The organism is Mesorhizobium sp. WSM4976, assembly GCF_029625685.1.
In the GTDB taxonomy this organism is placed as follows: Bacteria; Pseudomonadota; Alphaproteobacteria; order Rhizobiales; family Rhizobiaceae; genus Mesorhizobium.
On sequence record NZ_JARTVT010000001.1, the window covers coordinates 285550 to 340625 of the forward strand.

Sequence of the window (55076 nt, forward strand, 5' to 3'; positions counted from 1 at the left end):
GATACGGACTTGACGTCGCCGCATTCGTCGTCGCCGACACCTTTGACCGACTTGAGACCGGTGGCGCTCATAACGGGGATGGACTCGAGGTCGATTGTTGCGGAAGAAGCGGCAGGTGCGGCCGCGCATGATCCATGGTCGGATTCCGCGGCGGCGGGTATGACAAAAGCAGTCAGGCCTCCAAGGGCGAGAAGCAAGACAGGACAGTTGCGCATGGTTTCGTATCCTTCTCAGCGCACCCGTCATCGGGCGCGATGGCACTTGATAGAGATGTGGCCCTTGCCGCCGGCTGACGATGATTGACAGCGGTTTGACAGCTTCCGCATGCGACAGCTCTCTTCCATGAAAACCGTATCGATGGGCCTGGCAGCTCTGGGCATGGCCGCGCTTGTGATGGCCTTGCCGTCGGCCGTGAGGGCGCAGGACGACGACGATGATCATGATCGTGCGCGCGACCTCTATGAGCGCGGCGAAATCGAGGGACTTGCCGATATCATGACGATCGTGCGCGCCAAGGCTCCCGGCGAGATTGTCTCGGTCGATCTCATTCGCGTCGAGGGCAAGTGGATCTATCGGTTTCAGGTGGTCTCCGCCGATGGCAGGCGCCGGATCGTTGACGTCGATGCCGGCGCGGGCGGTGTCTTGGGCGATGAAGGCGGCCACAAATGAAGATCCTCGTGGCTGAAGACGAACCGCGCATTGCCGCCGACATCGCGGCGGTCCTGAAGGCCTCGGGCATGGCCGTCGACATCGTGGACAATGGTGAAGCCGCCTGGTTCGCGGGCGATGTTGAGAACTACGACGCGGCGATTCTCGACCTGGGCCTGCCGAAGCTCGACGGCCTTACGGTGCTGAAGCGCTGGCGGGCCAATGGCCGCCGTTTTCCCGTCCTCATCCTGACGGCGAGGGGGCTGTGGACCGAGCGCGTCGAAGGCATCAATGCCGGTGCCGACGACTATCTTCCGAAGCCTTTTGAAATGGAGGAACTGCTGGCGCGACTGCGGGCAATACTGCGCCGTTCGAGCGGGCAGGCGGCACCGGTGTTGAAATCAGGCCCCTTGGTGCTCGACACGCGTCAGATGCGCATCTCGCATCGTGGCGTTCCAGTAGCGCTCTCGCCGCTGGAATATCGGCTTCTGGCCTTCCTGATGCATCATGCCGGCCGTGTGGTCGCGTCGACCGAGCTTGCCGAGCATCTGTACAGTTCCGACAACGAACGCGATCCCAACACGATCGAGGTCATCGTCGCGCGTCTGCGGCGGAAGCTTGGCAGCAACGCCATCGAGACACGGCGCGGGTTCGGTTACCTTGTGCCCGACGGGCCGGATTGATGCGCAATTCGATCCGTTTCAGGCTCTGGTCGGCTGCCGCGATATCGATTGTCATCGCCCTTGCCATAGCCGGTGTCGGTCTTCGCTACCTGTTTGAACTGAACGTCGAGAGGCGTGTTGTCAGTGAACTGACGGACGATCTCAATGAACTCATCGCCACGACGAGCTTCACGGCCGATGGTCGTTTGTTGGTGGCGTCCACGTTGGCCGACCAACGCTTCGCCAGTCCGCTGTCCGGCCATTACTGGCAAGTGGAAGACGTGGCCACCCACAGCCTCGTCCGGTCGCGTTCCCTGTGGGATGCGACGCTAGCCCTGCCCAAGCAGGCCGGCAATGGCGAACTTCGGAAGGAAGAACTCAAGGGGCCGGGCGGTGAACTGACCGTCGCCGTCATTCGCACGATCACCGATGCCGATGGGCGGGTCTTTCGCGCCGTAGTGGCGGAAGACCATCGCAATGTCGAAGTTTCCGTTGGCGAGTATGTCCGTGACCTTGCGCCGGCCCTCATTGTGCTGGCGTCCGCCCTGATGGGAGCTTTCTTCATCCAGATCACCGTCGGCCTGGCGCCGCTGGAAAGCTTGAGGATCGCCGTCAAGAACGTGATCGCGCAGCGGACGGCACGGCTTGACGGCGCCGCGCCGAGCGAAGTGCAGCCACTCGCCGACGAAATCAACCGCCTGCTCGACGCCCAGGAAAAGGCCCTCTCTCGGGCGCGCTCGCGCGCCACCGACCTTGCGCACGGCCTCAAGACGCCGCTGCAGGTCCTGTCCGCCGATATCCGGACCCTACGCAAGAAGGGCGAAAGCGAACTTGCCGACGAAATCGAGAAGAGCGCGAGCGCGATTCGCCGTCACGTCGAGCGGGAGTTGGCACGCGCTCGCCTGGCGCCCGGCGTTTCGGGCGATGCCGCTTGCGTTGTCCGTGAGGTGGCGAGCGGCGTGGTCGCGGTCGTCAAGCGCACGCCGAGGGGCAAGCAGCTCACATTCGTCATCGATGCCGCCGAGGATTTCACCGCGCCGATCGACGAGGGCGATCTATCCGAGATTCTCGGCAATCTGGTGGAGAACGCGACGCGGTTCGCGAGCTCAGTGGTTCAAGTGAGCGCATCGGCAAGCGCTGGCGAGGTGATCATCAAGGTCGTCGATGATGGGCCGGGCATTCCCGAGGCCGCCCTGCACGCCGCTCTGTTGCGTGGCGTTCAGCTCGACAGCAAGGGCGGCGGCAACGGTCTCGGCCTGGCGATCGTTTCGGATATCGTCGAAGCCTATGGCGGCCATCTCGAAATGGCCAATGTCAACTCCGGTCTGGCGGTGACCATCCACCTGCCGCGGCATGTTTGAGCGGCGTTCAGAGCGTTTCACCGTTTCACGGAAACGGCGAACTGCTCCATATCTTTGCTTTGACGCAATTCCTTACGCAAAACAGCTCACACTTTTCCCGGAGTTGCTCTAGGCAAATCCAGGGAAGTAATCGACCTTGATTTTGGAACGCCGAACGCCCATCGCCAAAAGCGTCTTGCGCACAGCCTTGACCATGCTCTGCGGCCCGGAGACGTAGAAGGTGCGTTCGAGATAGTCGGGCATGGTGAGGCGCACAAGGCGCGCGTCGATATAGCCCGGATACTGGCCGCGCACCGCGCCTTTGGCCACGGCATGGAATACCCGTACGCCCAGTTTGCGTCTCGCGGTGTCGAGCACGTCGCGATAGGCGATGTCGTCTTGCCTCTCTGTGCCGTAGAGCACTACGACAGGCCGCGCTTCATTGCGGTCGATGAGATATTGCAGCATCGAACGGAACGGCGTGATGCCGATGCCGCCGGCCAGGAAAGCGATCTTCGTGTTCGGATCGGATGGAAGGGTGAAGTCGCCCGCCAGTTGCGACGCGTGGATCGTGGCGCCGGGTTTCATGCCGCCAAGCGCCTGCTTGAATGCGCTCGACTGCGGATAAAACTTGACGCCCAGCCGCACCGATTGCTCGGTGGGCGATGAGGCGAGCGTGAAGTAGCGGCGGTTGCCGCGATTGTCAGAGCGGTCGAGGCCAAGTGTCCATTCAAGGTACTGGCCCGCCTGGAAGGCGAGCTTTCGCTGCGACCTGAAGATGAAGTCGTAGCTGTCTACGGCGGTTTGCTCGATGCGTTCCAACGTCAACACAAACCGCCCCTTCGGGCTCACGGCGTAGGCGAAGAGGTTACCCGCCAGGAGAGCGAGTTCGGGTGTGAAATAGAACGAGCCGACATGGATGTTGGGCGCGAACAGAAAGCCCACGAGGGCGGCAAAGGCGATACGGGGCCAGCGGGTCGTCGGAGCGGTCAGGGGCTCGGTCAACATCACGAAGGCGAAGAACAGCAGCGGCGACGAACTGAACGTCTCGGCGAGAGCGGCGCCATATTCGGATGGGTCAGTGGTCGCCATTATGGTCGCCAGCGCCGCTCCCAGGAACGTGGCTACGAGATCGAGCCGGCGCAGCTTACGCACCACAAGAGCGCCGCCGACAAGCACCAGGGGGAAGAGCCAGATGTTGCTCCCCACCCACCATGTGGCGGGATGATCGAGCAGCAGTGCCGTCAAGGCAACGCCAAGCGCGGCCGGATTGAACAGGTGCTTCCTGCCGACGGCCAGTATGTATTTCGACGAGATCGCCCAGACCGAGGCGAACGCCACGGCGCCAATGGCCTTTGCATCTGTGGGGGCAATCGGATCGAGGATGAGCGCCAGGATCAGCGCGGTGATGTAGACGGACTCGCTGTTGGCCGGAACCCCGAAGATGCGCGCAAAAGCCTTGTTGGTAATCCAGCACGTTGCCAGCACCAGGGCGGTCGTGAAGGCGAGCGCTGTCGGATCATGCGGCACAAGCTTCAGGAAACCGAAGAGGAAGGCGGCGATCAGCAAGGCCGCCAGGTAGTAGAGCACCAGCCGGTACATTGTGAGGTGGTCGAGAAGCCGGTCGAGGGTCTTGATCATCACTGGCAGAAGTCTCCGAAGCCGCTTGTCGGCGTGGCACGGCGGTTGCTGTCTATGAGATATCCTTCGAGCCCCGGCGTCTGCTCGATAAAGAGGATGCCGTCCCGGCCCATCGCAAAGGCGGCGGTGGCGAACCGGTCGGCCTCCAGCACATCGGAGCCGATGACGGTCAGGCTGACGATGTCGCTGATCGGGTCATGAGCCGCGCGGGGATTATAGATGTGTTGTCCGCGCGCGTATGTGCCGGAAGTGGCCACGCCATGTCCCCGCGGATAGACTACCTTGACGATCTCGTCCGTGTGGAAGGGATTGCGGATGCCGACGCTCCAATCTCGGCCGGAAGCATTTCTGCCGCCTGATTGGATGTCGCCCCCGGCCTCGATGAAGAAGTCGCCGATGTCCGCCCGACGGACGATTTCGGCCGCGTTGCGGATAGCCCAGCCCTTGACGATGCCGGAGGGGTCGAGCGCGCCGTCGGGCCTGTGGATATCGAAATACCCGTCGGTTTCCCTTCTGGTTTGCTCCGCGATCCTCATCACGTCGATCATCTGGCAGCTCCAATCGCGGACAGGAATGTCGCCCCGGTTTATCGCGGAGATTTCACTGTCCGCACGGTAGGTGCTGAAACGCCGGTCGACACCGTCGAAATAATCGAAGACCTTCCCGACAAGGTCGTCGGCCGAGCCGCCGAGCTCGACGGTGATGGGCATGCCCATCATTATCCTCGTCTCGCGCATTGAATTACGATGAAGCTTTCTTCAGGGCGCCGCCCAGCGATTGGATAAAGGCCTTGCTCGTCAGCGTGGCACCCGAGATGATGTCGACGTCGGCGCTTTGCGCGCTGATCGCCTCGTCGCGCAGCATGGGCAACGCCTGCCGGTTGATGCTTACGGAGGTGCGGCGATCATTGGGGTATTTCAGTACCTTGAGCGCCGTCAGTCGGCCGCCCTGGACAAGCGCCTGGATCTGTATGATGCCGTAGTACGCGTCGGCCGCTGGACCGATGTAGACACCGTCGGCATAGCCGCCGGCCGCCAGCTTCATGCCGGTATGAATGACGCGCGCTTTGGCTTGCGGATATTCGGGTCGCGGCTGAGGGATCGGAATGTAGACCGCCGGTGTCACCGCGAACGTAGGCGCATCCGGCGTGGGCGCACTCTCGACTGCCGGGGCGGGATCTTGCTTCGGTGGTGGCGGAGGCGCCAGCTTCGCGGCCTGGGGGGGACTGACGATGGCCGGCTCCGGCTTTGGAGCGGCTGCGATCGACGCCGTGGTGTCTGGATTCACCTCGACCGGCCCCTGTGGGGCCGACTCCCGCTGCGCATCCCGGGGAACTACGCGCCGCGACCTCGCCGGGGCTATGACCGGATCGGCCGACGCCGATGGCACCGTCGATGGGACGGATGGCTGTGCAGTGCCCTGCGTTGCGGCATTGGCGGCGCCACCCATGTCGACCAGGTCGTTGGCAGGTGGCGTGCCTGCCTGATCCCAGACATAAGCGCCCGACGAGGCGATCACGAAAAGCGATAAGGCGATTTGTTTCATAAGCATTGAATCCCGGCTTCAGGGCCGCGCAACGGCCGGACCGTCGCATGCCCTCTCTCAGCAATATCGCACGAGTTAGCTGACAGCTGGCTGTCAGCGCGCCTGACCTGCGAAAAGTGCTGCATCGGCGAAAATGGCGGGGGGTTTTTGACCTGGATCAGGGTATAGCTGCTGTCAGCAAGCGATGAAGCTGCATTCCCCGCTTGCCGACCTGGAGGCGATACCGTGGCAACATCCAACTGTTCATCACCTCGATCATGAGCCGTCTTCACACTGAAAATCATCTCGTGTCGCGCATCGGCTGGTTACGAGCCGCGGTGCTCGGCGCCAATGACGGCATCGTTTCGACGGCCAGCTTGATCATCGGGGTCGCGGCTGCCAACGCGACCACGACCAACGTGCTGGTGGCCGGCGTAGCAGGCCTTGTGGCAGGCGCGATGTCGATGGCCGCCGGCGAATATGTATCCGTCAGTTCCCAGGCCGACACCGAGAAGGCGGATCTCGCCCGCGAGCGCAAGGAATTGGCGACCCAGCCCGAATTCGAGCGACAGGAGCTTGCCCAGATCTATATCGATCGCGGCGTGGAGCCTCGGCTGGCGTTGCAGGTGGCTGACCAACTGATGGCCAAGGACGCTCTTGGCGCTCATGCGCGTGACGAACTCGGTATATCCGAGGTGACCGCCGCACGACCGATCCTGGCCGCTCTGGCTTCCGCTGCGGCATTTTCAATCGGTGCGGTCATGCCTCTGGCGATGGTGCTGATTTCGCCGCCCTCGAGGCTTGTTGCCGTTGTCTCGATTGCATCGTTGCTGTTCCTGGCGGTGCTGGGCGCGATCGGCGCGAGGGCCGGCGGCGCCAATGTGTGGAAGGCGACAGCTCGCGTCACCTTTTGGGGAGCGCTGGCGATGGCGCTGACGGCCGGCATTGGCGCGATGTTCGGTACCACGGGCTAGGCCGCGGGTTCACCCGGTTGATCGAGATCAATGTTGAACGCCGCTTGGATGGCAATGATTGCGGCCTGAGGAGTGTGCCGGCATGAGCTTTTTCGATTATCTGATGGGCGCTGACGCCAGAACCGCCTTGATGGGACGCATGATGCAGAAAGTGGGCGTCGACAGGCAGCTGCGAGTCGTGGCCGATCACGTCGCCGTCACCAATCGCGCCGTGGACCGGTGCCGCTCCTGCGGTCACCAGGATGAATGCGCGGCCTGGCTCGACGAAACCGAGCATGCGGATCATCCGCCGGCCTATTGCCGCAATGGCGACTTGATTGCGCGTTTGCAGTCTATCCGTTGATCGAGGCCGCGGCCTTGATGGTTGCCGCGGTGAGCCACCCGCGCTACCGAGAACGGGCGGCTTCGCTCCTGTGACGAAATACAGGAAGCGTTGACGGCAGTCGGCGCCGGTGGGACTTCTGCAGTCGACAGGTTCGTGCACGAGGCAGGCAGCTTGGACAATCTGCATCTTCTGGAAGCACTTTTGCTTTTTGCCGCGCCAGGGCCAACCAACGCTCTTTTGGCGGCAGGCGCCGTCAAGCGGCAGAATGCGACCACGCTGCTTGCCGCGCAGGCATGCGGATATGGGATCGCGGCAGCCTTCTGGCTTTTGCTGCGTTCCTTGGTGCCGCCTGCCACTGGTCAGATGGTTCAACTGGTTGCAGCTGCTTGGCTGGTGATCCTCGGCTTTCGCCTGTTGGCGGCCAAACGCGCCGGGGCAACCGAAAACGGCGGCGGCACCTCCATCCTGGCAACCACCGCTCTCAACCCGAAGGCGTTCATCTATTGCCTGGTCATCGTGCCGATGGACGTCGAAGCGGCCGCGCTGGGCATCGCCTGGATGGCGCTGCTCGTGATCATGGCATTGACCGGATCGATGTGGCTGCTGCTGGGCGGGCGGTTGAGCGGCGGCAAGAGGGTGGCCGACGCAATCGCCGGCGCGGCGCTCATCGTCTTTGCGTTGCTGCTGCTTCGCCCCCTGATACCGTTGTCCGCGATTTGAGTGTGTGCGACGGGAGCGCGAAGGGCTTCAAGAGACAAGCACCACCGAGAACGGCCCGGCGCAAAAGAGCTTGTCCGTGACCTTCTTTACCCCGGCAACGTTCTCGGCCGCAACCACGGCAGCTTTTCGCTGACGTTCGTCGAAGATGGCGCCGCTCAGCTCAACGTCTCCCTTATCGACGGTGATGCCGATAAGGTCACTGCCGACGCTCCAGGACTGCCCCCGCAGCTCGGCAAGAATGTTCCTGCGGATGATCTCGTCGTCGACAGTCGCAGAACCCGATTTGGGCAGAGTGCGAAGCAGGATGCGCATCAGATCGGAGCGGCTGACGATGCCGACGATCTTATCCGCGTCAACGATAGGCACATTCTTGATGTCGTGGGTCGCCATCAGTTCGACGACCTCGGCAAGCGAAGCGCCTGGCGCTGCCGAAACGACGCTGGCGGTCATGACCTCGGCCACCCGGCGGCCGCTCGAACGGACATACTCGTCGGCGAGCTTGCCTGGACCGACAAGAAACTCCAGCCAGCGAGGCCGCGCCCGTCTGGTACCAAGTTCGCCCCGGCGCAGGAAATCGCCTTCGCTGATGATGCCAGCCAACGATCCATCGTCTCCCACGACCGGCAGGCAGCGGATGTTCCTGGTCAGCATCAGATCGGCCGCGTCGGCGACGGAGGCAGAGGTGGCGATTGTGACCACCGGCGTCGTCATGATGTCCCGAACCTGCATCGAAGTCTCCGCTTTTGTGAGCCTTACTCTCGGACGTCGGGAGCAACGCTGCCTTGATTGATATCAGTTTGCTCGCGGGCCTTCCTTTTCTCGCGTATCGGGTTCGATCAGTATCCGCTCGGCGGCTCCATCGAGATCCTCGTACTGGCCGCTGCGCAAAGCCCACAGGAAGCCGGACAAACCGAGCGCGCCGAGAAACAGGGCCACTGGAATGAGATAGACGAGCGTGGTCATGGGTGGGCCGCTTCGATGACGTCGGTGCGGCGCCTGGCGGGAGCGGCTTCAGGAGCCGCTTTCGCCGTCGTCTGAAGCCGCATCGCATTTGCGATTACGACCAACGAGGAAGCGCTCATCGCGATCGCCGCAATCAGCGGCGTCACATGTCCGAGGATGGCGATCGGCACGGCGAATGCGTTGTAGATGATCGCGATTGCGATGTTCTGACGGATGAGCCGGCCAGCCTTGCGCGAGACATTCAGGGCGAGCGGCACCGCCAGCAGGCTCTCGCGCAGGAAGACGAAATCCGCGGCCTGCCGGCCGATATCGGCCGCGGTCGCCGGAGCCATCGAGACATGCGCGGCGCCAAGCGCCGGCGTGTCGTTGAGGCCGTCGCCCACCATCAGCACCTTGTGTCCGTCGCGGGCCAACGTCTCGATCCTCTCGACTTTGCCCGAAGGCAGGAGGGCCGGCACAAAATTCTCGATGCCCAAGGCTCCCGCCGTCTCGGCGCAGGCTCTCGAGGTGTCACCGGAAAGCATCTCGACCGAGATGCCGGCGTCCTTCAACCGTTCCACCGCCGCCTTGGCATCGGCTCGCGTGGCATCCTCGAAGGCGAAGCATGCTACGATCCTGCCATTCTTCGCGAGGACCGTGCCGCCAAGGCCGCCATATCGCCCTTCACCGCCGGTGCGGGCCTTCCATCCGGCCCAGTCGCGCCGGCCAAGGCGCCAGATGTCGCCGCCGGCCGACGCTTCGATGCCGAAGCCCGGCTCTTCCTGCACGCGGTCGAACTGGGTTCGACCGCAAACGCTGCCATAGGCCGTCAGCGCCTTTGAGAACGGGTGCCGGGAATGCGCTCCCAGGTCGGCCGCGATCGCCAGCATGGCCGGATCGATCGACGCCGCGTTGATGAGCCGCGGCAACCCCAGAGTGAGCGTCCCGGTCTTGTCGAACACAGCCGCATCGATCGCCGCGAGACGCTCCATCGCAGAACCGTCCTTGACCATCACGCCGGCCTCGAACAGGCGCCGGGCCGCTACCACCTGGACGATCGGAACCGCGAGGCCGAGCGCGCACGGGCAGGTGATGATGAGCACGGCGATGGCGATGGTGAGGGCGCGGTGCCAATCGCCTGACGCTATCATCCAGCCGAGGAATGTGACAAAGGCCGCAAGATGGACCACCGGCGCGTAGAGTGCTGATACGCGGTCGGCGATGCGCCTGTAGCGCGAGCGGCCACCCTCGGCTGCTTCCATCAGCCTGACCATTTCCGCCAGGAAGGAATCCTTCGACGCGGCGGTGGCCTGCATCGTCAGCGGACCCGTCAGGTTCAAAGTGCCGGCCTGAACATGCGTGCCTGGGCTGACGGCTTTGGGCGCGCTTTCGCCGGAGACGATCGAGCAATCGAGGTCGGAGTTCCCGCCGACGATATCGCCGTCGACCGGTATCCGTTCTCCAGCGGTGATGAGAAGGCGCATGCCTGGCGCGAGTTCCGCGACCGGCACATACTCGCGCGTTCCGTCGTCCCTCAGCACGACGGCCCCTCTCGCGGCAAGCCGCGATAGGCCATCGACCGCGGTTCGCGCCCGCTCGCGCATCACGTGGTCCAGCGTGCGCCCGATCAGCAGGAAGAAAAGTAGCGACACCGAGGCGTCGAAATAGGCGTGCTCGCCGTGGGTGATGGTCTCGTAAAGGCTCATTGCATAGGCGAGCGACACTCCCACGGCGATAGGCACGTCCATGTTCATGCGACCATGGCTCAGCGCGTTCGCGGCGGAGCGGTAATAGATCCCGCCGGCGAAGGCGAGCGCCGGGATGGCAATCAGCGCGGACAGCCAGTGAAACAGATCGCGGGTCGGGCCTTCCGCACCAGACCAGACCGAGACCGAGAGCAGCATGATGTTGCCGGCCGCGAAACCGGCCACGGCGACAGCGCGGATCAGTTCCGAGAGCGTCCGATCCTTCTCGTGAACTTCCGGATCGAAAAGGTGCGCCTGATAGCCAAGCCTGCCGAGCACGGCAAATAAGGGCGGAACGATGTCCCCATGCCAGCGGACCGATACCCGCTTCGTAGACAGGTTGACGCGAGCGGATTCGACGTTCTCGACCCCGCCGAGCGCTGCTTCGATCGCCTGGATACAAGCCCCGCAATGAACCGTCGGCACCGACAGGTCGGTCTGGTGCATGTCGCTGCCGAGGGAGCGGCTGGCCAGCTTGATTTCTTCGCTCGATGGCGTTGCCGTGGCGGTAACCTCCAAGGCCATCTCAGCCCCTGGTGCACAGCAGCTCACTGCAGGGCTCCATTCGAAACGATGACGCGGCGAACGTCGCGAAACGGTGCCGTTAGTCCGGCGTCCGCATCGATCTCCACAATCCAGACTCCGTCCTTTGGCGTGTGCCGGGCGGCAAATTCCTGCGTGTTGCCGGCAGAGTCGCCAGCCGGCGCGGCAAGGGTCAGGGCTTTGTCCTCGGCCTCATAGGCCGGGTGGCGAAACAGCATCCGAACGCCATGCAGTGGCACCGGCTTGCCCTGGCTGTCGACAAGCCGGTAGCGAACCTCGCCGGAGGCGATGCTCAGCTTGCCCGTCCAGCCCAGCGCGGCTTGCGCCCTTCCTTTCTTCGCTTCTTCGTTGAATTGCTGGCTAGCGACATAAGTGTTCTCGACCACAAGACCGGTCCAACTCGTCTCGGCGAGCGTAGCCATGGTGACGTTGACGCCGATCACCACGGCGAAGAAGCTGACGATGACGATCAGCATGTGCTTGCCGGTGAAGCCGTGTGGCTCTTGCGTGTCGGCGCTCATTTTTCTTTCTCCGGCGCGTTGAAACTGGCGGTGTACTCGGCGGATTCGGAACTCGCCTTGTCGACGATCCGAAATTCGAAGCTCTGTACCAGCTCCTTGATTTGATCAGCCGGTTGCCTGACGAAGATTTTGAGCATCTTCAGCCGGTCAGGTTCGACCGGAATGGAGAACGAGCGACTTGCTGGCTGGTCGAGACCGACGACGCTCATCTCACCGCCGTCGAGACCCTGCAGCGTGACCTCGATCGTCCTTGGCTCGGGAATCATGTTGAGCAGCTTGACCGTATAACCGTTGCGGATCGACCCGTCCGAAAGCGTCACGAACTGCGGATTGCGATCGTGCAGGACATTCAGTTCCAGCCGTTCGCGCGTGAGCAGCGAATAGACGAGCACCAAGCCGATCGCCGACCATACGCCGAGATAGATATAGGTACGCAGCCGGAAGATCTTGCCCAGATGGAAATGCGCCAGTCCATCGACGAAGCTGCCGCTCTGCGTCCTCACCAGAGCCGGATTGATCGGACCGGTGCCCCCGGCAGTGGCCATTGCCATGTTGGCGTTGTAGTCCGCCAGCGTTGCGTAGGAAATCAGCCCGCGTTCCCGGCCGAGCTTGTCCATGACGCTGTCGCAAGCGTCGATGCACAGCGCGCAGGTGATGCATTCCAGCTGCTGGCCGTCGCGGATGTCGATACCCATGGGACAGACGGCGACACAGGCATTGCAGTCGACGCAGTCGCCGACGGATTGCCCGGCCGCAGACGCCTTTTTGGCGTGGCGCGAGCGCGGCTCGCCGCGCCAATCGTTATACGTCACCGTCAGGGAGTTTTCGTCGAGCATGGCGGCCTGGATGCGCGGCCATGGGCACATATAGGTGCAGACCTGTTCGCGCATCAGCCCGCCGAACACATAGGTGGTGCCGGTCAGGACCGCGATCGTGAGATAGGCGATGGGAGCCGCCGTGCCGGTGACGACTTGGCCCAGCAGCTTTGGCGCGTCGGCGAAATAGAAGATCCACGCGCCGCCCGTTGCCACGGCGATGATCAGCCAGATCGCGTGCTTGGAGACTCGCAGGAAGAGCTTTCGGGCGCTCCAGGGGGCCGCGTCCAGCTTCATGCGGGCATTGCGATCGCCTTCAATTGCGCGTTCGACGACAAGGAACAAATCCACCCAGACTGTCTGCGGACAGGTATATCCGCACCAAGCTCGCCCGACTGTCGACGTGATCAGGAAAAGGCCGACACCTGCCATCATCAGCAGGCCGGCGACATAGTAGAATTCCTGCGGCCAGATCTCGATGAAGAAGAAGTAGAATCTTCGATTGGCCAGGTCGATGAGAACGGCCTGGTCGGGAGCGAAGGAGCCCCGATCCCACCGCAGCCACGGAGTCAGGTAATAGATGCCGAGCGTGATCGCCATCACCAGCCATTTGAATTGGCGGAAACGGCCTGAGGCGCGCTTCGGAAAAACCTTCTTGCGCGCGGCATACAGCGGCTGTCGCGTCTTTGCGGAGTTGACTGCCTCGGCCTCGAGCCGTTCTACCTGAGACTGATCCAGCACGACAAACTCCAATCGCGGCGAAAGGATGCCGCCTGTTTAAGGCAATCTCGCAACCGCGCGGGCGCGCCGCGTTGATGCAGGTCAAATCGAGCCGTCAACAGCAAGTCGAGGCCCGGCACGGCCGGGCCTCGTCGCTTGAACGGTTGAGGGCTGAGAACAGGCCCCGTTCCTATTCTCCACCGCCAAGCGAATGGACATAGACGGCCAGTTCCTTGACCGTCGTCTCGCCGAGACGGCCAATCCAGGCGGGCATCACCCCGTTCTTCGGGGCTCGCACCTGGGAAGCAATCGCAGCTTCGCCGGAGCCGTGGAGCCAGATCGCATCCGTCAAATTGGGTGCTCCGAGGTCCCGGTTGCCCTTCGCATTCTCGCCATGGCAGGCGGCGCAGTTGTCAGCGAAGACCTTGGCTCCTGGCTCGATCAGGCTCTTGTCCTGCACCGGCCCCGAAAGGCTGGCCACAAAAGCGCTGACCTGGGCGATCTGCTCGGGCTTGAGCACATCGGCAAACGCAGGCATCTCCGATTGGCGGGTGTCGGGATCCGCGGCGAAGCGGATGCCGTGCGTGATCGTCTGCTGGACCTGTTCTGCCTTGCCGCCCCACAGCCAATCGTCGTCGTTGAGGTTCGGAAAACCGATCGAGCCTTGCGCGCCGGAGCCGTGGCACTGCACGCAATTGACCTTGAATGCCGCTCCGCCGGCGGCGACGGCGAACTCGCGCAAGGTGTCGTCAGCGGCAATTTCTGAAACGGTCTTGGACTGTATCGCCGCGGCATATTTCGCCTTTGCGGCCTCGGCCGCGGCCATTTCGTTCTTGACGTCGTTGCGGCTGGAGAAACCCAGGACACCCCTGGTGGCGGAGCTCAGCATCGGCCAGGCCGGATAGGCGATCGTATAGGCGAGTGCCCAGGCGATGGTGATGTAGAAGGTGATCACCCACCACCGCGGCAGAGGATTATTGAGCTCCTTGATGCCATCCCACTCGTGGCCGGTCGTCGTCACGCCGGATATTTCGTCGACATGCTCGCTGCTCATGATCAATCATCCTTGAGAGGAATCTGTGCGGCATCGTCGGCATGCGCCTTGCCGCCCGGGCGTAGAGCGAAAGCTATGCAGCCGACAAAGAACAGGGCCATGGCCAGCAGACCCCAACTGTCGGCGAACTCCCGCATCAAGTTATATTCCATCGGTATGCCCTCCTCAGCGATAGCCGGCTGCTTCGTCGTAGTTCTTGAAATCGACCAGGGTGCCGAGCATCTGGAGATAGGCTACTAGAGCATCCATTTCGGTGACCTGTTGCGGATTGCCGTCGAAGTCGCCGACTTTGGCCTTCGGATATCGTTTCTCCAGTCCGGATGTGTCGGCGTTGGGATCGGCTTGCGCCATCAGATCCGCATTGGCATTGGCGATCATGTCGTCGGAGTAGGGGACGCCGACGCGCCGGTTGGCGATCAGATGCGTCGAGAAATCCTTCACCTCGATCGGCGTGTCCTTAAGGAAAGCATAGCTCGGCATGATCGACTCGGGCACGACCGAGCGCGGGTCGATGAGGTGCTGGACGTGCCAGGAGTTGGAGTAGCGATCGCCGACGCGGGCGAGATCGGGTCCGGTGCGCTTCGACCCCCACTGAAATGGATGATCGTACATCGACTCGGCCGCCAGGCTGTAGTGCCCGTAGCGCTCCACCTCGTCGCGGAACGGCCTGATCATCTGGCTGTGGCAGAGGTAGCAGCCCTCGCGCACATAGATGTTGCGTCCGGCGAGTTCGAGCGGCGAGTAGGGCCGCATGCCCTCGACCTTTTCGATCGTATTGTCGAGGTAGAAGAGCGGTGCGATCTCGACGATGCCGCCGACTGTCACGACCAGCAGGGAACCGATGAGAAGAAGCGTCGCGTTCTTCTCGATCAGCGCGTGTTTGTCTATCAGGCCCATGTCTGGCTCCTTATTCGGCAGGCTGGAGGGCGGGAGCGGAACCCGGCAATGGCTGCTCTTTGCGCTGGTAGCCACGGATGGTCATGGTGACGTTCCAGGCCATGATCAGCATGCCGGCTAGGTACATGGCGCCGCCAGCGGCGCGCATGACGTAGTAGGGATGCATGGCGGCGACCGTCTCGGCGAATGAGTAGACGAGGAATCCCTGCTCGTCGTACTCGCGCCACATGAGCCCTTGCATGATGCCCGAGACCCACATCACTGCCGCGTAGACAACGATGCCGAGCGTCGCCAGCCAGAAGTGCCAGGTGACAAGCCGCAGCGAATAGAGCCGCTCGCGGTTCCAGAGCTTGGGCACCATATAGTAGATTGCGCCGAAGGTGATCAGGCCGACCCAGCCGAGCGCGCCGGAATGGACATGGCCGATTGTCCAATCCGTGTAGTGCGAGAGCGAGTTGACCGTCTTGATCGACATCATCGGCCCTTCAAAGGTCGACATGCCGTAGAAGGCGATGGCGGCGACCATCATACGCACGATCGGGTCAGTACGTATCTTGTCCCACGCCCCGGAAAGCGTCATGAGGCCGTTGATCATGCCGCCCCAGGAAGGCATCCACAACATGATCGAGAACACCATGCCGAGCGTCTGTGCCCAGTCGGGCAGGGCGGTGTAGTGGAGGTGATGCGGCCCAGCCCAGATATAGAGGAAGATCAGCGCCCAGAAGTGAATGATAGACAGGCGGTAGGAATAGACCGGCCGATTAACCTGCTTGGGCACGAAATAGTACATCATTCCAAGGAAGCCGGCTGTCAGGAAGAAGCCGACCGCATTGTGGCCGTACCACCATTGCGTCAGAGCATCCTGAACGCCCGAGAAGGCGGAGTAGCTCTTGGAGCCAAGGAACGACGCCGGCATCGACAGGTTGTTGACTACATGCAGCATCGCGATGGTGATGATGAAGGAGAGGTAGAACCAGTTGGCGACGTAGATATGCGGTTCCTTGCGCTTCAGAATGGTGCCGAGGAAAAGGATCAGATACGCGACCCAGACGATTGTCAGCCAGACGTCGACATACCACTCGGGCTCGGCATATTCGCGGCTTTCGGTGATACCCAGCAGATAGCCGGTCGCGGCCATGACGATGAAAAGCTGATATCCCCAGAAGACGAACCAGGCGAGATTACCGCCGAATAGGCGTGCCCGGCAGGTGCGCTGGACGACGTAGAGCGAAGTGCAGATCAGCGCATTGCCGCCGAAGGCAAAGACCACGCCTGAAGTATGAAGCGGGCGCAGCCGTCCGAAGTTGAACCAAGGCTGGATGTTAAGGTGAGGGTATGCGAGCTGCAGCGCGATCAGCACACCCACCAGCATGCCAACCACACCCCAGAAGACCGTTGCGATGGCCCCGTAGCGGATCGGTTCATCCATGTAGGCGGTGGGGTCGATCGGTGCCGCAGGCTTGAGGTCCATATTGCGCAGCAGGATCGCGGCAAAGCCGGCCACCACGAAAAACAAAACCCACATGTGCTGGCGAAATGGTTCATCCACCCCGAAGCCGGCGGCTACGAGGGCGCCGAAAGCAAAAAGGCCTAGAAGGACGATCTCCGTGCCAAATTTCATCGCAAGTCCCCGATCTCGTCTCGAAGTTCCGGCGGAAACACCCGCCCGAGGCACCTTTTCGAGATTTCCCGCTTCCCGGGCCTTGATCCAGGTCAATCGCGGACGGCTTTTGTTTGGAGGGCGTTGGCGCCGCGCGCTGGACTGATCTCGCTTCAGGCAGGGACGCCAGCGAAACGATCTGCAATGCCGAACCTTGGGACCTTGATGAGATCAAGCACAGCGAAGGCTCGCAGAAGGATCGTCGCTGCTCAGTCGCCGCAGCGTTCCTCCAGCCGAGCTATGCTCGCGACGCTGATCTGGCGCTTGTTGACGATCCGGATCGTGCCGTCGGACCGCAATCTGGATAATTCCCGGCTGACCGTCTCGATGGTCAGGCCAAGAAAATCGGCGATATCGGTGCGTGTCAGCGGCAGGTCGAAGCTTATCGGGTTCGCCGGACAGTGCGCGGGATCGGTGTTTCTGGCGACCATGAGGAGGAAGCTTGCGACCTTCTCGGACGCGGTCTTGCGCCCCAGCGCCGCCATCCAGTCGCGTGCTTCGTCGAGCTCGTTCAGCGCATGCTTCAGCAGCAGACGTCCAAGCTCCGGCATCTCGTTTGCCATCCGATCGATGATTGCCTTTGGAAACGAGCAGAGCGCCACATTCGTCAAGGCTTCCGCCCTGATCGGCCTCTTTGCCTCGAACGGTCTGCCCAGGAAATCGGGTGCGAAATGGAACCCGACAATCTGCTGACGACCATCCGAGAGATTTCTCGTGAGCTTGACCACGCCGGACAGAAGGTTGGAGTAGGTTCCGTCGTTGGGCAGTTCAGCGCCTGCCAGAACCTCATGCCTGGAAGAGGCTCTGGCCAACTCGGTGAGTTGGCGGGCGTTGAAGGCGCCGCATAATCCATCCTGCCGCGCTTCGCAGGATTTGCAAATTGCGGGGACGTCGGCTTGTTGAACATCCTGTCTGGCGATCATTGCGACGCCCGTGGTCCAATAGGAGCGGCAATCTGCGCGGGTTTTGACCTGACTCGCCTTGATCGAGATCAAGGTTTTGCCGGCGTCGGTCAGGCAGTTTAACCATCATGACCCCGCCCGCCGCCCCCATCGATCCGCCGCGCCCAGTTCCGACCGTGAGCCCTGCCGACAACGTGCCGCGTTACACGAGCTATCCGACGGCGCCGCATTTTCATCCGGGCGTTGACGCGGTCAAGGTTCGCGGGTGGATGGAGACGCTCGAAGGCGATGACGAGATATCGCTTTATCTGCACATCCCCTATTGCGACCGCTTATGTTGGTTCTGTGCCTGCCATACCAAGCAGACACGTCACTATGCGCCCGTGGCCACTTTCCTTCGCTCACTCCACAAGGAGATCGAAACGGTCGGCGGCCTCGTCAGCGGCCGTGGCAGGGTCCGCGCCGTTCATTTCGGTGGCGGCTCGCCGACAATGCTGAAGCCCGATGACATCCTCATGCTCGGAAAGGCGTTGCGGGATCGATTCGACTTCCTCGACGATGCCAGCCTCAGCGTCGAGATCGACCCGAACGACATGGATGAGGGTCGGCTGGATGCGTTTGCCGCGATCGGGATGACAAGGGCGAGCCTCGGTGTCCAGGATTTCGATCCCAAGGTGCAGAAGGCGATCAATCGCGAGCAGAGTTTCGCGCTGACCAAGAGTATCGTCGATGCGGTGCGGGCGCGTGGCGTCACATCCGTCAACCTCGACCTGCTCTACGGCCTTCCGCATCAGACCGGCAAGAGCGTCGCGGCGACCGTTGCCCAGGCGCTGACCTTGGCGCCGGACAGGCTTGCCCTGTTCGGCTACGCGCATGTGCCTTGGTTCAAGAAGCATCAGACGATGATCGATGAAGCCTGGCTGCCCGACTCCGTCGCGCGCCTGGCGCAGTCGCAGCTTGCCGCGCAGCTGATTGTCGATGCCGGCTACGAGGCATTGGGACTGGACCATTTCGCGAAACCGGGAGACACGCTGGCGGTTGCCGCCCGGGCGGGCAAGATCCGCCGCAATTTCCAGGGCTACACCGAGGACCAGTGCGAAACCCTCATCGGTCTCGGCCCCTCATCGATCAGCCGGTATCGCCAAGGCCATGCACAAAACATCGTTGCGACGGGCGAATACCAGAAAGCCGTGGATTCGGGAGAGCTGGCGATAGCGCGCGGCATAGAATTCAGTGTCGAAGATGAGGCGCGTGGCTGGGTCATCGAGCGCCTGATGTGCAACTTCGCCTTCTCGGCGGTGGAGCTTGTCGACCGCTTTGGGAATGTCGGCCAAAGGCTGCTTTGCGAAGCGAGCCGACTGGCCATCAGCGGGGCGGGCCAGCTTCTTCGGCTGGAAGGCGACAACTTCGTCGTGCCGGCGGCAAGCCGCCCGCTTGTCCGCACGGTGGCGGCGAAATTCGACAAATACCTGAGCAATGGGACCGGCAGGCATTCGGCAGCGGTTTGAATAGTTCAGGCGGCGGATCAGAAATGCTCGCCCACCCTGAACGGCCCGACACGGGTGCCGGCTGCGATCAGATAGGCAGTTGACCAGCCGATCAGCAGAAAGCCGTTGATGCCTTCCAGGGCCGCCAGCACGCGCCAGCCATGAGCCGGCACGACATCTCCATATCCGACCGTCGAAAAGGTGATGGTCGAAAAATAAAGCGCGGTCTCGAAATCGCTGAAGATCCCGAGCAGCCGATAAATCCCCGCCCATAGCCAGACTTCCGTCGTCATGACAGCGAAAAGTCCCATGACCACGCTGATCATGGCAAGGACCCGGCTGCGCCGCCCGTGCATGCGGAAGAACGCCACAAGGCGTGCCATCACGTAAGTGATCGCGATAAGGCCGAAAGTGTGGATCACAACCGTCAGGCTTATGACGATCGTACCGGTGCAAAGATTGAGGATCATTGGCGGAAATCAGGGGCTCGAACGACCACAGTCCATCACAGTCCATGCGCGGAATCAAACCGGATGCCAGCTCGATGAATTGCCCCCGGTCCGATCCTGCTTGCCGGTCAATGGAGCAGGAAACGGCGGACCGCTCTATCCGCTGTTTTAGACAATAGTGGACGAACGGCTATAGCGAAGGGTCCGAACCCGACCGCTCACGCTTTTCCAGGAATGTCTCTGGCGGCAGGGCCGAGGTGGAAGAACATGGCGAGCTTGAGACTCGTCGCTATCCTTTCCGCCCGCTCGACGAACACCGCCGCGATCTCGGGAGCGAAGAGCCCGGACGCCGTCTCGCCGAAGAGAGCCAGCCAAATCCCGAAGTCTGATTCGGTCACATCCTCGAGCTTCACATGAGCCGGCACTGGCCGGCCACGATAGTCGCCGCTTTTCAAGATGACGGAGCACCAGAAGTCCGTCATCTTCTCCAGATGGGGCTCCCAGTCACCAACGATTTCCCGGGCGAAGATAGGCCCGAGGCGCTCATCCTTTCTCACCCTGGCATAGAACTCGCGCACCAGCACCCCTATCGAGGACCGGTCAACGCCGGGGCACGCCAGGGGCTGTTCGGGGGCGGGGCGAACACTGTCAAGCAGGGCCGGCTTCGAAATCATCTAAGTTCCTTTTTTGTGAGGCAGTCAGGTGAGGTTTTGTAGGCAGTCAGGTGAGGCCCAATCGGCGAAGCGCGGCCTGCAGGAAGCCGCCGCGTTCATGGACCAAGCGAAACCCGAGGTTGTCCGGCGGAGTTCCGACCGCGCAGCCGCCGCTCTTGCCGTCACGGATGAAATTCGACATGTAGGTTCGGTGGAAACCCTCCACAACATGCACGCCGCAATTCGCGATCGAGCCGGCGATGAGCGCGCCGTCGCTGGACATCGTCGCATGGACATAGCAGGTCGCCGTCCACTCCCAGACATTTCCGGCAATATCCGCAACGCCCTTTGAATTCGCGCCAAAGGCTCCAATAGAACGGGGCTCGGGATCCGGTTTGCGACCAAGCGCCGCCTCGTTGCGATATTGGGTGAGCCACCGCCGTGCCGGGTCGGACGGATCGCCGGCGCCCCCCTCGATGTCGGCCCGGAATCGCTCGCCCGCGGCATAGGCCCATTCCGCGTCGGTCGGCAACCGCCAGGTTTCACCTGTCTTTGCCGACAACCAGTTTGCATAATCCTGGGCATCGAGGAAGCTGACGCCCGTCGCCGGGACGTTGCCGACGATGGTCGACTCGGCGGGCTTGCAGGCGCCATCGGAAACGCAACGGTCATAGTCCGATGCGGTCACCTGGTATTTCATAATTTGCAGAGGCGTGACGATGTTTTCCTGCGCCTTCGGGGCGGGTACGGGATGATTCTTCTGGAGAAATTCGCCAGGCTGCGAGTGTTCGAACGACCCGGGCGTGAGGGCGACCAGCTCCGCCATGGCAACCGACATACGGAGTCGTGGCGGCGACCTGTCCATCGCATTGCTGACGCCGAGACCGATCAGGGCGGCAGCAATGACTGTTCCAAATGTGAAGACAGGATCGAAGGACATGTTCAGACTCCGCCTGCGGCGCGCTTTCGCCTGCGGCGCCGGGAGGTAATAGGGCGATCGGCTTCAGTTTATGAGGCGATAGCCTTGGGGGCTTCGATCTGCGTCATCAGGTCTTCGTCCCAGCTTCCATCGACCGTGAAGTGCGCCGTGGCGCCGAGTTCGACCGCCTCGATCAGATTATGGTTGACGTAGGCGTAGACTCCGGGCTGCCTGAAGGTGTAGAGCGCCGCGCCCGCCGAACCGCCACGAATGAACCAGGTTTCCATGTCCTTGGCGGGCGGGTTCGCGAACTTGCCGGCTTCCCATACGAAGTCGCCGTGGCCGCCGATCAGGTGCGGACGGGTGTCGCGATTGGCTTGGGAGTGGACGATCAGCACCGTCTCCCCGACCTTGGCCTTCATGGCGTTCTCGCCGGTCAGCGAACCAGCCTTGCCGTTGAAGACGACATGCGTCGGGACCAAGCCGCGCATCACCTTCACGGTGTCGTCATAGTTGTCGCCGGCCGAGTCGTACTTCTTGAATTTGCCCTGTTCGTCACGCGGGATGTAGAAGTCGCTCTCGCCGATATAGTAGATGCGGTCGTAGCGCACGGGCTTGCCTTTTTCGTCCTTCAGGCCGTCGCGCGGCAGCACCATCACCGCCCCGCTCATCCCCGAAACCACGTGCCAGGGGATCATCGCTCCGCCAGGCGCGCAATGGTAGACGAATGTGCCGGATCGGGTCGCCTTGAAGCGCAGCGTCACCTGCTCGCCGGGATTGATCAGCGTCAGCGCACCGCCGCCGAGCCCGCCGGTCGCCGCATGGAAGTCGATATTGTGGGCGAGCGTGTTGGTGTCGGGATTGATCAGGGTCAGCTCGAGGTAGTCGCCTTCATGAACGACCATAAGCGGGCCCGGGATGGAGCCGTTATAGGTCATGGCGTTGAGCTGAGTGCCATCGGCGTCGATGACCAACGGCTTCTCTTCGATCTTCATGGTGAACTCGACGATCTTGGGGCCGCCCTTGGCCACCTGGTCGTGTGCGTGCACGAAAGGCGGCGCGACAAGCGTCACTTTCTCGCGCGGCAGTCCGGCCACGTCATTGACGGCGGCCATTGCCGGCATCGAGCCGACCGCGGCAACCGCGGCGACGGTGAGAACAGAACCAAGCAAAGCTTCACGTCTCGTAAGCATTTTGTCATTTCCTTGATTTCAATAATTTCGATGTGGACAGATTAGTATCTTGGCACGAAACGTCTTTGCTTTCGCGCAAATCTGGGACAGACAATTTTTGACTTGATGACATCGTTGAAGCCTCCCGTCGCAAGGATTGTGCTGAAGAGGGAGTCAAACGCAAAAATGCAAACGGCCGGGTCGGACCTCTTTCGGGTCCGCCCGGCCAGTCCCTCCGGCTCGTCATTGCCGGAAGCAGGTCACATATGCTGTCCGATCAGTTCGAAGCGGTCTTGGTCGCTTCGGCGAACAGGCCGGCGAAGACGGGCTTTGCCTTGCCGATCTGCTTGACGGCTTCCGCCGCTTCCAGGTTGACCGGCTTCCCGACGACGATCAGCGCCACCATGCCCATACCATAGTGGGGGGCGCACTTCACGCCATAGACGCCTTCCTTGGTGAGGGTGACCGTGATTTCCTCGCTCGGCTTACCCTTGAACGGTTCGGCGCCGTCCGGGAGCATTCCACTGATGATCTCGGCATTGTGGGTCTTGTCGGTCGGCACGAACTTTACCGTGTCGCCCGGCGCAGCTCGGACGAAATCCGGCTGGAACACCATCGAACCCTTCTGACCTTTGTTCAGCATCTGGATGACATGTTCCTCGGCGTTTGCGGCGCCGGCCATCGAGAGCAACGCGATTGCCGCCGCAATGAGTGGCAATTTCATCGGAGAATTCCTTTCTCGTTTCAACCGTTGCGCACTTGTAGATCGTCGGCGGACGTGGCGATTTGCGCTAGCTCAAATTGCCGCGCGAGAATGATTGCGCGGAACCGGCATGATGGTCAGTGTCGGCCCATGCGTTTATTCAGCACTGTTACGCGCTTGCCGGCGTGGCCGCGTGAGCATTCCGCCAAAGAGCACAACGTAGCCGACGAAGGCGGTAACCCATAGCGCCGCCGAGACATGCAGGAGAATCGGAGCGCCGGGGGCCATCGCCGCAGCTACGCGAAGGATGGCTGCGATGACGATCGCAACGAAGATCATCCGCGTTCCGGCGCTTGCCGCCAGCTCGCGACCTGTGTGGCCGAGGGAGGCGCGGGTCATCACGGCAAGCGTCATGCAGGCCACCGCTCCGACCGCGAATGCGTGAATGCCTGCCGCCGTTGGGATACCCGGCACGAGGATGGCCAGTCCGGCAAGCAGCAGGCCTAGCGGCACGAAGGCGAAGGAAATATGCAGGATCAGCACCAGCGGATCGCCCGCTGTCCGGTAGCCAGCCCAGCGGGCAAGCCGAACGATATTGAAGGCCGCTCCCCCGATCAGAAGCGCGCCGGTTGCAATACTGGCGGGAAAGAAGGTCCAGGCCGCGAGCCCGACGGCGGACAGCGCGATCGTTCCGATGTCGAACTTGCCAAATGATGCCGGGACCCGGCCGGGGTTCTCGCGCACCAGCCAATTGCGGGTGAAGCTGGGGACTATTCGCCCGCCTACGATCATGATGAGGACGACGGTGGCTCCAAGACCCAGGCGCCGACTCATGTCGGAGATGCCCTGGTAATGCGCCTCAACATGAAACATGACGTTTGCCGCAAATAGGGTCGCGACTGGCAGCAGCACCTTGAGGTTCCGCCAGTTCCGTCCCGCGATGATCTCCGTAGCGGCGGCCGCAACCACTGCGAGAAGAAAAGAGCAGTCTATGAGCGCGCTCAGCAGCCACCCGGTTTCCGCGGAAAGGAACACGGCCGCCCGACCGACGACCCAGAGCAACACCAGCGCAAGGAGACGAGAGTCCTGAACGGGAAGTCGGCCGGTCCAGTTCGGAATTGCGGTCAGCAGGAAGCCGGTCACGACAGCCGGCAGATAGCCGAAAAGCAATTCATGAATATGCCAATCCACGGGCAGGAACGTGCTGAGGGTTTCGAGCCTGCCGTAATAGAGGGGCAGCCACAGCACCATCGCAGTGGCGGCTTGCAGCGAGCCCAGGAGGAAGAATGGCCGGAACCCGTAGGAGAGAATTGCCGGGTAGGCGCTTGGCCGCGTCCGTGGAATTGCCATGACATGCCCCATTGAAAACCAGGCAAACGCCTGCTGGACCGCTTTTATCCGGGCTCTGAGGGCCGGAGTTTGCCTCAGCGCAAACAAGGCAGTGATCGCCTGCCCACGCGACGGAAAGGCTTCACTTGTCGACGGGCGGTCGTCCGTGACACAATCAGGCCGGGCCTGAACGCGTTGCACCGTTGAAGTTGGGGACGAAGACGGTTGGCAACCCCCGATCGATCACTGATTGCCGGACTGCCCGTCTTCGAGGGAATCGCCTCCGCGGGCCTGCATCGCATAATCGGGCAGGCAAGGTCCATTCGCATCGCCAAGGATCAGCCGGTGTTCGAGCAGGAGGCAAGGGCGGGGGACAAAGGGTGGTCGTGATCGAACCCCATCGCCTCCTCGTCATCGCCCAAGGCCGCTCGGCAAAGAGCTAGGCGCCTCAGCCGGCCTCGATGGCCGCCTCCAGATCGCAGCGAAGCTGTTCCTCATCCAGGTGATGCTCGCGTGCCGCGTCCGAAATGGTGTGGAAGGAAGCGATCGGACAGCCGACGCACAGCATTCCGTGCTGGAGAACGACACGAACAGCCGCGGGCGTCTGGCGCATGATCCCATCCATCGTCGCATCGTGGTTCAATTTGCGTTTCATCTTGCCTGCCCGCATTTTGCGAACAACTATCCTGACTGGCCTCTTCAACGCGCTCGTTGCTCTGAAGCAAAGAAGGCGCTGTCTTGTCTTACGGGATGCGATTTTGCGATGCTGTCTGGAGCTGCGGGCGGCCTGCGCCTCGGCATTTTGCGATGGATCAAAGCCCGCCGGCTCCTTGCCGGATAGATCGATGGCGCGCCCCGCCCTAACATGGACCGGTCATGAACCCGTCACAGCGTTTATGCGTTGTGCTTCATCCGGACCGGTTCAACCCAGCGAAGGAGTCGGAAATGACCGAGCATCCCAGCGCCAATCGTTTGTCCGCGCAGGAACTGCAAGACATCGATGCCTACTGGCGTGCCGCCAACTACCTGACCATCGGGCAGATCTATCTGCTCGACAATCCGCTGCTTCGCGAGCCGCTTCGGCTGGAGCACGTCAAGCCAAGGCTGCTCGGCCACTGGGGGACCTCGCCGGGTCTCAGCTTCATCTATGCGCATCTAAATCGCGCCATCAGGCAGCGTGATGCCAATGTCATCTACGTCTGCGGTCCCGGCCATGGCGGGCCGGCGATGGTGGCCAACACCTATCTGGAGGGCACATACAGCGAGACCAATCCCGACATCGCGCTGGGCGAGGCCGGAATGAAGAAGCTCTTCCGCCAGTTCTCGTTTCCTGGCGGGATCCCAAGCCATGCGGCGCCTGATGTGCCCGGCTCGATCCATGAAGGCGGTGAGCTTGGCTACGCGCTCTCGCACGCTTATGGCGCGGCCTTCGACAATCCGGACCTGATCGTCGCTTGCGTCGTTGGTGACGGCGAGGCGGAAACTGGGCCGCTCGCCACCTCCTGGCACTCCAACAAGTTCCTCAACCCGGCGCTTGACGGCGCGGTGCTGCCGATCCTCCACCTCAACGGCTACAAGATCGCCAGTCCTACCATTTTGGCGCGTATCCCAGAGGAAGAGCTGCGTGCGCTGTTCCTGGGTTACGGCTACGAGCCGCTGTTCGTCGAAGGCGACGATCCGGCCATGATGCATGAGCGGATGGCGGTCGTGCTCGACGATGCTCTCGACCGCATCAAGGCGATCCAGGATGCTTCCCGAAGCGGCGCGAAGATCGCCCAGCCGCGGCCGAAATGGCCGATGATCGTGCTGCGAAGCCCGAAGGGCTGGACCGGCCCGAAGGAGGTCGACGGGCTTAAGACCGAGGGATTCTGGCGGGCCCACCAGGTCCCGCTTTCCGGCCTGGCCGAAAACCCCGACCATCTGAGAATGCTTGAGGAATGGATGAGGAGCTACCGGCCACAAGAGCTTTTCGACGCTGCCGGCGTGCCCGTGGCCGCGGTCCGCGCCACCGCGCCGCAAGGTGACAGGCGAATGAGCGCCAATCCGCATGCCAATGGGGGTCTGTTGCGGAGATCTCTCGAACTGCCCGGCCTGGATGAGCATGCTGTCCCGGTCAAGCGACCCGGCGGCGTCAAGGCGGAATCGACCCGTGTCATGGGCGGTTTCCTGCGCGACGTCATGGCGTTGAACCGGGCTGCCGGCAACTTCCGCATCGTCGGGCCCGACGAGACGGCCTCGAACCGGTGGCAGGATGTCTTCGAGGTGACGGAGCGCGCCTGGATGGAGGAGATCCTTCCCGAGGATGTCCATCTGGCTCGGGAAGGCAGGGTTCTGGAAATTCTATCCGAGCATACGTGCCAGGGTTGGCTGGAAGGTTACCTGCTTACCGGGCGCCACGGCTTTTTCTCCTGCTACGAGGCCTTCACGCACATCGTCGATTCCATGTTCAACCAGCACGCGAAATGGCTGGATGCCTGCCGCAAGCTTGCCTGGCGGCGGCCGATCGCCTCGCTGAACTATCTGTTGTCCAGTCATGTCTGGCAGCAGGAGCACAATGGCTTCAGCCACCAGGATCCAGGCTTCATCGACGTGGCGCTGAACAAGAAGGCGGACGTCGTGCGCGTCTATCTGCCGGCGGACGCCAACAGCCTGCTTTGCGTGACCGACCATGTGCTTAAGACATGGAACCGCATCAATGTCATCGTCGCCGGCAAAGCCAATTCCTGGCAGTGGCTGTCCATCGAGGAGGCGAAAGTCCACTGCAGCGCCGGCATCGGCATATGGGAGTGGGCGTCGACCGACGGCGGGGCCGAGCCGGACGTGGTGATGGCCTGCGCCGGCGACGTCCCGACGCTCGAGACGCTGGCCGCCGTTCAGATCCTGAGGCGCCACATTCCCGACCTCAAGGTTCGTGTGGTGAACATTGTCGATCTAATGACGCTGCAGCCGAAGGAACATCACCCGCACGGGCTGTCGGACCGCGAGTTCGACGCGTTGTTCACCAGGGATAAGCCCGTCATCTTCGCCTATCACGGTTATCCGTGGACGATCCACCGCCTGACCTACCGGCGGACCAATCACGACAACATCCATGTGCGCGGCTACAATGAGGAAGGGACGACGACGACGCCGTTAGACATGACCGTGCTGAACGGGCTCGACCGCTATCATCTCGTGCTCGGCGTGCTCGACCGCATTCCCGAGCCCGCCGGCGCGCACATCCGGCTGAGGCAGGCCATGGAAGGCAAGTTGATCGAGCACGGAGCCTATATCCGTAAGCACGGGCAGGACATGCCCGAGATACTCGGCTGGAAGTGGGAACGCTAATCGATGACAAGGCGGCGGGTTAAGAGGATCGGGTCCGCAAATGGGACCGGCCGGCCATGACCGATGCAGTTCTCGTCCTCAATGGCGGCTCATCGAGCCTGAAGTTCGCGGTGTTCCAATGGCGCGACGAGCTCCATTTGCTGGTCCGTGGCAGCGTTTCGTCAATCGGCGAGCGGCCTCGGCTCCATGTCGCGCCCACGGCAACGACGCCGCCGTTCGACAGGAGCCTTGGCGAACAGCCGATCTCCATCGGCAAGGCGTTCGAAGCCGTTGCGTCCTATCTTGCGGACCGCGGCCTCCTGCGCCGGGTGCGCCGGGTCGGGCATCGCATCGTGCATGGCGGCCGGGAGTTTGCCCGCGCAACGCTGCTCGACGAGCGCACGCTCGGTGCCTTGCGCGGGCTCGAGCCGCTCGCCCCGATTCATCAGGCGATCAACCTGGAGCTCGTCGACCTGGCCAGCCGTCTCCTGCCCGACACCACGCAGGTCGGCTGCTTCGATACAGCGTTCCACGCGGCGCAGCCCGAGCACGCGAGGCTCTATGGCCTGCCGCATGAGATGGCAGAGCAAGGCATCGTCTCCTACGGTTTCCATGGGCTGTCCTACAGCCATATCGCCAGCGAACTCCACAACCGTTACGGCGCCGCCGCCGGCGGCCGGACGATCGTTGCCCATCTCGGCAGCGGCGCAAGCCTGTGCGCGATGAAGGCAGGCGTAAGCCACGCCACCACCATGGGCTTCTCGACGCTTGACGGCCTAGTCATGAGCACGCGTTGCGGCGCGATCGATCCGGGCATCCTCCTGCATCTTCTGCAGGACTGGAAGCTGTCTTCGGACGAACTTGCCGACCTGCTCTACCAGCGCTCCGGTCTGCTGGGGGTATCCGGCATCTCGGGAAACATGCAGACACTGCTTGCATCCCAAGACCCGGCGGCGATGCGCGCCGTCGATCTCTTCGTCTATCGTGCCGGGCGCGAGATCGGATCGCTTGCCGCGGCGATAGGCGGGCTCGACACCCTTGTTTTCACCGCGGGCATCGGCGAGCATGCGCCCGCGGTCCGGCAGAGCATCTGCGAAGCCGCGGGATGGTTGGGCGTCGCGCTCGACAAGGAGCTGAATACCCACAGCGAAGAACTGATCAGCGCACCGGACTCCCTGGTCGACGTGCTTGTCATTCCCGCCGACGAGGAACGTGCGGTGGCCGCTGAGTTGCTCGGCCTCGAAGCCAAGCATTGAATCATGTAGCCCAGAAGCGCGCGGCGCTTCTGGGCTACATGATTGAGACAAAGTCTGGGAGGGTCTCGGCTGAATTGGTCAGGCGTGCCGTGCCTGGCCCGGCAGCTTGGCGCCGAGCTTGCGCTGAACCAGGACCAACGTGGGGTCGTCAGGATCCGTGGTGACGATGAAGCCCATCTCGCGCTCGAGCTCGATCGCTGCGCGGTTCTCGCGACTTTCGATCGATTCGATCGTCTCGATCCCGTGATCGTCGGCGTAACGCGCTATATAGCCGAGCAATTCCCAGCTGACGCCGAGATGCTTGCGATCCTCGCGGATGCATATGGCGACTTCGCCACGGCGGTCGGCCGGGTCGGCGGCGAGGGTCGCTACAGCAATCAGCATTCCATCGGTCGAGAAGGCAAGAAAATTATGGACGTGCGGATCGTCGGAGCGGGTCATCGCCACCAGCCGCTCATGCGAAACCTCCTTCACCGCCCCGAGGAAGCGGAAGCGCAGATCCTCCGGTGTCACATGGGTGAAGAACTCGGCGACGATCGGCTCATCGTCGGGACGCGCGCGGCGCACTTCGAAGCGAAATCCGGTGTGTGTCGTAAGCATCGTTTTCATTGTCAGCACTTTCAGGATTGATGCGCGGGATTGGCGCAATGGCCTCATTCACCCATTGCCAGCAGCGAGTCGCGTTTCAGAATTTCGATGCTGCGCAGGCTGAGCAGGCGGATCACGCCCTTCTCTTTCAGCCGGGTGAAGACCCGCGACACGGTTTCGATGGTGAGGCCGAGATAGTCACCGATGTCGTTGCGCGACATTGGTAATTCCACTTGCCGCAACCCACCCTGACGCTCCGACATTTCGACGAGGAATGCCGCGACGCGCTCGATGGCGTTCTGGCGGCCGAGCACCAGGAGATGCTCCTGCGCTCGGGTCAGGCCTTTAAGCGCCAGAGGCAGGAGTTGGCGCGACATGTCCGTGCCTGACGGAGCGCGGAAGACCCGGACACCGGTCGCGTTGATCGCCTCGGCGAAGAAGTGGTGGGTGGCGTCGGCCTCGAAACCGAAGGTCTCTCCCGCCAGGTGGAACGCGCTGATCTGCCTGCGACCGTCGGCGAGCAGGCGATAGATGCGGACCGCGCCGAATTCGACCTGATAGAGTGCGCCGGCCTTTTCGCCCTGGGCATAGATTTCAGCGCCTGCCGTGAAGAAGCTGACCGGCGTTGCCTGCCCCTCGAAGACGGGCGCAGGACTCTGATGGGGAAGATAGGACGGCAGTGCAATCTTGGCGGAGGCTTGAGCGTACATGGCTGTGGTTCCGGTGAATTTGTGACAACAGCAATCGCGCAAATCCGGCAATGCCGAAATTCGGTTATGTCCCTACGGGAAACTACCTAGTTCGACTCGAGATCACCCTTCCGAACCAAGCATTTCGAGCAGGCCCCTGGCCCGTGCGCCAACTGGTCCGTGCGCGCATTGGGGCCGTGTGCGTCGATTGACCAGGATCAAGGCCGGCATGACTTGACCCGACATTATTTGGACAAAGCCAGCCAAGGGAGACCAAACCATGACCTCCGATATGATTGAAATCTGGATCGGCATACTCGGCCTTGCCTATCTTGCCGCCGCAGGCCTCTATTTCGAAATGCTCCGTGCCAGGAAGCACGTCCGGGCAAGGCATGGTCACGCCCGGCCGTATTCGGACAAGATAAGGCGCTCGCGATAGGAAAGGATGCCCGGACCAGCGCGGTTTCAGTCTTCTATGCCGAGGGAAAGCCGGTCCGTTCCAGTCTGTCTTCCGAAAAACGGGGAAGCGTGATGAAGGCAATGGTCCTGGAAAAGCCCGGTACGCTTCTGAATCTCGTCACCTGCCCGGACCCCTTGCCGGGAGCGGGTGAGATCAGGCTCAAGGTGGAGGCATGCGCGGTATGCCGCACCGACCTCCACGTCGTGGACGGTGACTTGCCATGGCCAAAGCTGCCGCTCGTGCCGGGTCATGAAATCGTCGGCATCGTCGATCTTGCCGGTGAAGGCGTGTCACGATCCCGGCTTGGGCAGAGGGTAGGCGTTCCGTGGCTGGGGCACACCTGCGGACATTGCCCCTACTGCGACGCCGGCGCAGAAAACCTCTGCGACCAGCCGCTCTTCACCGGCTATACGCGCGACGGCGGCTTCGCCAGTCATGTCATTGCCGATGAGCATTTCGCCTTCGAGCTCGATGCCGCCGCCGATCCGGTGTCGCTGGCGCCGCTCCTGTGCGCTGGACTGATCGGCTGGCGCTGCCTCAAGAAGGCCGGCGATGGCCGCCGACTCGGCATCTACGGCTTCGGCGCCGCCGCGCATATCATCACGCAGGTCGCGATATGGCAGGGACGTGAGATCTTTGCGCTCACACGGACTGGTGACATCCAGGCACAGGAATTTGCCCGCTCATTGGGCGTTGTCTGGGCAGGGGCGTCCGACGAATTGCCCCCCGCCGAGCTTGACGCCGCGATTATTTTCGCGCCGGTCGGCGAACTGGTGCCGGCGGCGTTGCGCGCTGTCCGCAAGGGCGGCCGGGTGGTCTGCGGCGGCATCCATATGAGCGACATTCCATCGATGCCCTACAAGCTTATGTGGGAAGAAAGAGAATTGGTGTCGGTCGCGAACCTGACCCGGCGTGACGCGGAGGAATTCTTCCCGATAGCGAGGGACGCACGGGTGCGCACGCACACAAAAGTCTATCCGCTGGAGCGCGCAAACCAGGCGCTGGATGATTTGCGCACGGGCAGGCTGAGTGGGGCCGCCGTCCTTAAGCCGTGACGGTCCTAAACCGCGCTTTCGCCCAGCCGCCGCATCTGCCTTAGCCACTTTGCCCGCTTCGCGTCGCTGGCGCTCGCGACCATGCCAAATAAGGTTTCCCGGACCGGCCTGATGCCGACAAAATTGAGGATGCCGCGCCGCATGCCGGCGATCCCGTGGCTGAAGAACCATATCCGGTAGACGGCCGCCGGCATTCCCATCGTCGCCACCAGGCGGGCGGAGCGGCCACGCAGCAAGGACTTGGCGAAACCTTCGCCTCTGGCCGGATAGGCGAACGCCGTGCCTGGCCGCATCACCTGCTCGAGGAACGCTTTCAGCAAGGCCGGCACGGTGCCCAGCCAGAGCGGGAAGACAAAGACGAAATGCTCCGCCCAGACGACCGCCTCCGCCGCTTCCTTGAGGCCATCGGGGATTGTCCCGTGCTCGAACTCCTGCATTGTCCGCAGCATCGGAAAGTCCAGCAGGGCCAGGTCGATTTTGCGCACGCTATGGCCTGCCTTCTCCGCCGCTTCAGCATATGCCACGGCCAATGCCCGGCAGAGCCGGTCAGGAGACGGATCGGGATGGCCGACGAGAACGAGGATGCGGCGCGGCATGGCTCCCTCCGGTCACCTCGGGGCTATGGCTGCTCGACGCGGGCCACCTGGTAGGTGTGCATGGCCCCGTTGCGCTTGATCGAGACGTACTCGCCGGTGACGAAGCGCTCCTCGCCGAGATGAAAGCCAACCTCGTCGTCGCGATCGCCCTCGGCGTAGTCGAAATACCATTGGCCGCCTGGCTTGCGCCGCAAGCGCCCGACAAGATCGTCCTCGCCGGTGCGGAAACGCCGGACGCGACAAAAGCCCTTGTGCGATTTCCACTCCTCCGCGTCCAGCCGTCCCTCGTTGGTAAGCGGAGCCAGCACATCGTAGCCCTCTTCGCGGTCTCCTTCCGGATGACCTTTTTCGCGTGCCAGAAGCAGGCGGATGTTTCTGAATTTCGGGGTGAGGTCGTGCAAGCTGGTCATGGTAAACTCCTTCGAGGCCATTCCTAACGCGGCGGCCGGATGGGACCTTGATCAAGGTCAAACGGAATCTGGTTCGTCGGAAGGCTCAACTAGTACCTGTCGGCAGGTGGCCGCGAACCCAATTGACGATCTGGCCGGTGCTCATCGCCCCCGATACGCGCGCGATTTCCCGCTGGCGGTGAAACAGGATCATGGTGGGGATGCCGCGAATGCCCAGCCTCGCCGCGATGGCCTGCTCCTTGTCGGAATTCAGCTTGACCAGCCGGATGTGAGGCTCCAGCGCCTTGGCGGCGGCCTCATAGGCCGGCGCCATCATCTTGCAGGGACCGCACCACGGAGCCCAGACATCGACGAGGACGGGCAGGCTGCCGCGGCCGATCTGACGGTCGAAGTTCGCAGCGTCGACGTCCTGCGGGACCCCTGAGAACAGCCGGGCGCCACACTTTCCGCATTGCGCTTCGGCGCTGTTTCGATTCGGCGGCAGGCGGTTGACCACGCCGCATTTGGCGCAAACCACTAGATTCTCCTGCGTCATGACCTTCTTCCGTTTCGATCGTGTTCGAGACGCCCGTCGCCAAGGGCCCGCAGCGCATTGACGATGACGGCGACGTCTATGCCCTCTTGAAGCAGTGCTCCCGCCACCGGGGTTATATGCCCCATGGCGGCCGCGATCATCGCCGCGCCCGAGAGCCCCAACCCAACGATGATGCTCTGCAGGGCGATCCCCCGCGTGCGCCTGGCGATACGCAATGCTTCCGCGACAGGTTCCAGCCTGTCGGTCAGCACGACCACGTCCGCCGCCTCCGACGAAGCGGTCCCGCCGCGGGCTCCCATGGCAATGCCTACGGTCGCCGCGGCAAGGGCAGGAGCATCGTTGATGCCGTCGCCAATCATCATCGACGGCGCCTTCGCCTTCTCGGCCTCCACTGTTCCAACCTTGTCGGCCGGCGTGGCGTCGGCAAATACGGCATCGAGATCGAGGGAAGCGGAGACCTTTTCGGCCGCCGCGCCGTCATCCCCGGTCAGCATGACTATCCGGGTGACGCCTGCCGAACGCAAAGCCTCGACAGTGCCGGGAGCATCCTCGCGTATGGCGTCTCCGAATGTGAAAACAGCGGCAAGCCGGCCATCGATGGCCAGAAACACCCTAAGCACCTGCGTGTCGTGGTAACGGCTCTCTCCGCTCTCCGCCCAGTTGGGCAATGCCCCGTTTCCAAGAACAAGCGGCCTCGACCCGGCCACGACCGACATCCCATCCACCTGGCCCTCGAGGCCCTCTCCCTTATGCTCGCGGACCTCACGGGGTGGGGAAAGCAAAAGGCTGCCATGACGGGCAATGCGGACAATCGAATCCGCAAGAACGTGATGCGAAGCCTGTTCAAGCGAGGCGAGCAGCCGCAGCGGTTCATCGGTTTCCTGCCGACCTGGAGCGACGTCGATCTCGATCAGCTCGGCCCCGCCGAGCGTCAGGGTCCCTGTCTTGTCGAAGATCGCGGTGCGTACCTGGGCGAGCGCCTCCAGCGCCGCGCTGCCCTTCATGAGGATGCCGGCGCGGGCGGCGCGCGACACGCCGCCGATGAATGCAACGGGCGCCGCGAGGATCAGCGGGCAGGGCGTCGCGACCACCAGGACGGCGAGGGCGCGGATCGGATCATTGGAAAGATACCAGGCGATGCCGGCGATAAGCAGCGCGGCCGGAAGCAAGAGCAGGGCAAAGCGGTCGGCAATACGTATGAACGGCGCCTTGGCGGTTTGCGCGGCGGCGACCATGCGCACGATCGCGGCGTAGGTGCTTTTGTCGGCGATAGCCGAGGCCCGCATGACAAAGGCCTCGCCGGCATTGACGGTGCCGCTGCGCAATGCGTCGCCGGCGCCGCGCCGCTCCGGCAGGGGCTCTCCGGTGACGGTCGACTCATCGAGTTGGGCCGAGGCGTCGATCAGGATGCCGTCCACGGGCAGCAATTCGCCGGCGCGCACCAGAAGCTCATCGCCGACCGCCACTTGGTCGATCGCGACGGTCTCGGTGCCATGTGCGGATTTCCGGTGCGCCACACGCGGCGCCCTGTCGGTCAGTGCCCTGAGATTCCGCTCTGCCCGGCCGCGCGCCAGATCTTCAAGCACTGTGCCGCCGGCATACATTATGGCCACGACCACCGCCGCCAAAGCCTGCCCCAGCAACAGCGCCGCCGACATCGAAACCAGTGCGATCGCGTCGACGCCGACCCGGCCGATCCAGAAATCCCGCAAGATCGAGATGCCAAGCGCTGCCACGACGGGCAGCGTTGCTGCTGTCCAGATCGTATCGGGCGAGGCGATGTCGATACCGTTTCGCCAGACGGCCAGTCCGAGCGCCAGACCGAGTACGGCTATGATCAGCAGCGCACGCCGCAACACGGATTCGTTCATGACGTCCGTCAGAGTTCGCCGATCATTTCCCGCAGCAGCAGCCGGACATCCTTTGCCGTCGCGGCAAGTTGCGGGTTGTCGATCGCTCCCATCGCGACCATCGGATCGACCGCCGCTACCTCGGTCTTGCCGGGGGCGGTCTCGGTCACGATCACGTTGCAGGGCAGCATTGCGCCGATCTTGTCCTCGGCCTGCAGCGCGCGCCATGCGAAATGCGGATTGCAGGCGCCGAGGATCATGTATGGCTTGAAGTCGACGCCCAGCTTGACCTTCATCGTGTGCTGGACATCGATCCTCGTCAGGATGCCGAAGCCCTTGCCGGCAAGCTTTTTGGTTACGTGTTCGATCGCCGCGGCGAACGGCATATCGAGCTTCTTGCTGAAATAGTAGCTCATCGGATTCTCCTTCCAGGGCGATCTTCGCCAGCATGGACAGCTTGAGGGCAGTAGCTAGCAGCGGGGGGCGGATAACGCTTTGATCCAGCGCAATGAACGTCAGCCGTCTTCGGTGAATGTGGCGGCAAGGAGTTCTCCAGGATGACAATCCGAAATCTTGAATATGCGGTCTCACCGAAATCGGTCGTTGTCGTCGGCGCGACCGAGCGCGTTGGCTCAGTCGGCCGCGTTGTCTTCGACAACATTGTCGGCGGCGGCTTCGAGGGGGAGATCTGGCCGGTCAATCCCAAACGTTCGGAAGTGGCCGGCCACCGCTGCTACGGCAGGGTTGCCGATCTGCCTGGGGTTCCCGATCTGGCCGTGATCGTGACCCCTCCCGAGACTGTGCCCGACATCGTGGGGGAACTGGGCGAAAAAGGGACGCGAGCTGCCGTCGTCATCACCGCGGGGCTCAATCACGCCAATGGCCTGCGCCAGGCGATGCTCGATGCGGCCAAGCCCTCGCTCATGCGCATCATTGGACCGAACACCGTCGGACTGATGATTCCTCCGGCGAAGCTCAACGCCAGTTTTGCCCATATGGCGGCGAGGCCCGGGAACATTGCGCTGATCTCGCAATCCGGGGCGATCGCCACGTCGCTGATCGACTGGGCGGCCGAGAACAATGTCGGCTTTTCACGGATCATTTCCCTCGGCGACATGGCGGACGTCGACGTCGGCGACTGTCTCGACATGCTAGCCGGCGATTTCCACACGCGCGCCATCGTGATGTATCTCGAAACCATACCCAATCCGCGCAAGTTCATGTCGGCCGCGCGGGCGGCGGCGCGCCTCAAGCCGGTTATCGCGATCAAACCCGGGCGGCACGAGCAGGCGGCCAGGGCGGCCGCGACGCATACCGGCGCGCTTTCGGGCGCCGACAGGGTGGTTGACGCCGCCTTGCGCAGGGCAGGGGTGCTGCGTGTGGATGATCTCGCCGAGCTGCTCGACGCCGCCGAGACGGTCGCCCGTCACGCTCCCCTCGAGCGGGCACGGGTCGGCATCGTCACCAATGGCGGGGGGGCCGGGGTGCTTGCCGTCGACAAGCTCGTCGACCGTGGAGCCGAACTGGCCGAGCTCGCGCCCTCGACGATCGAGCGGCTTGACCGTGCGCTGCCGCCGACCTGGTCGCATGCAAACCCGGTCGACATCGTCGGTGACGCCGCGCCGGAGCGCTACGGGGCGGCGCTCGAAGCCCTGGCGGCAGATCCGGGGACGGATGTTATCCTGGTCATGAATTGCCCCACCGGGCTCGGTTCTTCGCCTGACGCGGCCAGGAAGGTCGCCGAGCTCGGCGACGAGGGCGAGATGGGCGGAAAGCCGCTTCTCGCGTGCTGGCTCGGCGCGCATACCGCGCGCGAAGGCCGGCGCGTCCTGACGGAAGCGGGCATAGCGAGCTTCGAGACGCCGGAGGACGCGGCGATCGCTGCGTCCTATCTCGGCGAATGGTCGCGAGCCCAGCGAGCGCTCCTGCGGACTCCGTCGAGCCGGCGTGGCGACCAGGCCGATGGCAAGGCGTTGGCGCATGCCATCTTCCGACAGGTGGCCGCGGAAGGGCGGCGCATGCTGACGGAGCCGGAAGCAAAAGCGGCGATAACCGCCTATGGAATCCCCGTGCCGCGAACCATCGTCGCCGGATCCGTCGCGGAAGTGGCGCATGCGGCCGCCGAGGTTCTCCAAGGCTCGGAAGCAGTAGTGGTCAAATTGCTGTCGAAGGTGGTCTCGCACAAGTCGGATGTCGGCGGCGTGATCCTCGACATCGCAACGGCGGACAAGGCCGCAGACGCCGCCCGGTCGATCGAGGCACGCCTGCGCGCGCGGTCGCCGCAGGTGAAGGCGGACGGCTACACGGTGCAAGCCATGATTGCGCGCAAGCACGCGCAGGAGCTCATCCTGGGCATGAACCTGGACCCGATGTTCGGCCCGGTCATTCTGTTCGGCGCCGGCGGCACGGCGGTCGAGGTCGTGAACGATACCGCGATCGCCCTGCCGCCGCTTGACGACGTGCTGGCCGGAGACGCGATCGACGCGACAAGGATAGGCCGCCTGCTTGCCGGCTATCGCGATCGCAAGCCGGCCAACCGAGGCGCGATCATCGCCGCGCTGAACGGCCTGTCGCAAATGATCGTCGACTTCTCCTGCCTGGTCTCCCTCGACATCAACCCGCTGCTGGCCGATGCCGAAGGTGTGGTTGCGCTCGATGCGCGTATCGAGATCGATCCGCGACGGGTGGATGTGCCGGCGCCGAACCCGGCGCTTGCCATAAGGCCCTATCCGTCGGGATGGAGCCGCGATTTCCAGACGGACGGCATGACCTTTCACATCCGGCCAATAATGCCGGCGGACGTGGCGCTTTATCCCGCTTTCCTGGCGAAGGTTTCGCCCGACGACCTCAGACTGCGCTTCCTGTCGCTGCGGAAGAACTTCCCGGACCAGATGCTGAAGCGGCTCACACAGCTCGACTACGACCGCGATATTGCCTTCGTCGCGCTTGAGAAGGACACGGGCGCACTGGCAGGTATCGGTCGGCTTTCCTGCGATCCCGATCACAGGAGCGGTGAATATGCGCTTCTCGTGCGGTCGGACCTGCAGGGTCATGGGCTGGGATGGGATCTGCTGAATCAGGTCATCGACTATGCGAAGGCCGAACGCATCGGCCGCATAGAAGGCACGATCCTCAACGAAAACCGCAAGATGCTCACAATGTGCCTGGAGTTCGGCTTCTCGGTTGCCCACCACCCGAGCGAGCCCGGCCTGTCCCTGGCAACGCTGGAAATCCGCTGAGCGTTTCACCGTTTCACGGAAACGGTGAAACGCTCTATCTTCTTGTTTTGGCGCAATTCTTGACGGAAAACCGCACATACTTTCCTGGAATTGCTCTAAGCGGGAGACAGCTTTATGATCCGGTCTTCCTGAAGCCGGCCGAGGATGAAACAGCGCCATCGATCGAGGCCACCATCTCGGCTGTGATTTCGGCCACCTTGCGGTTGGCCTCGATCTTGCGCCAGGTCATCGGACCGGCATCGCGCTGCAATTGCCGCGAAAGGATGTCGACCGTGGCATCGGAGGGGCTGCCCTTGCGCTCGCTGACCCGGCGCCAAAGCACCGACGGATCTGCCGTCAGCCAAAATCCCGCAAACGGGACGTTAGTCCCGCTCGCTGCGCGCTCGACCCTGTCGCGATCCTCCGGCCTGTCGAAGACCGCGTCGGCGATGACGCAGCCGCCTTCGGCAAGGACGAGCTCCGCGAGCCAGGCTATCTGGCGGTAGACGCGTTCCGATACGCCGGGCCGATAGGCCTTGTCCGGCAGCCTCGTTTCGGCCGCCACGCCATGCATGGCCTTGCGGATTCGGTCGCTCTCGACGATCCGGGCGCCGGGCGGCGCGCCAATCTGAGGGGCGAGCGCCTCGGCGACCGTCGTCTTGCCCGAGCCGCTCAAGCCGCCGATTGCGACGAGCCGAGGCGGCGTTTCGGCCAGCAGGGCTTGCGCGAGTTGGAAATAGGATCGCGCTTCGGCAATCAGCCCTGCGGAGTCCCGGCTGCCTTCCTCGACCTGCGTCGCGGTCACGTGAGCGCGCACCGCCGCTCGCACCGCCATGAAGAAAGGCAGGAGCACGAAGCCGTCTTCGTCATCGGCGTCGTCGAGATAGCGATTCATCACCAGATTGGCGAATTGTGGAAACCCCCGATGCCACAGATCCATCAGCAGGAATGCGAGATCATAGAGGACATCCACGGTGGCGATCTGATCATTGAACTCGATGCAATCGAACAGACGAGGCTCGCCATCGAAGATGCAGATGTTGCGCAGATGCAGGTCGCCATGGCAGCGTCGGACCCGGCCGGCCGCCTCGCGCCGGTCGAGCAGGCCGGCATGGCGGGCGAGGGTGTCGCGAAACGCCCCGTTAAGCGTTTCGATCTCCCTTCCGTCGAACACATGACTTGTCGCAAATCCGGCCGCATTGATTTCGAGAACGCCGCCGATATTCGCCGACCCGCTGCCGGCATGGATCACTTCGGCGCCGCGGTGATAATGCGCGATCATGCGGGCCACACCTGTCATCAGCGCGGGTGTCAGCTCCCCCGCTGCGGCCATGCGATCGAGGAGCTTGGACTGGTCGAAGCGTACCATTTCAATGACGGCGTCGACCAGTTCTCCCGCCTCATCCAGGGCAAGCCGGGCTCCCACGCGTGCGATGCGGTGGACATCGAGGTAGAGGCCGGGCGCGGTTCTGGAGTTCAGCTCCACTTCCTTTTCACACGCGGCGAGCCGCAACGCCGGCGTCGAAAAATCGACATAGGGCAGCTTGACAGCCCGCTTCATCTTGAACGCGCGCCGCCCGACGAGGAAGATTCGGGAAATGTGCGTTTCGATCGTCTCGACCGGACCAACCTCGCCATAGCTGGCGGGGTTCTTCAGCATCTCGACCACGACATCCTGGTTCTCGGTGATCATTCGGGTATGTCCTTGGCCCTGGTTGCACATCATTCGGCCATCCGGACCGAAGTCTTGCGGGATTCGCTAACGCTGAAGCGTCTGGACGTAACCGGCGAGGTTATGGATGCGTTCCGTGGTCACGGCCTCTCCACCGTAGGGACCGTAACGCTTCACGTCGTCAGGCAGGAACTGGTTGCCCCACACAGGCATGTCGCGCGCGCCATGCGCCGGGACGAGGCCGCGACCATCGATCGTGGCGTAGACCCGCCAGTAGGGAAATTCCCCGCCATTGCGCTTCGTCAGCATCGTCAGATCGGCGGGGCGTTTGCGCAGTTCATCGGCCATGGGCCCGTCGCCCTTACCGTCCACGCCGTGGCAGACCGCGCAGGAATTCAGGTATTCCTGCTGTCCATTGCTCATCTGCTGCGCCGCCGCGGCGCTCAGCGTCAGCGCCAAAAGACCAATCGTCGTCCGGAATCTCATTGATCTGCCTCCAGCCATCGATGTCAGGCTAAGGCATGCGACGCGCATGCACGTTGACCGGGATCAATCTTGCGAGGGGCGATTTGATTCAGCGCAAGGAAGAATCCCAACCGGCTCGCTACGGCTGCATTCCGTGTTCTCGAACAAGGAGCGGCCGCCATGCCATTCAAGACATTGCTCACGATTACCGGACCCGATCACGGAGATGGTGATCTGAGGCTCGCAGCCGGTCTGTGTGAGGAAATCGACGCGCATCTCTCCGTGCTTGTCGTGGTCATCGCGGCGCCTCCGTCAGGGGGAGAATATGCAGCGGTGGTCTCGCCGGCTTGGCTCGCGGAGCGCGAGGCCGAAATTGAAACCCTGGAGAAGCGCAGCTCGGCGATATCCAAGATGCTGTCGGAAAGCCCCGTATCGGCCGACCTCAGCAGCGAATACCCGGAGCAGTCCTGGACGGATGAGATCATCGGTCGGCGGGCCCGCTATGCAGACCTGACCATCGTCGGACCGGAGTTGCTAGCAAGCGGCTTGCTCAAGGATAAGGTCCTTGCGGGCAGCCTGTTCTCGTCCGGGAAGCCTATCCTGCTGGTCCCTCAGGGAGCGCGCGCGACATTGAAACCGAAACGCGTCCTTGTCGCCTGGGACGCCAGCCTGGAAGCCTCGCGCGCCGTGCGGGAGGCGCTCGACATCCTGTCATCCGCCGATGAGGTCCGCATCGCCACGATCGATCCGATCGAAGACGAACGGCATCATGGCGCGGAGCCGGGAGCGGATGTGGCGGCCTATCTCTCCCGGCATGGCGTGAAGGTCGCGGTCGATCGCCTGCCGAGCTCGGGCCATTCTGTCGCCGACATTCTTCGCCAGCATGCGACCGACACCGGCGCCGAACTCGTGGTCATGGGGGCTTACGCTCATTCCCGGCTGCGCGAGCGGATTTTCGGCGGCGTCACCAAGTCCATGATCGAGAACCCGGGGTTGGCGGTTCTTATGGCGCGTTGAAAGGCGCATTCGCCGAAAGGTGCCGTCTTCCTCCGACCAACCGCCAAGCGCCTCCAGCCGCGCTCAGATCGCAAGCCATTGTCGAGGAACATTCTTCCCTCCGCGCTCTTCGGGAGACGTTTTCTCGGATCGCGCTATGTCGATACTTGGATGGATTCTCGGCCGCCGGCTGGCCAATCAGGAACAGTCGCAGCGCAAGATCGGCGTTTTCGAAGCTGTGCCGGCCATGGGTCTCGATGGGCTGGGTTCTTCAGCCTACGGTCCGGAAGCGGCACTCACGATCCTGATTCCGCTCGGCGCGGCGGGTCTCGGCTATATCGGCCCCGTCATGGGCGCCATAGTCGGCCTGCTCGCTGTCCTTTATCTTTCCTACCGCCAGACCATTGCGGCCTATCCCAGCAATGGCGGCGCCTACATTGTCTCGCGCGAAAACCTCGGCCGTAACGCCAGCCTGCTCGCCGCCTCCGCGCTGATGGTCGACTACGTGCTCAATGTCGCCGTCGGCATCTCGGCCGGCGTCGGCGCGCTGGTTTCCGCGCTGCCCTCGCTCCACGCCTACACGCTTTGGCTTTGCCTCGGCATCCTGCTCCTGGTGACCGTGGTCAACCTGCGCGGCACGCTCGATTCCGGCCGCCTGTTTGCCTTGCCCACCTATCTCTTCGTGGTGAGTTTCCTGACAATACTGGCGATCGGCGTCTGGAAGGCGAGCCTGTCGGGCGGTCAGCCGTCGCCGGCAATTCCGCCGCCGCCGCTACAGCAGCCGACCGAGAGCGTGAGCCTGCTCCTCTTGATGCACGCCTTCGCCAGCGGCTCACGGCGATGACCGGCGTCGAGGCGGTCAGCAACGGCATGACCGCCTTCAAGGATCCGCCCGTCAGGCACGGCCGCCGCACATTGGCGGCGATTTGCCTGATCCTGGGGCTTCTGCTCGGCGGCATCGCCTTCCTGTCGGCACGCTATCGCATCGGCGCGATGGACCAGGAGAAGGACGGCTATCAGAGCGTTCTTTCGCAGCTTGCGCATGCCGTGGTCGGCGACGGTGTTTTCTATTACATTGCCGTCGGCAGCCTGCTCTGCGTGCTCGCGCTTTCTGCCAACACCAGCTTCGTCGATTTTCCCCGCCTTTGCCGCATGGTGGCTGAAGACGGGTATCTTCCCAAGCCATTCGCGATGGTTGGCCGCCGGCTGGTTTTCTCTGTCGGCATACTCTACCTCGGTTTTGCCACGGGGCTGCTGCTGGTGGTGTTTGACGGCATCACCGACCACCTGATCCCGCTCTTCGCCATCGGCGCCTTTCTGACCTTCACGCTGTCGCAGACCGGCATGGTGCTGCATTGGGTGAGGGCGCTGCGCACGGAAAAAGGCCTGAACCGCGCAGGCAATCGCATTCATCTGGCGATCAACTCGCTCGGCGCCACCATCACCGCCCTGGCGCTCGTCGTGATCGTTATCGCCAAATTCAGGGAAGGAGCCTGGATAACGGTGATCGTCATTCCTCTGGTGATCATCCTCCTGCGGCTGGTGCGGCGCTATTACGATCATCTTGAGGCCGGCTTGCGCGAGCCCGGAAAGCTCAATCTCGGCAATGTTCAACGGCCTGTCGTTCTCGTCGTGACCCAGCAATGGAACAGGATGGCGGACAAGGCGCTCAGCTTTGCCTTTCAGTTGTCGAGAGATGTCATTGCCGTCCATGTGGCGCGGCTGTCGGGTGAAGTGAGCGACGAAGAGCGCGCAATTCGCGGAAGGTGGTCGAAGGATGTGGAAGCGCCGGCGAAGGCGGCTGGCCTGCGCCCGCCCCGCCTCGTTCTCCTAAATGCCGACTACCGGCTGATGTACGAGCCGCTGCTGAAGGAGATCAGGGCGCTGCGGGGCGAGTTCGGTGGCCGCACCATTGCGGTGCTGCTCCCGGAGGTCGTGCCGCCCAATTGGTGGCAGTATGTTCTGCATACCCATCGCGCCCGCCGACTGCACGCCAAACTGCTCGAGTTCGGCGGATCGGACATCGTGATCATTTCCATGCCCTGGTACATCGAGGAGCCGAGGATCGAAGTGACGCATTGAATGGTGCCGCTCCCCTCGATCGAGCCGCTTGGCCAAAAGTTTCGGCCGGGCGATGGAAAATAGGAACGTTCCTTTTTCTCAGGCATTCTCCCTAGTCTGCATCTCATCCACTGCTGCTTGTTAGGCCCGGAAAATTGTCACCCAGAGAGCCTATTTTGTCGAACCCTGACGCCGGTGAGATCTCCATCGTCGATCTCATTCCTGCCTTGCGGGCTTTTGCGCGAACGTTCTGTCGGGTGCCCGACGACGCCGACGATCTCGTGCAGGAGACATTGACCAAGGGGCTTGCCAACCTGGACAAGTTCGAGCCGGGCACGCGCCTGAAGTCCTGGCTGTTCACGATCATGCGCAACACGCATTACACACGTATCAAAGCAGCGGCCAGGGAGGCGCCCGGGCTGCTTGACTGCGCCTCCAGTCGGCCCATTTCGGAGCCGTCGCAGGATTGGTCCGTCCAAAGCAAGGAAGTGCATCAAGCCATCCAGAAGCTGCCGTCCCATCAGCGTGAGGTTCTGATGCTGATCGGCGTGCTGGGCGTAAGCTACGAAGAAACCGCTGAGATATGCGGTTGCGCTGTCGGCACCGTTAAGAGCCGCCTCAATCGTGCCCGTGCCGGTGTGCTGGAGTTCCTCGGGGAGAGCTCGCCACAGGCGCTGATCGAGCGACGACGTCAATTTTCGGATGACCATTGGGACACTGAAGGTGCAAGGCGCTAGCCAGCCTACCGGCGCTGAGCGGCTTTCAGACCTTCGCCTCTCTCATCAACGAGGCCCAATTCAGGCTGAGCAGGGAAACAAGTTCAAGCGCCTGCGCTTCGGTGATGCCCGTCGTTGCGACCAGCCGCCGAACGAGTTCGTCCACTTCCGGAGTTCTGCCATCCTGCGCCATCGGGATGACTCCCAATCGGCTACAACGATTCACTTATGTTAATGTTCCACTGATCGCGCTGGCGCAGCGACAGCGGGGAACTGCGACTGCCTTCGACCCGCTCAGGGGATGCTGCACTCTTGCCGGTGATTTCCCTCAGTCGCACTCACCCGTCATATCGCCTTTGCGCTTTTCGACCAGCGCGTTCTGCAGTTCGAGTGCAAGCCTGGTCAGTCGGTCAGGGACCTTCTCCCGCTCGATGGCGATCAATAGGGACGCGATCTCCTGGTCCAGGCTCTGGATTGCCTGGGCGCATAGATCGCGCTGGCTCCGGCGAGACATCGCATTCTCTTAACAATAGAGGCCCCTTCAGATCTCACTGAGGCATACCCGACCGATCTTTGCAAGGCGCTCGCCGCAAGCTGCGGGATTTCCGGATTGCTGTCTTCGGATTTCCGGGCAAAACGCGATCCGCGAGCATGCGCTCAGTCCTTCGGGAGACGGTTCGCCGCGTGATCCTGGTACTGATCGGATTTGATCCGGTTGCCGTCGAGGCCGCGTTGCTCCGTATGCTGCTTCTTGTCACGGTTGGACAGGACCTCGTTCTCCCCGACCATGTCCTTTGCGAGCGTCGTCCTCGCTCCGCTACCGGAACCCTTGCCCTGGCTGCCCCGGCCCATATGCTTCTTACCGCCGGTTGCCATTGTTCTTCTCCCGGGCTGCCTGCGTGAAACTGTTCGGCGACCGAACTGCCGCCCGCGCGTTATGTTCCGCCGCCACGGCGGATAAGGAAGACCGTGCCGTCCCAACTGCCGAAAGGCATTGCGCCGTCGACCAACACGTCCATGCCGTATGCATGGGCAAGACGGTTGATATCGCTGGAATCGATGTCCGGCGGTGTCCGATAGGAATAGTTGAGTATTGCCGCCATTCCTCCTGGGCGCAGCACGCGCGCGATCTCCCCGAAATGCCGCTCGGCAACACCGGCAAGTACCAGGTAAGGAAAACTGTCGAGAGCCAGCACGTCGTCGAAGCTTTGATCGGCAAAGTCACCGAGATCCAGGCCCGAGGTCAGGCGAAATTCCACATTGGCGACGCCGGCGCACCGCCGGCGCGCGATGGCGATCATCCTAGGCGAGATATCGATGCCGACGATGCACCCCGCCATGGCGCCAAGCGCATGTTCGAGGCGCCCGATGCCGCAGCCGATGTCCAACATGTGCTTGTGAGCGCCGAGCACGCCTTGCCGGTCCAGCCACGAGGCAATCTCGCCGGTTGTGGCCGAGAGCCTGTCCTCGTCACCCAGCGACGACAGCTGCACGCTGGCTGCCGGGGAGATGGCCGCCGCCCGATCGAAGCCGGCGGCCAGCCGCTCGACGGTCATGGCGGCCGTTTCGCCGTTGGCGCGGTCATGCGACACGCAGGCGGCGGCCCTGCGGACGCCGTCGAAGGCGGAGGGCTTGTCACGCAGCATCGTGGCGATCTCTTCTAGCCAGCATCGCTGGAGGACATGGCTCGGGCACATGTCCATGGCGATATCCGCCAGTTGCGATGCGCTGGTCGTCTGATCGATATGGACGGCCAGTCTGGCCAGCGCGTTGTCGACGGAAAGTTCGTCCGCCATGCAATCCTCGATCAGGCGCCTGGCAATCGCGCCGTTTTGCCTCACGGCGGTCACGGGTGCGCGCTCCGCGTCCACACCTTTTGCGCTGTCCACCGGTCGTTCGCGCCCCAGCCATATTTGTAGCCTTCACGGCCGCGCAGGAAGTCGAATTCCCGCGCGCCTTCGCCAGCGGCTGCGGTGATCGCGTGACCGATCAGAATCGCGCCGGGGCTTTCCTCGGCATAGGCTGGATCGAAACCGCCGAGATAAGCATAGGCTCGGTCGCGGCAATGGAATCCGTAATAGGCACCGACGACGGCATCGCCGATCTGGATCGTCAGGCAGCGCGCCAGGCCGCTATCGGCAAGCCGCGGCAGGGCCCTGCGATGAAATTCCACAGCCAGCTCGGACAGCACGCCCCCGCCATGGTCCGCCCAGCGCGCGCCATGCAGCCGGGTCAGCCTGTCGAGAAATTTCTGCGGATCGGACTCGCCGCGGCTGACGACAACGCCCCCTCTTCGCCGGGCCGCTCGCTCGGCCCGGCGCAACTGGCGTCTTCGTCTCGCCGGAACCGAGCGGGCCAGGGTCTGATCGCCGTCGAGCAGCAGCACGGGACAGGTGGCGTGCGCCATCGACCGGCGCTCTTGTGCATTCGGCAGCTCAAGACTCAGTGACATGGCATCGGCCGAGAGGTCGGGCAGGATCCATTGCGACCATTCGAGCGAGAGCACCGCGTCGGCAATGGCGGCGCCAGCCTCCGCCTCCAGCTCCGGCATGCACAAGATGTCGAGGTAATCGCTTAGAGAGATGCCGATGGGGAGCAGGCGTTGGCCGCGATCATCCCTTTCGACATAGAGTGGTGCCAGGCCAGCGAGGACGTCTCCACTCCACACGGCAATGGCCGCAAGGTCGCCGGGCGCGAATGTTCGCCACCAGGGGATGAGCCAGGCAGGAGACTGGAACGGCGTGGCCGAGATGCTCTGCCGCCAAAGCCGCCACCAATGCGGCTCCAGGTCCTCGAATGCTCTCGCGTCACGAATGATCTCGGTGCACAGACCGCCCATCAGCCGGTTCCCAGCAGGGGATGACGGGTGCCAAGCTTTGCCAGCGCTTCGTAAGCATCCATGTAGGAGGTGATCATACGCTCAAGCGAGAAGCGGCGACGCGCCTCGGCACGGCATGCCTCGTGGTTCAGGGCTCCGGAAGCAACGATGGCCTTTGCCATCTCCTCGATGTCATTGACCAGGAATCCGGTCCTGCCATGCTGGACGACATCGGGAAGGGCACCGTTCGGGAACGCGACGACCGGCGTGCCGCAGGCGAGCGCCTCCATCGCTACAAGCGAGCTTGTTTCGGGCGCAAGGCTAGGAATGACCAGGCAGCGGGCGGTGTTGAGCAGGCGCCGCTTGGCCCAGAAGCCGAGTGGCCCGAGAAAACGCCGCTGCCGATCGAGCCGAGGGCGAACTTCGTCGGCGAAATAGCGCAGATGGGTTTCGTACGGATAGACCTGGCCGGCGATCGCTAAGCACACGCCGGCGCGCTTGGCTGCCTCGATCGCGAGATGGATGCCCTTTTCAGGGCAGATGCGGCTGAGCAGCAGCGCAAAATCGCGTCGCGATCGGAGCTCGTTCAGCGCATCGACGTCGACGCCGTTCGGGATGGGTCGTGCAAGTCTCGATCCCGCCGGCGCCGTCCGGTGCTGCGCCTGCGAGACTGCATGCAGCCACAGGTCCTCGCGTGACGTCGCCAGCATCTCGGGCGGGTACCAGCCCAGCGGCAGGTGCAATGTCACCAGGGTAGGACCGTCGTCGGGCAGATAGGCGTCGAAATCGATCCCGTGGAGGTGAACGACGTCGATCGGCCAGCGCGCCCGGGCGGCTGCGATCGCGTCACGATGCGCTTTATGGGCACGGTTCTTCGCCGCCTCGTCGAGCACGCCCGCTTCGGCTGGCGTTTCCACCAGGACGCCGGCCGTGCTTGACCCTTGGCAGGCGACGACAACCGAACGGTGGCCTTTCTCAACCAGCGCCCGGTCCAGCGCCGACATCACCTGCTCGGCGCCGCCGACCGCATCCGGCCCGACGGGCGCGAGGGGATAGGCGACGTTGAGAACAGTCAGTGTCATGGCCGATCGAGCCGGGCCTCACCAAGCCGCCGACATGCCCTGCGTCGCCGCCATCTCGTCTCCGATCGCGGGAGCGTAGCGGCGGATCATCGCCGCGCAGAACTCGGCGAATTCCTCGGGGATCTGGGGCGGGCTGGTGTGATGAGGCTGCAGGCCCCGATGTTCCGGCGTGAAGCAGAAGGTGACCGTCACGTTGAAGTCGGCCAGCGCTTCCATCTGGCGGTCGAACCAGTCCAGCGCATTCGGCCGAAAACTGTCGGCCCAAGACAGGCCCGTGCGCAGGTGGGTGACACCCAGACGTTCCATCCACGCAACAGCGTCGTCCAGCCGATGGTCCTCGTAGTGGAACCACTGCACCAGGCCCATTTGCGGGGTGTGGCGCACGAATTCCTCGAGCGCCGGCTTGGGCGTGCCGTCCTCGCGAAGCAGGCCCATGTAGAAGTGCCTGTAGTAGGACGAACCTTCCGCCTCCCGATGGCGCGTCGTCGCTTCCCAGGAGCGCGGCAGATCATAGAGGCTGTACCACTGAACGCGCGGCGCAAGTCCGAGCAAAAGCTCCGCCGTCCGGCGCAAGCCCCAGACTTGCACCTCCTCGGCGCCGAAGGTCGACACACCGACTTCGCTGATCCACACCGGAATGTCGGCGACCGTCGCGATCTCTCCGAGCTTGTGAGGCCACTCGTGGATTTGCCAGAGGTTCCAGTCGAGCGGGAAGCCATGCACGGCGACTGCGTCGACATGGTCGAGCACGCCGAACTCCTTCATGCGCGTCATGAAGCCGGCATCGATCGGCGAGATACCGCCCAGCACCCTTGTGATGGAAGGATTTGCCCGGCCGATCGCATCGGCCGCCAAGGTCGCCATTGTGGCAAAACGGCTCCAGTCCGGGTCGAGCTCCGGGTCCCAGTGCGATTTGTTGTTGGGCTCGTTCCAGATCATGGCGGCTTCAATCATGGGTCTCTCCTTTCGAAGGATAGACGGCGGCGTTGCCGGTCGGTTCACCGGACGCGCGGCAGAAATAGACCTCGTCTTCCGGATGGAGCAGGATCTCGAAACCGGCGCTGCGCAGCATCGCTTCGGTGCAGGCACGGTTCGGAATCCACCAATTGGTTGGGTCGTCCGCATAGCGATGCTCGATGAAATGCAGCTTCGGAAACTCAGGCTGATCAAAGAGGTCGCGTGTCCAGAAATGGTAGTCCTGTTCAAGCGGCAGGACCTTGCCGCTGCCGCGCTGCATCGACTGGAAGATCATCAGGTCGTTCGCGACATGGGCGCGGATCAGGTCGAGCGCCAGCAGCGGGTGGCGCAGGTGGTAGAGCACGCCCATGAACAGCACGATGTCGAAGCGCTCGCCGAGCGAGGCGACGTCATAGACCGACAGTTCCCGGAATTCGATGTCGCAGTCGGCGATCTCGGCGGCGAAACGCGCTTGGGCGAGATAGGCCTGATCGAAGTCGATTCCAAGCACGCGATCGGCGCCGCGCTTCTTCATTTCGATCGAGTAGAAGCCTGCGTTGCAGCCGATATCGAGCACCGACTTGCCCGACAGATCAGTCGGAATGGCTTCCGCGAATTTGCGCCATTTGATCAGCGGATAGTTGCCGAGGAAATGATCGGGAGCGGTCTCCACGCCCGCCAGCTCCATGTTGTGAAACCACGGCCCCAATTCGTCGATGCGGCGACGTATTTCCGTGCTGGAATGCAGCATGGCTAAGCTCCTTCGCCTGGAACGGTTGGCACTGCCGAACGGTCCTGCGATGCGAAGATCGGCAGGGTCTTATCCTGGACGGCATCGTTGCTTTCGAGCAGCCTGAGCGCCGTGCGATAGCCGTTGAAGGTACCGACATCGACATAGGCCGTCCCGGCCTTGACGCCGTAAGCTTCGCCTCCGCCGGCGAGATAGGCGTTGACCAGAGTGCCGAAATACTCGTCGACGCCGTCGCGCTGTCGCCACAGGGCCGCCAGTCGATGGAAGATACGGCCCGGCATCTTGAAGGCGCCCCAGACCCAGTTTGTGGCGACGTCCGCTTGCTTGACCTGGATCTGCTCGACACGCCCGGTCGCATCGAGGACGACGGCATCGAACAGTTCCGGGCGATCAACCGGAAACATCAGGAAGGACAGCCGGTCGTCGGCTAGGCGGCAGAAGCCGTCTTCAGGAAACCAGATCGTGTCGGGCAAGCCGATCAGGACGGTTTCTTGGGGCGTCACAAGCGGCGCCGCGCGGAAGATCGCGTCGCAGAGTCCGACCGGAGACGGCTGCGCCACGAAGATCGCCGCGGCGTCGCCGTAGCCGGCGGCGTAATATTCGAGGATGTCCGACTTGCCCGAACCGATGATGAAGCAAATGCGGTCGACGCCGTTACGCACCATCCGCCGCACCAGATATTCGCTCACCGCGCATGGGCGCTCGGTCTGCCCGTCGAGCCGGCTGCCGACCGGCAGCAGCTCCTTGGAAAAGCCGAGCGGCTGGATGCGGCTGCCGCGCCCCGCGGCAGGCACGATGCCCAACATCAGACAGCTTCCTCCATTGTGCCCCTCGACATGGATGCGAAAGCGTCGTTCAGGATGCGGTCGAGTTCGGCAGCGCGATGGGCTGAGGTATGCTCGTCGAGGACGCGCTCCCGGGCGCGGCGGCCGAGCGCCGCGATGTCATTGTCCGACAGGCCTAGCGCGGCAACGACATCGCCGGTGCTGTGCGCCAAAAGAATTTCGCTGCCCGGCGTGAAGAAGCTGTCGAGCCCGGGCCACTCGTCGGAGATGATCGCGGTACCGCAAGCGGCCGCCTCGAACAGACGGCCCGACGGGCACCAGCCCTGTCGCGCCATCGCCTCACGGGTGACATTGAGCGTCAGGCGCGAGGACGAAAAAAACGCCGGGTGGTCGGCGGGGGGCAGGTGCCTGACGAAATAGATGTTGCTGCTCCAGGGGAAGTCCTGCGGGTACTGCGCCCCGCCGATGACGAAACGGCGGTTCGGCAGTCGGGCCGCTGGAGCGACAAGCAGTGTTTCCACGGCCGCCTGCCGGTCCTCGGCATAGGTCCCGAGATAAGACAGGTCGGCGGCAAACTCGGACCTTGGCTGCGCCGGCCGGTGCCGGTCAGGATCGACGTGGCCATAAAGCGGTAGAACATGGCGCGCGCCAAGAATGCTCCTCAGTGTGTCGATCGCCGGCCCTCCCGTATAGCTCAGGACCAGGTCGAAATCGCGCAATCCCTTGGGCTCGAAGTAGGCCGGGTGATCACCTCGCTCGATGCTTGCCAGCGTCACCGGCGTATCGAGATCGTAAAACACCTTCAGGCCGCGGCAGCTGTCATTCGCGATCCGCGTGGCGTCGACGGCATCGGGACAATAGGAGGTGACGATGACGACGTCGGCTTCCCGTATCGCAGCTTCGGCTTCGTGGCGGATGTTCTCCCAGTCTGCGTAGAGAACAATATTCCCGCCATTGAGCCGGTCGATGTCCCTGGTGCCGGCATAATAGGGCCTATCGTGTTCGAAGAAGCTGATCGCCCAGCCAAGCGGCGCCAGCGCGCCGATCAGTCCGCGCCAGAGCGTGGCGTGTCCGTTGCCCCACGAGGATGTGACGGTGAGGCCGAAAATGACCATTCGCATCGGTTGCCGCTCCCGTCAGGCGATTTCATTCAAACGGATCAGCTTGGAGCCCCAGTCGCCGTGGACGACTGTTGTGATGGAGGCCGGCGCGATGTCGAAGCGGAAGCAATCGCCGAGCTGTAGGCCGAGGATCGCGCAGACAGCCGCCTTGATCACATCGGCATGGCTGACAAGCGCAATGCATTGACCCTGTCCATTCTCGCGCAGCGCGTCCATCAGGCCGATGATCCTGTGCTGGACATCCAGCATGGTCTCGCCGCTCGGCGTGCGGGCGCTCTGGCGCTGATCGTTCCAAAGCCGCCAGCTTGCGTCGCCGTTCAGTTCTTCGAAGGTCTTGCCGGACCATTCGCCGAAGTCGATCTCGTCGAGTTCCTTGCAGATCGCGATCTTCTCAATCTCGCAAGCGATCGCCATAGGCTTCGCCGTTTCCAGCGTGCGCTCGCGCGGACTGCTCAAGATCGCGGCGAGCGGCTCTCGCGCCATCCGCCGCGCGAGATGCAACGCCTGCGCCTGGCCGGCCTCGCCGAGGCGAACGCCTTCGAGCCGCCCGGCCAAGTATGAGCCGACATGATCATGCGCCGCATGGCGAATGAGGTGGAACGTCGTGGTCATTCGGCGGCGTCCAGCATCGGCTCGTCATTGCCGGCGATGAAGGCGAGCGTGCGCAGGCGCGCCTCTGCGTCGGTGAACTGTTGCGGCGGCGACTTCATGAAGTAGCTGCTGGGTCCTGTGAGCGCGCCGGCAATGCCGCGGTCGAGGGCAAGCTTCGCGCAGCGGACGGCGTCGATGACGACGCCTGCCGAATTGGGCGAATCCCAAACCTCCAGCTTGAGTTCGGCATTGAGTGGCACGCCGCCGAAGGTGGTGCCTTCGACCCGGATATAGGCCCATTTGCGGTCGGTCAGCCACGGGACATGGTCACTGGGTCCGACATGGATGTTGCCGGCCTCGAGCGGGACGTCGATCTGGCTGGTGACGGACTGCGTCTTCGAAATCTTCTTCGATTCCAGCCGCTCGCGCTCGAGCATGTTGAGGAAGTCGGTGTTGCCGCCGAAGTTGAGCTGATAGGTGCGGTCGATGCGCACGCCGCGCTCGCGGAAGAGATTGGCGAGCAGCCGGTGCACGATGGTTGCCCCGACCTGGCTCTTGATGTCGTCGCCGACCAGCGGAAGGCCGCGTTCCTCGAAGCGTTCGCGCCATTCCGGCCTCGACGCGATGAAGACAGGGATGCAATTGACGAAGGCGCAGCCGGCATCGAGCGCGCATTCTGCATAGAAGCGCGTGGCCTGTTCGGAGCCAACGGGAAGATAGGATATCAGCACCTCGGCCCCGCTCTCCCGGAGCCGCGCGATAACATCGGCAACGGGTTCGCCGGACTCCGGGATCTCGTCCCGGAGATACTTGCCGATGCCGTCGAGGGTCGGGCCGCGCTCTACGCGAACCCCGGTCGGTGCGACGTCGGCGAAACGGAACGTGTTGTTGGGCGCGGTGTAGATCGCTTCCGCCACATCGCGCCCAACCTTGTTTTCCGCAACGTCGAAGGCGCAGACCACCTCGATATCGTCGACATGGTAGCCGCCGAGATCGGCATGCATCAGCCCGGGGATCGGCTCGTTGCCGTTGGCGTGGCGATAGTAGGAGAGACCTTGCACAAGCGATGACGCGCAATTACCCACGCCGACGATGCCGATACGAACTTTCTTCGATGTCACGAAACCGCTGCCTCTTTGGTTGGAGGTAAGTTCCTCGCCGCCGAACCGGGAGCGGTCGCGAATGTTCCTTCGCGCCGCGAAAAATTGCTGAGCCTGATTTCGGATCAAACAGGCGCCGCTTCGCGTTGGCGGCCAGATAGGGGCAGGAGCCGTATGATCGTCTTCGGCGACCACAAGCGAACGCATAGCGCAGAGCAGCTCAGGGAAGCTGTCTTGGCCGCGGCTGGAGCGATTGGCGATCTGCCTGCCGGCATCGAGCGCCACGCTGCTCTGGTCGGTCTTTTCGTCGCCGCCTCTGAACTCTTCCAGGGCCTTGCCGATGGGGAATTCGACATCAAAGGCATCGACAGCGGTTCGTCGATGCAGAAGCTGGGTTCGGAAATTCTCGTCGAGTTGTCGCAGGAAGTGCTGCGGTCCTGGCAACAAGGATTTGCCCGAAGCGGATCGCCCGCTGCGTCGCTGCTTGCAAAACTTGGCGCCACAGACTGCGCCGGCACAATAACCACCGGACCGGCCGAAGGCTACGCGCTGTACGCCCTCTACCCGGAAACCTATCTGCTTGCGGCGCTGCAGTCCGGTCTCGACGCAAACACGTGCGTCATCGGCATCCGCAGCATCGGTCTCGGCCTTGCGGCGATGGTCGCCGCCGCCCTGCATGCGCCGCCGCCTATCAGCGTGCGGCCGATCGGCCATCCGTTTTCACGGCATATAAGCGCCGCGCCCGAACTCCTCGACTCTTGGCGCGACAGACCGGAAGTCAAATTTGCTATCGTCGATGAAGGTCCGGGCCTCTCCGGCAGCTCATTTCATGCCGTCATTGCATGGCTGTGCCGGCACGGCATCGATCAGGAGCGCATTCATCTGTTCCCGAGCCACCATGGCGGGCCGGGGGCGCAAGCTGCTGCCGAGACCGTCGCTGCCTTGTCGCAGTGCCAAAGCCATGTCGCCGACTTCGAAGATGTCTTCGATGGCGCGGTCGCCCCCGGGCCGCGGGACTGGCTAGGATGTTTGCTCGGCGAGGCCGATGTTGAACTTCATGAAATTTCCGGCGGCGCATGGCGCCAATGTCTTTCTGTGCCGACAGGTGCCTGGCCACCTGCATTTCCGGCATTCGAGCGGCGCAAATTCATGGCTTCGGCCGGTGGCGAGCGCTGGCTGATCAAGTTCGCAGGCTTCGGCGAAAGCGGAGATCGCAAGCTGCGTACGGCCAAGGCACTGCACGAAGCGGGCTTTGGCGCTCAGCCGATCGGACTCTGCCACGGCTTCCTGGTCGAGCGCTGGATCGATGCCGACAGGCTGGACCGGGAAGGCCTGGCAAGGGATCTGCTGATCGAATGGCTTGGGCGCTACCTCGGCTGGCGCGCCGCCAGGCTGCAGACCGCCGAGCCAGGCGCGTCGCTGAACCAGCTCGCACGCATGGCGGTGCAGAACTGCGAGGAAGCGCTGGGGGAGAGGTTCGCGCGCGCGCTGCAGAGTTGGTTTGTCTGCCGGCCGTTATTGCATTCGGGGCGGAGGGTGGAAGTCGACGGACGAATGCACGCTTGGGAGTTCCTGGTCCGCCCGGACGGAACTTTGCTCAAGACGGATGCGGTCGATCATTGCCGATCGCACGATCTTATCGGCTGTCAGGAC

The 55076-nt window shown here is 63.0% G+C and carries 59 protein-coding genes (2 of these 59 only partly in view); 17 read left to right on the forward strand and 42 right to left on the reverse strand.

The annotated features are described in order from the left end of the window. Positions 1-215, reverse strand: the 5' portion of a protein-coding gene (locus P9272_RS01290; RefSeq protein WP_278158248.1) for a hypothetical protein. It extends 52 nt beyond the left edge of the window; 215 of the gene's 267 nt are visible here — the first part of the coding sequence; the start codon lies at positions 213-215; its stop codon lies off the left edge, out of view. A 127-nt stretch (positions 216-342) separates the two neighbouring features. On the opposite strand from P9272_RS01290, the gene P9272_RS01295 reads away from it, so the two are divergent. The 3 genes from P9272_RS01295 to P9272_RS01305 are packed head-to-tail and all read left to right on the forward strand — an operon-like array spanning position 343 to position 2671. Further along, positions 343-669 (forward strand): PepSY domain-containing protein, encoded by a 327-nt coding sequence (locus P9272_RS01295; protein WP_278158250.1) that lies wholly within the window; start codon positions 343-345, stop codon positions 667-669. Beyond that, a complete protein-coding gene (locus P9272_RS01300) occupies positions 666-1331 on the forward strand; it encodes a response regulator transcription factor (protein WP_278158252.1) in 666 nt (221 codons plus the stop codon). The genes P9272_RS01295 and P9272_RS01300 overlap by 4 nt, the downstream gene beginning before the upstream one ends. Continuing rightward, a complete protein-coding gene (locus P9272_RS01305) occupies positions 1331-2671 on the forward strand; it encodes a HAMP domain-containing sensor histidine kinase (RefSeq protein ID WP_278158254.1) in 1341 nt (446 codons plus the stop codon). The genes P9272_RS01300 and P9272_RS01305 overlap by 1 nt, the downstream gene beginning before the upstream one ends. 108 nt (positions 2672-2779) lie before the next feature. Here the strand turns inward: P9272_RS01305 and P9272_RS01310 are convergent, their stop codons facing one another. The 3 genes from P9272_RS01310 to P9272_RS01320 are packed head-to-tail and all read right to left on the reverse strand — an operon-like array spanning position 2780 to position 5836. Then, the gene (locus P9272_RS01310) at positions 2780-4291 is read right to left on the reverse strand and encodes an RnfABCDGE type electron transport complex subunit D (protein ID WP_278158586.1); all 1512 of its coding nucleotides are present in this window, start codon (positions 4289-4291) and stop codon (positions 2780-2782) included. Next, a complete protein-coding gene (locus P9272_RS01315; protein WP_278158256.1) occupies positions 4291-5001 on the reverse strand; it encodes an FAD:protein FMN transferase in 711 nt (236 codons plus the stop codon). Before P9272_RS01315 ends, P9272_RS01310 begins: the two co-directional genes overlap by 1 nt. Positions 5002-5032: 31 nt before the next feature. Continuing rightward, positions 5033-5836 carry an FMN-binding protein gene (locus P9272_RS01320; protein WP_278158257.1) on the reverse strand — a complete coding sequence of 268 codons (804 nt, stop codon included), beginning with the start codon at positions 5834-5836 and terminating at the stop codon, positions 5033-5035. A 257-nt stretch (positions 5837-6093) separates the two neighbouring features. Between P9272_RS01320 and P9272_RS01325 the strand changes: the two genes are divergently transcribed. The 3 genes from P9272_RS01325 (at position 6094) to P9272_RS01335 (ending at position 7834) form a co-directional block, all read left to right on the forward strand. Next, positions 6094-6789, forward strand: coding sequence for a VIT family protein (locus P9272_RS01325; protein WP_128261228.1), 696 nt, complete (start codon positions 6094-6096; stop codon positions 6787-6789). Between the two features lie 82 nt (positions 6790-6871). Continuing rightward, positions 6872-7132, forward strand: coding sequence for a DUF6455 family protein (locus P9272_RS01330; protein ID WP_278158261.1), 261 nt, complete (start codon positions 6872-6874; stop codon positions 7130-7132). 183 nt (positions 7133-7315) lie between these two features. Then, positions 7316-7834, forward strand: a complete 519-nt coding sequence (locus P9272_RS01335) for a hypothetical protein (RefSeq protein WP_278158263.1) — start codon at positions 7316-7318, stop codon at positions 7832-7834. A 27-nt stretch (positions 7835-7861) separates the two neighbouring features. Here the strand turns inward: P9272_RS01335 and P9272_RS01340 are convergent, their stop codons facing one another. The 10 genes from P9272_RS01340 to P9272_RS01385 form a co-directional block, all read right to left on the reverse strand. Then, positions 7862-8563 carry a CBS domain-containing protein gene (locus P9272_RS01340; protein WP_278158264.1) on the reverse strand — a complete coding sequence of 234 codons (702 nt, stop codon included), beginning with the start codon at positions 8561-8563 and terminating at the stop codon, positions 7862-7864. A 63-nt stretch (positions 8564-8626) separates the two neighbouring features. Continuing rightward, positions 8627-8797, reverse strand: a complete 171-nt coding sequence (gene ccoS, locus P9272_RS01345) for a cbb3-type cytochrome oxidase assembly protein CcoS (RefSeq protein ID WP_278158266.1) — start codon at positions 8795-8797, stop codon at positions 8627-8629. Continuing rightward, the gene (locus tag P9272_RS01350) at positions 8794-11073 is read right to left on the reverse strand and encodes a cation-translocating P-type ATPase (protein ID WP_278158267.1); all 2280 of its coding nucleotides are present in this window, start codon (positions 11071-11073) and stop codon (positions 8794-8796) included. Before P9272_RS01350 ends, ccoS begins: the two co-directional genes overlap by 4 nt. Continuing rightward, on the reverse strand, positions 11070-11585 hold the full coding sequence (locus P9272_RS01355; RefSeq protein ID WP_128261234.1) for a FixH family protein: 516 nt from the start codon (positions 11583-11585) through the stop codon (positions 11070-11072). Before P9272_RS01355 ends, P9272_RS01350 begins: the two co-directional genes overlap by 4 nt. After that, complete coding sequence (gene ccoG / locus P9272_RS01360) at positions 11582-13141, reverse strand: cytochrome c oxidase accessory protein CcoG (protein ID WP_278158271.1); 1560 nt, start codon at positions 13139-13141, stop codon at positions 11582-11584. The genes P9272_RS01355 and ccoG overlap by 4 nt, the downstream gene beginning before the upstream one ends. Positions 13142-13310: 169 nt before the next feature. Next, positions 13311-14174, reverse strand: coding sequence for a cytochrome-c oxidase, cbb3-type subunit III (gene ccoP, locus P9272_RS01365; protein ID WP_278158273.1), 864 nt, complete (start codon positions 14172-14174; stop codon positions 13311-13313). A 2-nt stretch (positions 14175-14176) separates the two neighbouring features. Then, positions 14177-14326, reverse strand: coding sequence for a cbb3-type cytochrome c oxidase subunit 3 (locus tag P9272_RS01370; RefSeq protein WP_128261237.1), 150 nt, complete (start codon positions 14324-14326; stop codon positions 14177-14179). Positions 14327-14339: 13 nt separating this feature from the next. Then, a complete protein-coding gene (ccoO, locus tag P9272_RS01375) occupies positions 14340-15071 on the reverse strand; it encodes a cytochrome-c oxidase, cbb3-type subunit II (RefSeq protein WP_128261238.1) in 732 nt (243 codons plus the stop codon). A 10-nt stretch (positions 15072-15081) separates the two neighbouring features. Then, positions 15082-16692: a cytochrome-c oxidase, cbb3-type subunit I gene (gene ccoN, locus P9272_RS01380; RefSeq protein WP_128261239.1), complete on the reverse strand. Its 1611-nt coding sequence runs from the start codon at positions 16690-16692 to the stop codon at positions 15082-15084. A gap of 248 nt (positions 16693-16940) precedes the next feature. After that, positions 16941-17654, reverse strand: a complete 714-nt coding sequence (locus P9272_RS01385; protein WP_278158588.1) for a Crp/Fnr family transcriptional regulator — start codon at positions 17652-17654, stop codon at positions 16941-16943. 107 nt (positions 17655-17761) lie between these two features. Between P9272_RS01385 and hemN the strand changes: the two genes are divergently transcribed. Next, the gene (gene hemN, locus P9272_RS01390) at positions 17762-19141 is read left to right on the forward strand and encodes an oxygen-independent coproporphyrinogen III oxidase (RefSeq protein ID WP_278158277.1); all 1380 of its coding nucleotides are present in this window, start codon (positions 17762-17764) and stop codon (positions 19139-19141) included. A 17-nt stretch (positions 19142-19158) separates the two neighbouring features. On the opposite strand, the gene P9272_RS01395 is transcribed toward hemN, so the two are convergent. The 7 genes from P9272_RS01395 to P9272_RS01425 form a co-directional block, all read right to left on the reverse strand. After that, a complete protein-coding gene (locus P9272_RS01395) occupies positions 19159-19590 on the reverse strand; it encodes an ion channel (RefSeq protein WP_128259200.1) in 432 nt (143 codons plus the stop codon). Positions 19591-19787: 197 nt separating this feature from the next. Beyond that, positions 19788-20243 carry a group III truncated hemoglobin gene (locus P9272_RS01400; protein WP_278158280.1) on the reverse strand — a complete coding sequence of 152 codons (456 nt, stop codon included), beginning with the start codon at positions 20241-20243 and terminating at the stop codon, positions 19788-19790. A gap of 46 nt (positions 20244-20289) precedes the next feature. Next, positions 20290-21162 carry an SUMF1/EgtB/PvdO family nonheme iron enzyme gene (locus tag P9272_RS01405; protein WP_278158281.1) on the reverse strand — a complete coding sequence of 291 codons (873 nt, stop codon included), beginning with the start codon at positions 21160-21162 and terminating at the stop codon, positions 20290-20292. A gap of 68 nt (positions 21163-21230) precedes the next feature. Next, positions 21231-22334 (reverse strand): copper-containing nitrite reductase, encoded by a 1104-nt coding sequence (gene nirK / locus P9272_RS01410; protein ID WP_278158283.1) that lies wholly within the window; start codon positions 22332-22334, stop codon positions 21231-21233. Between the two features lie 256 nt (positions 22335-22590). After that, complete coding sequence (locus P9272_RS01415; RefSeq protein ID WP_278158286.1) at positions 22591-23037, reverse strand: pseudoazurin; 447 nt, start codon at positions 23035-23037, stop codon at positions 22591-22593. Positions 23038-23172: 135 nt separating this feature from the next. Continuing rightward, positions 23173-24366: an NnrS family protein gene (locus P9272_RS01420; RefSeq protein WP_128259340.1), complete on the reverse strand. Its 1194-nt coding sequence runs from the start codon at positions 24364-24366 to the stop codon at positions 23173-23175. A 427-nt stretch (positions 24367-24793) separates the two neighbouring features. Then, complete coding sequence (locus tag P9272_RS01425; RefSeq protein ID WP_347404018.1) at positions 24794-25015, reverse strand: DUF1858 domain-containing protein; 222 nt, start codon at positions 25013-25015, stop codon at positions 24794-24796. A 275-nt stretch (positions 25016-25290) separates the two neighbouring features. On the opposite strand from P9272_RS01425, the gene P9272_RS01430 reads away from it, so the two are divergent. After that, a complete protein-coding gene (locus tag P9272_RS01430) occupies positions 25291-27672 on the forward strand; it encodes a phosphoketolase family protein (RefSeq protein WP_278158288.1) in 2382 nt (793 codons plus the stop codon). A 56-nt stretch (positions 27673-27728) separates the two neighbouring features. Further along, complete coding sequence (locus P9272_RS01435) at positions 27729-28907, forward strand: acetate/propionate family kinase (protein ID WP_278158290.1); 1179 nt, start codon at positions 27729-27731, stop codon at positions 28905-28907. 78 nt (positions 28908-28985) lie between these two features. Here P9272_RS01435 and P9272_RS01440 read toward each other — a convergent pair whose 3' ends face one another. Beyond that, on the reverse strand, positions 28986-29516 hold the full coding sequence (locus P9272_RS01440; protein ID WP_128259208.1) for a GNAT family N-acetyltransferase: 531 nt from the start codon (positions 29514-29516) through the stop codon (positions 28986-28988). 44 nt (positions 29517-29560) lie between these two features. Continuing rightward, a complete protein-coding gene (locus P9272_RS01445) occupies positions 29561-30205 on the reverse strand; it encodes a helix-turn-helix domain-containing protein (RefSeq protein WP_128259341.1) in 645 nt (214 codons plus the stop codon). 259 nt (positions 30206-30464) lie between these two features. Between P9272_RS01445 and P9272_RS01450 the strand changes: the two genes are divergently transcribed. Both P9272_RS01450 and P9272_RS01455 read left to right on the forward strand, forming a co-directional pair. Beyond that, complete coding sequence (locus P9272_RS01450) at positions 30465-30623, forward strand: hypothetical protein (protein WP_278158294.1); 159 nt, start codon at positions 30465-30467, stop codon at positions 30621-30623. A gap of 92 nt (positions 30624-30715) precedes the next feature. Next, positions 30716-31699 (forward strand): zinc-dependent alcohol dehydrogenase family protein, encoded by a 984-nt coding sequence (locus P9272_RS01455; RefSeq protein WP_278158296.1) that lies wholly within the window; start codon positions 30716-30718, stop codon positions 31697-31699. Between the two features lie 5 nt (positions 31700-31704). Here the strand turns inward: P9272_RS01455 and P9272_RS01460 are convergent, their stop codons facing one another. The 5 genes from P9272_RS01460 to P9272_RS01480 all read right to left on the reverse strand — a co-directional run bounded on the left by P9272_RS01460 (position 31705) and on the right by P9272_RS01480 (position 35506). Beyond that, positions 31705-32295 (reverse strand): NAD(P)H-dependent oxidoreductase, encoded by a 591-nt coding sequence (locus tag P9272_RS01460; RefSeq protein ID WP_128259210.1) that lies wholly within the window; start codon positions 32293-32295, stop codon positions 31705-31707. Positions 32296-32318: 23 nt separating this feature from the next. Next, entirely contained in the window at positions 32319-32705 is a 387-nt protein-coding gene (locus P9272_RS01465) for a hypothetical protein (RefSeq protein ID WP_127250440.1), read from the reverse strand. 85 nt (positions 32706-32790) lie between these two features. Further along, complete coding sequence (trxC, locus tag P9272_RS01470; protein ID WP_278158301.1) at positions 32791-33240, reverse strand: thioredoxin TrxC; 450 nt, start codon at positions 33238-33240, stop codon at positions 32791-32793. Beyond that, complete coding sequence (locus P9272_RS01475; protein WP_278158303.1) at positions 33237-35111, reverse strand: heavy metal translocating P-type ATPase; 1875 nt, start codon at positions 35109-35111, stop codon at positions 33237-33239. Before P9272_RS01475 ends, trxC begins: the two co-directional genes overlap by 4 nt. A gap of 8 nt (positions 35112-35119) precedes the next feature. Beyond that, positions 35120-35506, reverse strand: coding sequence for a DUF302 domain-containing protein (locus P9272_RS01480; RefSeq protein ID WP_128259214.1), 387 nt, complete (start codon positions 35504-35506; stop codon positions 35120-35122). A 141-nt stretch (positions 35507-35647) separates the two neighbouring features. Here P9272_RS01480 and P9272_RS01485 point away from each other — a divergent pair, with 141 nt between their 5' ends. Then, complete coding sequence (locus P9272_RS01485) at positions 35648-38329, forward strand: bifunctional acetate--CoA ligase family protein/GNAT family N-acetyltransferase (RefSeq protein ID WP_278158306.1); 2682 nt, start codon at positions 35648-35650, stop codon at positions 38327-38329. 112 nt (positions 38330-38441) lie between these two features. On the opposite strand, the gene P9272_RS01490 is transcribed toward P9272_RS01485, so the two are convergent. Both P9272_RS01490 and P9272_RS01495 read right to left on the reverse strand, forming a co-directional pair. Beyond that, entirely contained in the window at positions 38442-40001 is a 1560-nt protein-coding gene (locus tag P9272_RS01490; RefSeq protein ID WP_278158309.1) for a bifunctional aminoglycoside phosphotransferase/ATP-binding protein, read from the reverse strand. Positions 40002-40067: 66 nt separating this feature from the next. Continuing rightward, positions 40068-40466 carry a c-type cytochrome gene (locus P9272_RS01495; protein ID WP_128259217.1) on the reverse strand — a complete coding sequence of 133 codons (399 nt, stop codon included), beginning with the start codon at positions 40464-40466 and terminating at the stop codon, positions 40068-40070. 159 nt (positions 40467-40625) lie between these two features. Between P9272_RS01495 and P9272_RS01500 the strand changes: the two genes are divergently transcribed. The 4 genes from P9272_RS01500 (at position 40626) to P9272_RS01515 (ending at position 44239) form a co-directional block, all read left to right on the forward strand. Next, positions 40626-41462, forward strand: coding sequence for a universal stress protein (locus P9272_RS01500; RefSeq protein WP_278158311.1), 837 nt, complete (start codon positions 40626-40628; stop codon positions 41460-41462). 136 nt (positions 41463-41598) lie between these two features. Continuing rightward, the gene (locus P9272_RS01505; protein ID WP_278158313.1) at positions 41599-42285 is read left to right on the forward strand and encodes an amino acid permease; all 687 of its coding nucleotides are present in this window, start codon (positions 41599-41601) and stop codon (positions 42283-42285) included. Beyond that, complete coding sequence (locus P9272_RS01510; RefSeq protein ID WP_278158315.1) at positions 42282-43523, forward strand: amino acid permease; 1242 nt, start codon at positions 42282-42284, stop codon at positions 43521-43523. Before P9272_RS01505 ends, P9272_RS01510 begins: the two co-directional genes overlap by 4 nt. Before the next feature lie 155 nt (positions 43524-43678). Next, positions 43679-44239: a sigma-70 family RNA polymerase sigma factor gene (locus tag P9272_RS01515; RefSeq protein WP_128259220.1), complete on the forward strand. Its 561-nt coding sequence runs from the start codon at positions 43679-43681 to the stop codon at positions 44237-44239. Between the two features lie 25 nt (positions 44240-44264). Here P9272_RS01515 and P9272_RS01520 read toward each other — a convergent pair whose 3' ends face one another. The 12 genes from P9272_RS01520 to P9272_RS01575 form a co-directional block, all read right to left on the reverse strand. Further along, complete coding sequence (locus P9272_RS01520; protein ID WP_278158318.1) at positions 44265-44411, reverse strand: hypothetical protein; 147 nt, start codon at positions 44409-44411, stop codon at positions 44265-44267. A 135-nt stretch (positions 44412-44546) separates the two neighbouring features. Continuing rightward, on the reverse strand, positions 44547-44732 hold the full coding sequence (locus tag P9272_RS01525; protein WP_128259221.1) for a hypothetical protein: 186 nt from the start codon (positions 44730-44732) through the stop codon (positions 44547-44549). A 143-nt stretch (positions 44733-44875) separates the two neighbouring features. Continuing rightward, positions 44876-45094: a hypothetical protein gene (locus tag P9272_RS01530; protein WP_278158320.1), complete on the reverse strand. Its 219-nt coding sequence runs from the start codon at positions 45092-45094 to the stop codon at positions 44876-44878. Positions 45095-45153: 59 nt separating this feature from the next. After that, positions 45154-46068, reverse strand: coding sequence for a class I SAM-dependent methyltransferase (locus P9272_RS01535; RefSeq protein ID WP_278158322.1), 915 nt, complete (start codon positions 46066-46068; stop codon positions 45154-45156). Then, on the reverse strand, positions 46065-47057 hold the full coding sequence (locus P9272_RS01540; protein WP_278158324.1) for a GNAT family N-acetyltransferase: 993 nt from the start codon (positions 47055-47057) through the stop codon (positions 46065-46067). The genes P9272_RS01535 and P9272_RS01540 overlap by 4 nt, the downstream gene beginning before the upstream one ends. Next, on the reverse strand, positions 47057-48118 hold the full coding sequence (locus tag P9272_RS01545; RefSeq protein WP_278158326.1) for a glycosyltransferase: 1062 nt from the start codon (positions 48116-48118) through the stop codon (positions 47057-47059). The genes P9272_RS01540 and P9272_RS01545 overlap by 1 nt, the downstream gene beginning before the upstream one ends. 18 nt (positions 48119-48136) lie before the next feature. After that, positions 48137-49072 (reverse strand): beta-xylosidase, encoded by a 936-nt coding sequence (locus P9272_RS01550; RefSeq protein WP_278158328.1) that lies wholly within the window; start codon positions 49070-49072, stop codon positions 48137-48139. Next, the gene (locus P9272_RS01555; protein WP_278158331.1) at positions 49065-49826 is read right to left on the reverse strand and encodes a TIGR04290 family methyltransferase; all 762 of its coding nucleotides are present in this window, start codon (positions 49824-49826) and stop codon (positions 49065-49067) included. Before P9272_RS01555 ends, P9272_RS01550 begins: the two co-directional genes overlap by 8 nt. A gap of 2 nt (positions 49827-49828) precedes the next feature. Beyond that, positions 49829-50632: a sugar phosphate nucleotidyltransferase gene (locus P9272_RS01560; RefSeq protein ID WP_128259227.1), complete on the reverse strand. Its 804-nt coding sequence runs from the start codon at positions 50630-50632 to the stop codon at positions 49829-49831. Beyond that, the gene (locus P9272_RS01565; protein ID WP_278158334.1) at positions 50632-51732 is read right to left on the reverse strand and encodes a glycosyltransferase; all 1101 of its coding nucleotides are present in this window, start codon (positions 51730-51732) and stop codon (positions 50632-50634) included. Before P9272_RS01565 ends, P9272_RS01560 begins: the two co-directional genes overlap by 1 nt. 15 nt (positions 51733-51747) lie before the next feature. After that, positions 51748-52344 (reverse strand): histidine phosphatase family protein, encoded by a 597-nt coding sequence (locus tag P9272_RS01570; RefSeq protein WP_128259229.1) that lies wholly within the window; start codon positions 52342-52344, stop codon positions 51748-51750. Next, complete coding sequence (locus tag P9272_RS01575) at positions 52341-53444, reverse strand: inositol-3-phosphate synthase (protein WP_278158337.1); 1104 nt, start codon at positions 53442-53444, stop codon at positions 52341-52343. Before P9272_RS01575 ends, P9272_RS01570 begins: the two co-directional genes overlap by 4 nt. Before the next feature lie 213 nt (positions 53445-53657). Here P9272_RS01575 and P9272_RS01580 point away from each other — a divergent pair, with 213 nt between their 5' ends. Next, a protein-coding gene (locus P9272_RS01580; protein WP_278158338.1) for a hypothetical protein crosses the window boundary here: on the forward strand, positions 53658-55076 show its 5' portion. It continues 255 nt past the right edge of the window; the window shows 1419 of its 1674 coding nt (coding positions 1-1419); the start codon lies at positions 53658-53660; its stop codon lies off the right edge, out of view.

Coding starts and splice junctions, on each gene's coding strand:
- P9272_RS01420 (WP_128259340.1), bottom strand. CDS start 24,366: ATGGCAATTCCACGGACGCGGCCAAGCGCCTACCCGGCAATTCTCTCC.
- P9272_RS01485 (WP_278158306.1), top strand. CDS start 35,648: ATGACAATCCGAAATCTTGAATATGCGGTCTCACCGAAATCGGTCGTT.
- P9272_RS01520 (WP_278158318.1), bottom strand. CDS start 44,411: ATGGCGCAGGATGGCAGAACTCCGGAAGTGGACGAACTCGTTCGGCGG.
- P9272_RS01370 (WP_128261237.1), bottom strand. CDS start 14,326: ATGGAATATAACTTGATGCGGGAGTTCGCCGACAGTTGGGGTCTGCTG.
- P9272_RS01525 (WP_128259221.1), bottom strand. CDS start 44,732: ATGTCTCGCCGGAGCCAGCGCGATCTATGCGCCCAGGCAATCCAGAGC.
- P9272_RS01505 (WP_278158313.1), top strand. CDS start 41,599: ATGTCGATACTTGGATGGATTCTCGGCCGCCGGCTGGCCAATCAGGAA.
- P9272_RS01455 (WP_278158296.1), top strand. CDS start 30,716: ATGAAGGCAATGGTCCTGGAAAAGCCCGGTACGCTTCTGAATCTCGTC.
- P9272_RS01295 (WP_278158250.1), top strand. CDS start 343: ATGAAAACCGTATCGATGGGCCTGGCAGCTCTGGGCATGGCCGCGCTT.
- P9272_RS01475 (WP_278158303.1), bottom strand. CDS start 35,111: ATGAACGAATCCGTGTTGCGGCGTGCGCTGCTGATCATAGCCGTACTC.
- P9272_RS01510 (WP_278158315.1), top strand. CDS start 42,282: ATGACCGGCGTCGAGGCGGTCAGCAACGGCATGACCGCCTTCAAGGAT.
- P9272_RS01300 (WP_278158252.1), top strand. CDS start 666: ATGAAGATCCTCGTGGCTGAAGACGAACCGCGCATTGCCGCCGACATC.
- P9272_RS01450 (WP_278158294.1), top strand. CDS start 30,465: ATGACCTCCGATATGATTGAAATCTGGATCGGCATACTCGGCCTTGCC.
- P9272_RS01385 (WP_278158588.1), bottom strand. CDS start 17,654: ATGATCGCCAGACAGGATGTTCAACAAGCCGACGTCCCCGCAATTTGC.
- P9272_RS01555 (WP_278158331.1), bottom strand. CDS start 49,826: ATGCTGCATTCCAGCACGGAAATACGTCGCCGCATCGACGAATTGGGG.
- P9272_RS01355 (WP_128261234.1), bottom strand. CDS start 11,585: ATGAGCGCCGACACGCAAGAGCCACACGGCTTCACCGGCAAGCACATG.
- P9272_RS01325 (WP_128261228.1), top strand. CDS start 6,094: ATGAGCCGTCTTCACACTGAAAATCATCTCGTGTCGCGCATCGGCTGG.
- P9272_RS01560 (WP_128259227.1), bottom strand. CDS start 50,632: ATGTTGGGCATCGTGCCTGCCGCGGGGCGCGGCAGCCGCATCCAGCCG.
- P9272_RS01530 (WP_278158320.1), bottom strand. CDS start 45,094: ATGGCAACCGGCGGTAAGAAGCATATGGGCCGGGGCAGCCAGGGCAAG.
- P9272_RS01540 (WP_278158324.1), bottom strand. CDS start 47,057: ATGGGCGGTCTGTGCACCGAGATCATTCGTGACGCGAGAGCATTCGAG.
- P9272_RS01340 (WP_278158264.1), bottom strand. CDS start 8,563: ATGCAGGTTCGGGACATCATGACGACGCCGGTGGTCACAATCGCCACC.
- P9272_RS01310 (WP_278158586.1), bottom strand. CDS start 4,291: ATGATCAAGACCCTCGACCGGCTTCTCGACCACCTCACAATGTACCGG.
- P9272_RS01315 (WP_278158256.1), bottom strand. CDS start 5,001: ATGCCCATCACCGTCGAGCTCGGCGGCTCGGCCGACGACCTTGTCGGG.
- P9272_RS01320 (WP_278158257.1), bottom strand. CDS start 5,836: ATGAAACAAATCGCCTTATCGCTTTTCGTGATCGCCTCGTCGGGCGCT.
- P9272_RS01565 (WP_278158334.1), bottom strand. CDS start 51,732: ATGCGAATGGTCATTTTCGGCCTCACCGTCACATCCTCGTGGGGCAAC.
- P9272_RS01545 (WP_278158326.1), bottom strand. CDS start 48,118: ATGACACTGACTGTTCTCAACGTCGCCTATCCCCTCGCGCCCGTCGGG.
- P9272_RS01570 (WP_128259229.1), bottom strand. CDS start 52,344: ATGACCACGACGTTCCACCTCATTCGCCATGCGGCGCATGATCATGTC.
- ccoO (WP_128261238.1), bottom strand. CDS start 15,071: ATGGGCCTGATAGACAAACACGCGCTGATCGAGAAGAACGCGACGCTT.
- nirK (WP_278158283.1), bottom strand. CDS start 22,334: ATGCTTACGAGACGTGAAGCTTTGCTTGGTTCTGTTCTCACCGTCGCC.
- P9272_RS01550 (WP_278158328.1), bottom strand. CDS start 49,072: ATGATTGAAGCCGCCATGATCTGGAACGAGCCCAACAACAAATCGCAC.
- P9272_RS01495 (WP_128259217.1), bottom strand. CDS start 40,466: ATGAGATTCCGGACGACGATTGGTCTTTTGGCGCTGACGCTGAGCGCC.
- P9272_RS01435 (WP_278158290.1), top strand. CDS start 27,729: ATGACCGATGCAGTTCTCGTCCTCAATGGCGGCTCATCGAGCCTGAAG.
- P9272_RS01330 (WP_278158261.1), top strand. CDS start 6,872: ATGAGCTTTTTCGATTATCTGATGGGCGCTGACGCCAGAACCGCCTTG.
- ccoP (WP_278158273.1), bottom strand. CDS start 14,174: ATGAGCAGCGAGCATGTCGACGAAATATCCGGCGTGACGACGACCGGC.
- P9272_RS01400 (WP_278158280.1), bottom strand. CDS start 20,243: ATGATTTCGAAGCCGGCCCTGCTTGACAGTGTTCGCCCCGCCCCCGAA.
- P9272_RS01460 (WP_128259210.1), bottom strand. CDS start 32,295: ATGCCGCGCCGCATCCTCGTTCTCGTCGGCCATCCCGATCCGTCTCCT.
- ccoN (WP_128261239.1), bottom strand. CDS start 16,692: ATGAAATTTGGCACGGAGATCGTCCTTCTAGGCCTTTTTGCTTTCGGC.
- P9272_RS01445 (WP_128259341.1), bottom strand. CDS start 30,205: ATGTACGCTCAAGCCTCCGCCAAGATTGCACTGCCGTCCTATCTTCCC.
- P9272_RS01430 (WP_278158288.1), top strand. CDS start 25,291: ATGACCGAGCATCCCAGCGCCAATCGTTTGTCCGCGCAGGAACTGCAA.
- P9272_RS01425 (WP_347404018.1), bottom strand. CDS start 25,015: ATGCGGGCAGGCAAGATGAAACGCAAATTGAACCACGATGCGACGATG.
- P9272_RS01415 (WP_278158286.1), bottom strand. CDS start 23,037: ATGAAATTGCCACTCATTGCGGCGGCAATCGCGTTGCTCTCGATGGCC.
- P9272_RS01480 (WP_128259214.1), bottom strand. CDS start 35,506: ATGAGCTACTATTTCAGCAAGAAGCTCGATATGCCGTTCGCCGCGGCG.
- P9272_RS01440 (WP_128259208.1), bottom strand. CDS start 29,516: ATGAAAACGATGCTTACGACACACACCGGATTTCGCTTCGAAGTGCGC.
- P9272_RS01490 (WP_278158309.1), bottom strand. CDS start 40,001: ATGATCACCGAGAACCAGGATGTCGTGGTCGAGATGCTGAAGAACCCC.
- trxC (WP_278158301.1), bottom strand. CDS start 33,240: ATGACGCAGGAGAATCTAGTGGTTTGCGCCAAATGCGGCGTGGTCAAC.
- hemN (WP_278158277.1), top strand. CDS start 17,762: ATGACCCCGCCCGCCGCCCCCATCGATCCGCCGCGCCCAGTTCCGACC.
- P9272_RS01500 (WP_278158311.1), top strand. CDS start 40,626: ATGCCATTCAAGACATTGCTCACGATTACCGGACCCGATCACGGAGAT.
- P9272_RS01395 (WP_128259200.1), bottom strand. CDS start 19,590: ATGATCCTCAATCTTTGCACCGGTACGATCGTCATAAGCCTGACGGTT.
- P9272_RS01405 (WP_278158281.1), bottom strand. CDS start 21,162: ATGTCCTTCGATCCTGTCTTCACATTTGGAACAGTCATTGCTGCCGCC.
- P9272_RS01465 (WP_127250440.1), bottom strand. CDS start 32,705: ATGACCAGCTTGCACGACCTCACCCCGAAATTCAGAAACATCCGCCTG.
- P9272_RS01305 (WP_278158254.1), top strand. CDS start 1,331: ATGCGCAATTCGATCCGTTTCAGGCTCTGGTCGGCTGCCGCGATATCG.
- ccoS (WP_278158266.1), bottom strand. CDS start 8,797: ATGACCACGCTCGTCTATCTCATTCCAGTGGCCCTGTTTCTCGGCGCG.